Source organism: Stenotrophomonas sp., from assembly GCF_059505245.1.
In genome coordinates this window covers 206,294-261,563 of sequence record NZ_JCACKF010000042.1, presented here as the reverse complement: position 1 = coordinate 261,563, position 55,270 = coordinate 206,294, and the positions used below count along the sequence as shown (strand labels likewise).

Genomic DNA, 55,270 nt, shown 5'->3' with positions numbered 1-55,270 from the left:
CTAGCCTGATGGTGTAACGGCGAGCGGCACGTCTGCCTGCCACCGCACCCTCTATCCGCAGGAGCCTCCCCATGGTCATCACCGTCCAATGCACTGCCCAGCGCTGGTCCGTACTGCACCCGCAGGCACGCGAGGCCACCCGCTACGCACGTGGCGCCGACGCCTTTGACGCCGCCGCCGCGCTGGCCCTGGAGCATCACCGCCGCACCGGCCAGCGCAGCACGGTGCGGGTCGCGGCGCTTGGCAATACGGTAGACGCGCTTCACGTCGGAGAGTGACGCCAGCAACCGTGACGCAGTCAGGTCCGGTTGCGTTGTTTGAATGGGGAAAAACTGCCGTTGCGCTCCCCTCTGTGCGCCGGGCCGTGAATCCCGGATGCTTGCGCCATCGTATTCATCTGGAGATTTCGATGGGCAACGCACTCACTTGGCGCACCCTGGCCTGCACCCTGTTGCCGATGCTGGCGGCGGCCGGCGGCGCCCAGGCGCAGAGCTATGGCTACGGCTATGACGACGACCGCTATGGTGGCCGCGATGGCAGCGGCATCGTGCGCTGCGAGTCGGTCAAGAACCGCAGCAATGAGTGCCGCCTGGACGGCCGCGCGCGGTTGATCCGCCAGTTGTCCGGTTCGCCCTGTGTGGAAGGTGAGACCTGGGGCCAGTCGCGCAACGGCGTCTGGGTCACACAGGGGTGCCGTGCCGAATTCGTCGGTGAATACCGCCGCGGTGGCGGCTGGGGTGGCAATGGTGGCGGCTGGGGCAATGGCAATGGCAACGGATGGGGCGGCGGCGATGTGGTCACCTGCCATTCCAATGGACATCGGCAGGAGTACTGCGATGCGCGCATCCGCCGGGGTGTGCGCCTGATCCGCCAGGACTCACGCAGCGCCTGCATCGAAGGCCAGAGCTGGGGCTGGGATCGCCGCGGCATCTGGGTGAGTGATGGCTGCCGGGCGCAGTTCCAGGTGAACTGAGCTTTACGGGTTCAGCCCATGAAAATCAGAATAATCTGATACAGCTCACATTTTGAACGCCGTATTGTCTGCGATCAGGGCACGTTGCGTGCCCTGAATTCCAGCGGTGCCGTGTGCCATAACCGGCATGGGCATCCCGCCGCCATCGATACGCTGCCTCAAGGAGTGAGCTGCATGTTGATCCGCCTGCAATGCGAACAGCGCCAGTGGCGCGTGCTGCATCCGGACCGCCCGGAGCCGATCGAGTTCCGCGATGGCGCCCGCGCCTACGACTTCGCCGAGACCCTGGCCCGCCTGCACTTTGTCGACACCGGTCAGCGTGCGGCCGTGCGCGTGGAAGCCAGCGGCGCATTCGTCGAAGCGGTCAGTTACGGCTGAGCGCGGGTGCCTGCCAAGGCAGGCACCCGGAATTCCATCATCCACGCATGGCGTGGATCTACGGGTTGCGAGCCTGGAGGGTGCGGACGCTGTCCGCGCCCATTGCGCCCTGTGTGGATCTACCGGGTGGTGATCGGCCTCAGCCTGCCGCGCTGAGCGGCGGGGTACCTGCGGCGAGCTGCGGCCAGCGCTTGAGCACAGCAGCGCGGATGCCGGCGGCGTCGATGCCGGCTTCGGCCAGCAGGTCTTCGCGGCTGGCATGGTGCTGGTAGCTGTCGGGCAGCCCCAGGTGCAGGATCGGACGCAGCACGCCTTCGGCATTGAGCAGCTCACCAACACCGGAGCCGGCGCCACCGGCCACCACGTTGTCTTCGATCGTCACCAGGCCCTCGTGCTGGGCGGCGACAGCCAGCACCAGCTCGCGGTCCAGCGGCTTGATGAAACGCATGTTGACCACGCTCAGGCCCAGTTCGCGGCCGACCTGCTCGGCGGCGGCCACGGTGCTGCCGAAGGCGAGCAGGGCAATGCGGCTGCCCTGCAGGCGCAGTTCGCCCTTGCCGATCGGCAGGGTCGACAGGTCGGTGCCGGCTGCAACGCCGGTGCCGGTACCGCGCGGGTAGCGCACGGCGGCCGGGCCCGGGTGCTGCAGGCCGGTGCTGAGCATCTGCCGGCACTCGGCTTCGTTGGACGGTGCCATCACCACCAGGTTCGGCACGCAACGCAGGAAGCTCAGGTCGAGGTTGCCGGCATGGGTCGCACCGTCCGGGCCGACCACGCCGGCGCGGTCAATCGCGAACAGCACGTCCAGGTCCTGGATCGCCACGTCATGTACCAGCTGGTCGTACGCGCGCTGCAGGAAGGTCGAGTAGATCGCCACCACCGGCTTGCCACCCTGGGTAGCCATGCCAGCGGCGAGGGTGACCGCATGCTGCTCGGCAATCGCAACGTCGAAATAGCGCTGCGGGTATTCCTTGCTGAAACGCACCAGGCCGGAGCCTTCGCGCATCGCCGGGGTGATGCCGTACAGGCGCGGCTCGGCGGCGGCGGCATCGCACAGCCAGTCGCTGAATACATCGGTGTAGGTCGGCTTCTTGGCCCCGGCCTTGGCCACCAGCCCCTTGTCCGGATCGAACGGGCCCACGGCGTGGTAACCGATCTGGTCGCCCTCGGCCGGCTCGTAACCCTTGCCCTTGGTGGTCATCACATGCAGCAGCTTCGGGCCCTTGGAGGCGCGCAGCGTCTTCAGCGTGGACAGCAGGGCGGGCATGTCGTGGCCGTCGATCGGGCCGGTGTAGTGGAAGCCCATTTCCTCGAACATCGTGGAGGGCACGAACATGCCCTTCCAGTGTTCTTCCCAGCGCTTCACGAAGCGTGCCGGGTTGTTCTTCTTGTCACCGAGAATCTTCTTGCCGCCTTCGCGCAGCGCGTTGAGCGTGCGGCTGCCGGTGGCGCGGCCCAGCATCTTGGTCAGGCCGCCCACGGCCTCGGAGATCGACATGTTGTTGTCGTTGAGGATCACCAGCAGGTTCGGCTCCGGCTCCATGCCGCCAGCGTGCATCAGCGCTTCGAACGCCATGCCGGCGGTCATCGCGCCGTCACCGATCACCGCCACGATCTTGCGGTCGTCGCCTTCGGACTGGCGGGCGATGGCCATGCCCAGTGCGGCCGAGATCGAGGTCGAGGAGTGGCCGACACCAAAAGTGTCGTACTCGCTTTCCTCGCGCTTCGGGAACGGCGCGATGCCGTCCTTCTGCTTGACGGTGTGGATTTCGTCGCGGCGGCCGGTCAGGATCTTGTGCGGGTAGGTCTGATGGCCGACGTCCCAGACCAGCTGGTCGTGCGGTGTCTGGTACAGGTAGTGCAGGGCCACGGTGAGTTCGATCACGCCCAGGCCGGCGGCGAAGTGACCGCCACTCTTGCCCACCGATTCAATGAGGTAGGCGCGCAGTTCGTCGGCAACCGCCCTCAATTCGGATTCGTCGAACGTGCGCAGGTCATCCGGCGTCTGGATGCGCGCGAGGCGGGGATAGCGGGCAGAGTCGATCATCATGTTCGCACTTTTTCTGAACGCCCATTTTCGCCCTCAAACGGGGGTGGGGCAAGCAAACGCCGCCGTCCGTGACAGGACGGTGAGGGTTGCATTTTCAGGCGTTCAGGTGCTCAGTTTCGAGCGCTTGGGCAATTGCGCCTTCAGGAAGGCCATCTGGTCGGCCAGGATGTTGCGGTTGGACAGGATCAGGTGCTCGATCCAGCTGGGCCGGTAGGGCACTGCCAGCAGGGGCATGCCGGCCTGCTGCGGGGTGCGGTCGCTCTTGCGCGAATTGCAGTGGAAGCAGGCGGTGACCACGTTTTCCCAGCAGTCCAGGCCGCCCTTGGACAGAGGCATGACGTGGTCGCGGGTGAGCGTGGGGCGGCTGAACTGCTGGCCGCAGTACATGCACAGATGGGCATCGCGGGCGAAAAGGGCCTGGTTGGTCAGGTTCGGCGTCGGGTCGATCGCACGGGAGCGGGCGTGGCCGCGGGCGGCGATGATCGGGTGCAGGTCCATGCCGCTCTGCAGGCCGCTGAAGCGGTTGGTGCCGCCGTGGATGTGCAGGCAGGGGTCGCCGAGCGTCCAGGCCACCGCCTCGCGGGCGTAGAGGCAGGCCGCATCCTGCCAAGTGATCCAGTCCAGTACGCGTCCGTGGGCATCAAGCGAGAGCAGCCGGACCGAACCGGGGCGATGCAGCGTCGTGGCGTTGGGCGATGCTTCGGCGCCCGGAGCAGAAAACGGAGCTCCGGCTTCGATCAGACCCAAGCGTGTAGTGTCTGTCTCCATCGGGAGAACAGCTTATACCTGAATCATTGCGATTTGGGTATCGCCCGGAGGGCGAAACCCAAATCGCAATGATTCAGGTCCGCGCATTCCTCCTATCCCCCGCACCTGTCGGTGCGCGCCCTTTAGCAACCCGGCCCGCCGTCGGCGCGCTGGGTTGCCCGCGCATTCTTCCTAATCCCCGCGCCTGTCGGCGCGCCCCCTTTAACAAAAGGGGGCTCTTCTCCAGAAGGATTTCAGGGGTTCTCATCCACGCGTGGCGTGGATCTACAGCAGCGGAAATCTGTCGAAGGCGGGGTGGGTCCGGTGGCGTGCGCCGTCCCCCGCAATTGGACCCACCTCGCCATCCCGCAGGAAGCCGGCTGTTGCGGTTGCCGGCCAGCGGCCGGCACTACCGCGGGTGCCGGGCGAAGCCCGGCTCAGGCGCCGAAGCGCTCGTCGTCCATGGCCATCAGCGGCGCGGCGCCGGCCTGGATCGCGGCGGCGTGGCTGAGGGTGCGCGGCAGCACGCGGGCGAAGTAGAACCGTGCGGTCTCGCGCTTGCCCTGGGCGAAGGCGGCGCCGTGCGCGCTGGCATCGGCGGCGGCCACGCTGCGGGCCCACCAGTAGGCCAGCACCACGTAACCCGAATAGAACAGGTAGTCGTAGCTGGCCGCGCCCAGTTCGTCGGGATTGGCGGCCGCGCGCTGCAGCACGTCCATCGTCAGCTTGCCCCATTCGGCGGCCTTGGCGCGCAGCGGGCCGATGAACTCGGCCAGCGCTTCGTTGCCCTCGTGTTCCTTGGCGAAGGCTTCGATCTCGGCCAGCATCAGCTTCAGGCCGGCGCCCTGGCTGGATGCGGTCTTGCGGCCGATCAGGTCCAGCGCCTGGATGCCGGTGGTGCCTTCATACAGCGTGGTGATGCGTGCATCTCGGGCCAGCTGCTCCATGCCGTGCTCGCGGATGTAGCCGTGGCCACCGAAGCACTGCAGGGCGTTGTAGGTGTTCTCGATGCCCCATTCGGTCTGGCAGGCCTTGGAGATCGGGGTCAGGAAACTCACCAGGGTGTCGGCGCGCTCGCGCTCGGCGGCATCCTCGGCGTGGTGGGCGATGTCGATCAGGGTGGCGGCGTGCAGCGCCAGCAGGCGGCTGCCTTCGACCAGCGACTTCACGGTCAGCAGCATGCGACGCACGTCCGGGTGGACCAGGATCGGGTCGGCCGGCTTGTCCGGGAACCTGGCGCCGCTCAGGGCGCGCGACTGCAGGCGCTCACGGCTGTACTTCAGTGCGTTCTGGTAGGCGCGCTCGGACAGGCCGATGCCCTGCAGGCCGACACCCAGGCGCGCGGTGTTCATCATGGTGAACATGGCCTGCAGGCCCTTGTGCGGCTGGCCGACCAGGTAACCCTGCGCACCATCGAAGTTCATCACGCAGGTGACCGACCCCTTGATGCCCATCTTGTGTTCGATCGAGCCACAGCGCAGTGCATTGCGCTCGCCGACGTTGCCATCGCGGTCGACCTTGAACTTCGGGGTGACGAACAGCGAGATGCCCTTGGCGCCCGGAGGGGCGTCGGGCAGCTTGGCCAGCACCAGGTGCACGATGTTCCCGGTCAGGTCGTGCTCCCCGGCGGTGATGAAGATCTTGGTGCCGGTGATCGAGTAGCTGCCGTCGGCGTTCGGCTCGGCCTTGGTCTTGAGCAGGCCCAGGTCGGTGCCGCAGTGCGGCTCGGTCAGGCACATCGTGCCGGTCCAGCGGCCTTCGATCAGCGGCTTGAGGAAGGCGTCGTGCTGCCACGCCTCGCCGTGCTGCTTCAGCGCTTCAATGGCGCCGTGCGAGAGCAGCGGGAAGTTGCCCCACGCCAGGTTGGCGGCGTTGATCATTTCGTTGAGCGGCACCCCCAGGGTGTGCGGCAGGCCCTGGCCGCCCAGCTCCGGTGAGGCGGTCAGGCCGGTCCAGCCGCCATCGACGAACTGGTCGTAGGCCTGCTTGAAGCCGGGCGGGGTGGTCACTTCACCGGTGGCCTGGTCGAGTACGCAGCCGATCTCGTCGCCGACGCTGTTGAGCGGGGCCAGCACGGTGGCGCTGAAGCGGCCGGCTTCCTCCAGAACGGCATCGACCACGTCGGCGGTGGCGTCGGTGAAGCCCAGGCGGGCGAACAGGGGTTCGACCTTGAGCACGTCGTGCAGGGCGAAACGGAGGTCGGAAAGCGGGGCGGTGTAGCTGCTCATCGGTACGTCTCGATTTGATCAGGGCAGAGGGGAGCGGCGCCGGGCGCCGCGACGAAAGGCGGGTTCAGCGCAGCACGCCGGGCAGGCCGGGGGCCTGGTTGAGGGTGCTGCGGCTGCTGATGTCGAAGCTGCGCTGCTTCTTTTCCTGCGGCGTGGCCGCCACCGTTCCCTTCAGGGCGTAGGCCAGGGTGCGGTTGCTGGCCAGCGCGTCGGCCACCACCAGGCGCGCGGTCGAGCTGGGCACGAGGTCGACATTGATGACGTCGGCGGAGGTGCCGCCGATGGAAATGCCGGGCTTGACCTGCAGGGTGCCGGCATCGCTGTCGCCGACGGTCAGCGCCAGTGAGACATCATCGAAGGTCATCGGCATCGAGCTGAAGTTCTGCAGGCGCAGGGCCACGGTCCAGTTGCCGTCGGCACGCACGGTCAGCTGCTGCAGGCTGGCCGCCGGTTCCGAAACACGCTTGACGATGCCGTTGCTGCAGGCAACAAGGGCGAGGGTGCACAGGACGATCAAGGCGGTACGGAAGCGGTGGAGCATGGGCGCAAGTCCTCTGGAGGGGGTGCGTTGGGGTAAGCATACTACGGCGTATGGTTTTATGGATCGCCCGGAGCGACCCGTCCGCAGAGGGTAGCGCGTGAAGATGGCGGTCGGGCATGCACAACGCCGGATGGCGCGCGCACGATGCGCCGGATGCGAAGCGGTTCAGTCGGCCGCGGGATCGCGCAGCGGGGCCATCAGGCGCAGTGGCCCGAGGTCGTACCCCATCGACTCGGCCTTGGCTTTCAACTGTTCGAACCGATCGCGCTCCATCTCCGGCAGGCGCGAGAGGATCCACAGATACTTGCGGCCGGGTTCGCCGACGAGGGCCCATTGATAGTCCGGGTCCAGCGCCAGCACCCAGTAGTCGGCCCAGACCAGGGGCGCCCAGCTCAGCCAGTCGGGGACGAAGCGCACCTGCAGTTGCCCGGGATGGCCGGCCACCGGGCGTGCCACGCCTTCGGCGACTACGCGCTCGCCGTCACCCTTGCGGCAGGCATTGGTGACGCTGATGCGGCCGTCGCGGCGCAGGCCATAGTTGGCGGTGATGTCGCCCACGCACTGCTTCTGGAACGAGACTGGAAGATGCGCGATCTCGTGCCATTGGCCCGCGTAGCGATCAATGTCCAGGTGCTCGACCGCGCGCACCGGTTCAGTGGCGATCACCGGGAAGGCGGCCAGCAGCAGGCAGGCGAGCAGGGCGGGGCGCAGATGCATTGGCAGGCTCCAGGCAGGAGTCTGGAGCGTAGGTGCCGCGGCCCGTGCCGGTGTAAATGTTTCGTCAACCGGGCCACGGTGGTCGCCGCTTGCGCGAAGCGCGAATAAAAAAAGACCTGCATTTCTGCAGGTCTCTGAAGATGGTGGCCGAAGACGGAATCGAACCGCCGACACGGGGATTTTCAATCCCCTGCTCTACCAACTGAGCTACTCGGCCAAATTGTGTGGCTACCGCGGTGAGTGCGGTTTCCGGAAAAAAAAGACCCGCATTTCTGCAGGCCTTCGAAAGTGGTGGCCGAAGACGGAATCGAACCGCCGACACGGGGATTTTCAATCCCCTGCTCTACCAACTGAGCTACTCGGCCACATGTTTCGTTGCAGCGAGGTCGCTGCCAAGGACGCGTATATTACGGAGGTCGGCTGCCTTCGGCAAGCGTTTTGCCAAGATTTCTTCACATTGCCCTCTGCGCGCTCGCAAGTGCTTGATCCTCCGTTGTGGGGCGGGGCGTGCCCCATCGATTGTCGTCTGCGGTGGAAATCAGCAGGTCGCCGCGTTCGCCAAAGCTGCAAGGGCAAGGGGTGCGCCGGACCCGCGCGGGTCCGGGCAATGGAACGCTGTTTTCGTGGCCGCCATCGAGGATCGCCGCAGCGTAGTGTCGGCAGTCCTTTCCCGATGCTGGCAACAGCAGAGACCTGGCCATGTCCGATTGCTCCACCGCGTCCCGCATCGTGCTTGCCTCGCGTCCGCAGGGGGCGCCAAGTGCAGCCAATTTCCGCCTGGAACAGGTTGCGCTGCCGGCACTGGCCGAGGGCGAAGTGCTGCTGCGCAACCGCTACCTTTCGTTGGACCCGTACATGCGAGGACGCATGGACGAGGGCCCGTCGTATGCCGCGCCGGTGGCGGTAGGGGCGGTGATGGAAGGCCAGACCGTGGCCGAGGTGTTGCAATCCAAGGCCGAGGGCGTAACCGCAGGCGAGCTGGTGCTGGCGCCGGGTGGCTGGCAGACCCACGCGGTGCTGCCGGCCAAGGCGCTGGGGCGTCGTCTGGATCCAGCCGGGCTGCCGCTCAGTACGGCGCTGGGGGTATATGGCATGCCCGGCTTCACCGCCTATTCCAGCCTGCATGAAATCGCCCGTCTGAAGCCGGGCGAGACGTTGGTGGTAGCCGCCGCGACCGGGCCGGTGGGCGCGACCGTGGCGCAGCTGGCCAAGCTGCAGGGCGCGCGCGTGGTCGCCATCGCCGGTGGCGAGGCCAAGCGTGCCTATCTGCAGACGCTGGGCGTGGACGTGGCGCTGGATCATCGCGTGGCTGATTTTGCGGACCAGCTGCGCGCGGCAGTGCCTGCGGGCATCGACGTGTACTTCGAGAATGTCGGCGGCCATGTGCTGGATGCGGTGCTGCCGCTGCTCAACGACTTCGCCCGCATTCCGGTCTGCGGCACCATCGCTACCTACAACGAGCGGGGCGTCGAGCAGCCTGGCCCGGATCGGCTGCCGTCACTGTTCAACCAGATCCTGCGCCAGCGCCTGACCGTGCGTGGTTTCATCGTGCACGACTTCAACCACCTGTGGCCGGACTTCGAACGCGAGATGCCGCAGTGGCTGCGCGAGGGCCGCATCCAGTACCGCGAGGATGTGGTGGAAGGTCTGGAGAAGGCGCCGGAGGCGTTCTTCGGGCTGTTGCAGGGGCGCAACTTCGGCAAGCTGGTGGTGAAGCTGGATTGAGTGCTTGGTGGGTGTGCCGACCAAGGTCGGCATCTACGGGAAGCTGGGCGTGCCGACCAAGGTCGGCACCTACGGGAAGCTGGGCGTGCCGACCAAGGTCGGCACCTACCGGAAGCTGGGTGTGCCGACCAAGGTCGGCGGCTATCGGGTGGCGTCAGCCGTTGGCGACCTTTTCCCGGCGCAGCAGTTCGCGCTTGCGCGCAACGCCCCAGGCATAGCCGGACAGGTCACCGTCGCGGCGCACCACGCGGTGGCAGGGCACGGCTACCGCCAATGGATTGCTCGCGCAGGCACGTGCCACCGCACGACTCGAGCGTGGTGCACCGATATGCGCGGCAATATCCGCATACGACGCGGTCTGGCCGCGCGGAATCTGCTGCAGTGCCTGCCATACCCGCTGCTGGAAGGCGGTGCCGCGGATATCCAGCGGCAGTGTGGCGCCTCGCGAGGGATCCTCGACCAGGCCCACCACCTGTGCCACCAGTTGCTCATAGCCGTGGTCGGCACCGACCAGTTCGGCCTGGCGGAAGCGTTGCTGCAGTGACTGCAGCAGCGCCTCCGGATCGTCGCCGAGCAGGATCGCGACCACGCCGGTCCCGCTGCTGGCCACCAGCACGCTGCCCAGTGAGCTTTCGGCAAGCGCGAAGTGGATGACTTCGCCGCGACCACCTGCGCGCCATTGCTTGGGAGTCATGCCCAGCAACTTTGGTGCGTTCTCGTAGAAGCGCCCGCTGGAGCCGAAGCCGGCATCGTGGAAGGCATCGGTGATGCGCTCCTGCTGTTCGAGCCCGGTGCGCAGGCGGTCGGCGCGCAGCGCGGCAGCGTACTGCTTGGGGGTCAGCCCGGTGGCCTGTTTGAACAGGCGATGCAGGCGCGTCGGGCTGCAGCCGGCAATGTCGGCCAGCTCCTGCAGCGAGGGCTCGTCGAGGCTGGCCTGCAGATGGCGGCAGACCCGTTCGACGCGGGCGTCGAGGGCGGTGGTGGCGGTGCTGTCCATGGGCGGATTCTGGCACGTGCTGGTTCTGCGGAAACTCCGTTTCCTGCACCTGGCCGCGAGGCCCGGAAACGGAGTGTTGGTGGGCCGGAGGCGCGGCATCGTGGCGGCCACTCCACAACCGGTACCACCCTCATGCGCCTGAACAACAAGATCGCCCTCATCACCGGTGCCAGCGCTGGCATTGGTCGTGCCAGCGCGCTGCGCTTTGCTGCCGAAGGGGCAAAACTGGTGCTCAATGCGCGGCGGCCGCAACCGCTGCACGCACTGGCCGAGCAGATCCGTGGCGCCGGCGGCGAGGTGGTGGTGCATGCCGCCGACGTGGCCGAGCCGGGCACGGCGCAGGCGTTGGTCGATCTGGCCCAACAGTCATTCGGAGGCCTGGACATCGCGCTCAACAATGCCGGCATGCTCGGCCCGGGCGTACCGGCGGCGGAGTTCCCGGCGGATGCATGGCGCGAGGTGATGGCCACCAATCTCGATGCCGCCTTCCATGCCGCACGCGCGCAGTTGCCGGCATTGCTGGCACGCGGGGGTGGCTCGCTGGTGTTTGTCGGTACCTTTGTCGGCCATACCGTGGGCTTCCCGGGCATGGCCGCCTACGCGTCGAGCAAGGCCGGACTGATCGGCCTGAGCCAGGTGATCGCCGCCGAGTACGGCGCGCGTGGCGTACGCAGCAACGTGCTGCTGCCTGGCGGTACCGATACCGAGATGGGCCGGCAGGCCGCACCCACCGGCGATGCCCGCGACTTCGTGCGCTCGCTGCACGCACTCAAGCGCATGGCCGAGCCGGAGGAGATCGCCAACGCGGCGCTGTTCCTGGCCAGCGATGAAAGCAGTTTCGTTACCGGTACCGCGATGCGTGTTGAAGGTGGAGTGTCGATCACCCGTACCTGAGCGGCGTCATGAGCGCGGCGTGTAGTGGATACCGCTGCTGGCCATGAAGCCTTTCGGGTCGAACCGGGCCCATGCCTCGCCCCACTCGAACCGGGCGCGGCCACCTGCCAGTTTGCGCCCCAGAGCCGTGGCCAAGGTGCGGCGCATGAAAGCGACTTCGGCATCGATCGCGACCTGGGTCGGCCAGCCGTCTTCCAGTGTCGCACCCGGCAGATCGACGCCGATCGTCACCATGTCGAGCTGTTGCCCGTGGAAGCACAGGCTGATGCCGGCGGGCGCACCGCCCAGACTGACCCGGTGCAGGCTGAGCCAGTGATAGCCGGTGCCGGCATCGCGCTCGCCATGCATCAGCGTGGCGAAGGCGATGCGCGCCTCCTCCAGTGACAGGGTGGGGCAGATCAACGTCGTCAGGTGGCCGAGCTGGATGCTGCCGTCCGCTGGATCGAGGCGCATTGGCAGCGTACGCGCGGCGTGCTGGGCGGGAGGTGACATCGCGGACTGGCTGGGCATGTTGGTCCGGATTCTGCAGAGCCGTGGGCTGCGGCGGCAAGCGGAACTGCACACGCTGTTCGCGCGGGCCTGACCTGCGGATCACTGCGCAGCCTCTAGCGTGAAGTCCTGATCGGCCTTCGCCGGCACAGGAGACTTCGATGAGCGAGCGCGACAAAGACCCTGGCGATCCGAAACAGGGCGTACAGGAAAGCCGTCAGGACAGGGCGCAGGAGGACGTGGCAAAGCAGCGGCCGGGGCAGCGCGATCAGCAGGTGCGTGATACGCATTCGCGTGGTCCACGCCGCAAGGACGGGGATCAGGAACCTGCCTGACTCGTGATCGATGCAAGAAAAAACCCGCAGATCGCGACGATCGGCGGGTCTTCTTAATGAGTGGTGGAGCCAAGGAGGATCGAACTCCTGACCTCGTCATTGCGAACGACGCGCTCTCCCAGCTGAGCTATGGCCCCACGGCAGGGCTTCAGTGTAGCCAACTGGCTGCGCCTTGCCAAGCCGACCCCTGATGTGCCGGACGGCGTGGCATGAAGGCGTGCACTGTGCCGAAACCGTCCGGTTTGTCTGGCCCGGATGCCGCGCAACGAAATCGTAACAATTTGGGGGATAATGGCGGCTTGCGCAGTTCTCCTCCTTTTTGCCGCCCGGCTCGCGCAGGCCGCACGGACGCCTCCTCAGAGCATTCCATGCCCTCCCATTCCGATTCCCGCCGCCTGTCGGGTATGTCGTCTTCCTTCGTTTCCTTCCGCCGCCATCCGCTGGCCCTGGCCTGTGCCGGCCTGGCCCTGGTCGGCAGCTTTGGTGCCGCCGCGCAGGACAGCGCGCCGACCCCGACGGGCCTGGACACGATCACCGTGACCGCCGAGCACCGCGAGCAGAACCTGCAGGAAGTGCCGGTCTCGGTGGGCGTGGTGCAGGGCGAGCGCATGCGCGACTTCACCGCCGGCGGCGACGACACCCTGCTGGCGCTGTCCGGCCGCGTGCCGAGCCTGTATGCGGAAACCACCACCGGCCGCATCTTCCCGCGCTTCTATATCCGCGGCCTGGGCAACATCGACTTCTACCTGGGTGCCTCGCAGCCGGTGTCGATCATCCAGGACGATGTGGTGCTGGAGCACGTGGTGCTGAAGTCCAACCCGGTCTATGACGTGGACCAGGTGGAAGTGCTGCGCGGCCCGCAGGGCTCGCTGTTCGGCCGCAACACCACCGCCGGCATCATCAAGTTCGACACGCTGAAGCCGACCCAGGACTACACCGGCCGCGTCAGCGCCAGCTATGCGACCTACAACAGCGTGTCGATCGACGGCGGCTTTGGCGGCCCGATCAACGACATCGCCTCGTTCCGCGTGTCGGCGCTGTACCAGCACCGCGACGACTACGTCGACAACACCTACAAGGGCCCGAGTGCTGACGGCACGGTCAGCCCGAAGAAGAACGCCATGGGCGGCTTCGATGACCGCAACGTGCGCGCGCAGCTGCTGCTGACCCCGAGCGACCAGTTCTCGATCCTGGCCTCGGCCCACGCCCGTGATTACGAAGGCACCTCGACCCTGTTCCTGCGTGGTGCGCTGACCAAGGGCTCGAACAAGACCGACGTGCCGCGCGACCAGGTCGCCTACGACGAAGCCGACAACAACCCGCAGGCCTACAAGACCTACGGCGGCTCGGTGAAGGCACGCTACGACTTCGGCGCGATCGACTTCACCTCGATCACCGCCTATGAGACCACCTCCGGCTACAGCCGTGGTGACACCGACGGCGGCGCTGCGGTGAACTTCCCGGTCAACGGCGTGCCGAACGGCTACGGCCAGTCGATGGGCCGCATCCGTGATCTGGACCAGTGGACCCAGGAATTCCGCCTGGCCAGCCATGACGACAGCGCCCTGCAGTGGCAGGCCGGTGCGTTCTACTTCAACGGCAGCGACACCACCGACTTCTACCAGCGTGCGTGGTTCCTGCAGGGTGCGGCCCGCAACCCGAACAACTGGGTGCGACTGCGCAATAAGAACACCTCGTGGGCCGGTTTCGGCCAGCTGAGCTACGCCTTCACCGACAAGTTCACCGTCACGGCCGGCCTGCGCCAGACCAAGGACGAGAAGCACACCCGCCTGCTGAAGACCGCTGACACCGCCGCCGGCGTGGTGACCTACAAGGGCCGCACCGACGTCAAGATGTCCGACACCACCCCGAGCTGGGATCTGAGCGCGATGTACCAGATCACGCCGGACGTGAGCGTCTATGCGAAGGTCGCACGCGGCTTCCGCGGCCCGACCATCCAGGGCCGTTCGGCGGTGTTCAATGCCGACTTCACCACCGCCGATTCCGAGACCATCCTGTCCTGGGAAGCCGGCGTGAAGAGCAGCCTGTGGGACAATCGCCTGCGCCTGAACGCCACCGCGTTCACCTACACCGTCAATGACATCCAGCTCAACGGCAACGATTCGGACGGCAACGGCGTGCTGTTCAATGCCGACAAGGCCAAGGCCTACGGTTTCGAAGCGGACATGGAGCTGCGCCCGATCCCGAACCTGACCCTGAGCGCCGGCGTCAGCCTGCTGCACAGCGAGATCAAGGACAAGCGCGTCTACGCGCAGGTCTGCGGCCTCAACGGCAAGGTGGTGTGCACGGTGAATGACCCGACCATCAAGGTCGGTGCCAACACCTTCGCGCAGATCGACGGCAACCCGCTGCCGAACGCGCCGAAGTACAACGTCAACCTGGCCGCCCGCTACGACTTCCCGGTCAGCGACGCGGGCACCATGTTCGTGTCCACCGACTGGAACAAGCAGGGCTACACCAGCTTCGTGCTGTACGACAGCAAGGAGTTCAACTCCAAGGGTGATTTCGAGGGCGGCCTGAAGATCGGCTACTCGGGCAACTACGGTGCCTATGAAGTGGCGCTGTTCGCGCGCAACATCACCAACGAGAAGAACCTCAAGGGTGTGATCGAGAACTACATGGCCGCGGTCTACAACGAACCGCGCACCGTCGGTGTCTCGTTGAACATGAACTGGTAAGGCGTTGCCGCGAGGGTGGGCGGTCCCACCCTCGCACTGCTGGAGTGCGCAGGGCGGCCCGGTGATCCGGGTCGCCCTTCTTGTTGCGTTCGACGGCGGCGGGAATGCAATCCGGCGCCGCGCCCGGTGCTTCAGCGTGCCGGCAGCAGCGCCTGCAGCCGCGCTTCCAGCTCTTGCTGGCGCCAGCCGGCCAGTGCGGCCGGCCACTGGCGGCGTTCCAGATAGCTTTCCAGGTGCTTGCGTGAGGCCAATACGCCATCCGGCAGGCCCAGTTCGCGGCTGCGCTCGGCAACCGCGTCCTGCAGCTTCTTCAGTGCCTGCTTGTTGCTGTCGTTGGCCGGCAGCGCCAGCGGTGCTTCGGCCTCATCGGCCAGCGGCGTATCCAGCGCCTGCCACACAGCGCCCGCGAGCTTGCGCGGTGCCTTCGGGAACTGTTCGAACAGCTTGCCCAGTGCGGCGGCATCGGCCGGTGGCGTGCGTGCCAGCGTGGCGGCCAGTTCGTTGTCCAGGATCCAGCTGCGCGGGCGGTCGCTGCTGCGTGCCTGCACATCGCGCCAGCGCAGCAGACGCAGCAGCCGATGCTGTGCGGCCGTGTCGAGGAACTGCGCCGAGCGCATCGCCAGGTGCGGCCAACGGTCTTCGTCGTTGGCGACGCTGGCCAGCAGGCGCTCGCCGTCGTCGTGCAGCCACTGCTGGCGGCCCAGCGCCTGCAACCTGGCATCGATGGCGTCATGCAGCGCGAACAGGTGCTCGACATCGTCGGCGGCGTACTGCAGCTGCGACTCGGACAACGGGCGGCGCATCCAGTCCGAACGGGTTTCGCCCTTGGCCAGCGCCACGCCGGTGATTTCCGCGACCAGCTTCTGGTAGCCCATACCGCCACCGATGCCGGCCAGCGAGGCGCCGATCTGGGTGTCGAACAGCGGACGTGGCAACACGCCGCAGGCCCACTTGAAGGCGACCAGGTCTTCGCTGGCGCTGTGCATCACCTTGACGATCGATTCATCGGCCAGCCACGGCGCCAGCGCCTCGGTCATGCCGGGAATCAGGGGGTCGATCAGCAGGATGTCCTGCCCGACCGCCATCTGCACCAGGGCCAACTGCGGCCAGAAGGTGCGTTCACGGATGAATTCGGTGTCCAGGCCGATGCGGGCCGGACGCTGCTGGAAGTACGGATCCAGCTCGGCGGGGGTGGTGATCCAGATTGCCACGGGTCAGGGCCTACTACTCGGGTTTGCTCAGGCAGGGGAGAATAGCCTAACGTCGGTCCGCATCCGTGCCGAAGGAGATCCTGCTTGCGTTTTCCGCTGTCGTCCGTGCTGTGCACCGCCCTGGCCCTGGCCGGCTGCACGCCGTCGCCCTCGGCGACACCGGAGCCGGGACCGGCTGCTGGCGAAGACGCACGGCCGCAGCAAGGCATGCAGGCGGACGCGACGCCGGAGGCGGCGCAGGGCAGTGTCACCATCGCCGGTGAGGATGCCGCCGAGGATGTGCAGCGGTGGACGCCACCGCGGGTCGATCGGCAGGGGCGCAGCCTGGCCCAGCTGCGTCGCGCGGCCGAGAAGGCGTTCGCCGAAGGGCGCCTGTACGAGGACGCCGACGCGGCGGTTCCGCTGTGGCTGGCGGTGCAGGAAGAAGACCCGGATGACCGCCAGGCCCGCAACGGCCTGCAGCGCGCCCGCCAGCGCCTTCAGCAGCAGGCCGATGCCCTGCTGGTCCGGCCGCTGCAGCAGCGCGAGGCGCTGGCCGAGGCCAGCCGCCAGGCACTGGTGCTGCTGACCCTGGCGCCGAAGGATGAGAAGGTTCGCGCGCTGCAGGGACGGGTGGAGCTCGCCCAGCGCGTGGTGGCCTACAACCGTGCCGGCGAGGAAGACCTGCGTTCGGGGCGGATCGGTGAGGACGGTGACGGAGCGATCGGCAACTTCCGTGAAGCGCTGGCCCTGGATGAACACAACAGCCGGGCACGGCAGGGCCTGGCGGCGGCCGAGAGTGGCCTGATCCGCCGTGCCGAGGACGCGGCGCGGGTGCGTGACTTTGCCAGCGCCGGCACCTGGCTGGCCGAAGCCAGCAAGGTCCGTGACTCATCACCGGCCATTGCCGATGCCTTCGAACGTATCGAACAGATCCGCGCGGCGGCACTGCTGCAGCTGCGCGATGATGGCCTTCGCGAACTGGCGACGCCACAGGGCCTGAAGCCGGCGCGCGAGAAGCTGGCCGAGGCCCTGCGCATCGCCTTGCCAGGGGATGCGGTGGTGGCCCAGTTGCGCGAACGCATCGACCTGGCCACCCATTACGGCAGCTTCCGTCCCGGGCAGGTGTTCAGCGACGCCATGCGCGATGGCGGGCGCGGCCCGCAGATGATCGTGGTGCCGCATGGTGGCTTCCAGATGGGCGCGGGTGATGCCGAGCCCGGTGCCAGCGATGCCGAGCGGCCCTCGCATTATGTGCGCTTCGACCGCGGGTTTGCGATGGCGATCACCGAGATCACGGTCAGTGATTTCGAGCGCTATGTGAAGTCGACCAATGCGCGGCCGCGTGCGACCCGGCGCGGCCACTCGGTGGTCTATGACGAGCGCAGCGGCAATTTCATCCGCCGCAGCGGTGTGGACTGGCGTTCCGATTACGATGGCGCGCGCGCACTGGGCAATTCGCCGGTGATGCATGTGAGCGTGCGTGATGCCGAAAACTACGCGGCGTGGCTGTCCGAGCAGACAGGACGCAGCTACCGGCTGCCGAGCGAGGCCGAATTCGAGTACGCGCTGCGTGCCGGCAGCAGTGGCCGTTATCCGTGGGGCGACGCCGGCACGCCGCCGCCCGGCGCTGGCAACTTCACCGGCAGCAAGGATGTCTCGCCCTCGGGGCGGCACTGGCACAACGCCTTCGTCGGCTATGGCGATGGCTGGTGGGGGCCCGCGCCGGTGGCCAGTTTCCAAGCCAATGCCTTCGGCCTGCACGACATGGCCGGCAATCTCAGCGAGTGGGTGGCCGACTGCTGGCATGCCAGCTACCGGCGTGCGCCGTCCGATGGTGTCGCCTGGTTCAACCCGGGCTGCCGGTCGCGGGTGATCCGGGGCGGCAACTGGGCCAATGCGCCCGAGCAGACCCGTGCGGCCTGGCGGCAATCGCAGGACTCGGACACCACCAACGCGCGCATCGGCTTCCGTCTGGTACGGGGCATCTGAGCATCGGGCTTCACCCGCTGCTGGCGTCCGCGCACTAAGATTGCGCCGTGCCCGCCGGCCGGCGGGGCCTGCTGGAAGACACCGATGCGCAACGATCCCTTTTCCCGCTCGCCGCAAGGCCCGCAGCGGCGCGGCCTGTTCGGCAACATCCGCTGGTGGGTGCTGCTGCTGGCAGCGGGCTATGCGGTGTTCTACTGGTTCTCCAATCGCACGGTCGATCCCTACACTGGCGAGAAGGTGATGATCGACAGCAGCCTGGATGCGCGCCAGGAGACCGCGCTCGGGCTGCAGGCCTACCAGCAGATCCTGTCGCAGGAACGGCCGATGGATCCGAATGCGCCGATCGCGCGTGATGTGCGCGACATCGCCCAGCGCCTGATCGCCAAGGTGGACGTGGTGGAGACCGCGCTGGCACAGGAGCACGGCGTGCAGCCGGCGCATTTCGCGCGGGATTTCCAGTGGGAAGTGAATGTGATCCCGTCCGAGCAGGCCAATGCGTTCTGCCTGCCGGGTGGCAAGATGGCGGTCTACACCGGCCTGGTGCCGGTGGCGCGTACGCGTGACGCGATGGCGGTGGTGATGGGCCATGAGATCGCCCATGCGCTTCTACGCCATGGTGCACAGCGGATGGCGCAGCAGAAACTGACCCAGATCGGGCAGATGGCTGGTGCCGCCAGCGGCATGGATGCGCAGCAGCAACAGATGATGATGTCGGCGATGGGCTACGGCTACCTGCTGCCCTATGCGCGCAGCCACGAGACGCAGGCCGATGAAGTGGGGCTGATGCTGGCCGCAGCGGCCTGCTTCGATCCCCGCGAGGCGGTGCCGCTGTGGCAGCGCATGGGCCAGGCCAGTGGCGGCCAGGCGCCGCCGGAGTTCGCCTCCACCCACCCGAACCCGGGTACCCGCATCCAGAACCTGCAGGCGCTGATGCCGAAGGCACTCGAGTACCGGCAGAAGTTCTGCGAGCAGGCAAAGTAGGGGGAGGGGCGGCAGGGCTTGCAGCCCTGCACCCGCGGTAGGTAGTGCCGGCCGCTGGCCGGCAGCAGCAACAGCAGAAGTGGGTTTCCTGAGGGATGGCGGGGTGGGTCCGGTTGCGGGAGACGCCGTAATCCCTTCCATGGGGGCTTGGCCGCGGCATCCATGCCGCGGACACCCCCGCAACCGGACCCACCCTGCCTTCGACAGTTTGCTGCGGTCTGTGGGAAATGCTCTTGGGGTCAGATCCGTTTTCCGTAGGAAAACGGATCTGACCCCGAATTGATTCGATATCTGGCAGAGATGCATTCACGCATGGCGTGGATCTACCGTGTCGACCAAGCTCGACACCTACCAACAGTCATCGGAATCTGTCAGAGGTGGGCGGTGTGGCTGTGCAGGACCGTTGGCGCCATCGAGCCCCCAGGGGTGAGGGCGCTTTGCTTGCGAAGCACTGCTTCGCAAGCGCCCGAACGCACAGCCGCCAGCGGCTGGGCCGGACCGCGCAGCGGGGTTTACGGCGTGTCCTGCACAGCCACACCGCCCCGCCAAACCATCAGCAATCCAGAGCCGCTTTTGCTGTTGCTGTTGAGGTTGCCGGCCAGCGGCCGGCACTACCGCAGGTGCAGGGCGCAGCCCTGCCGAACACCCCTTACTTGACCTGTACGTCGATCACGCCGTCGCCGACGCGGGCCTGCAGGGCGTCACCAGGCTGCACCTGGTCGATGTGCCGCACCAGCGTACCGTCATCGCTGCGGGTCAGGATGCTGTAGCCACGCGCCACGGTCGCCAGCGGGCTGACTGCTTCCAGTGAACGCGCCAGTCCGCGCAGTCGCAGTGCATCGCGCTCCAGCAGGCGCTGCATTGCGGCCTGCGGCCGCCCGCGCAGGGCAGCCAGACGGCGCTGCATCGCATCGAGCTGGCGCTGCGGATGGTGCCCGCGCAGCACTGCCGCCGCATGACGCAGGCGCGCGGCGCGGCGCTCCTGCTGCTGGTTGAACGCCGCATGCAGGCGCCGGCCCAGGTCCAGCTGGCGTCGGCGCAACAAGTCCAGCCGCGCCTGCGGGCTCTGGGCGTTCAGGCGCAGCAGGGCGCGGTCGGCGCGCTGCATCGCCTGCTGCATCGCATGCCGTTGCAGCTGCACCATGCGCGCGGCCGTGCGGCGCAGGCGCAGTGCCAGTTCGCGCTGGTCGGGTACCAGCAGTTCAGCTGCCACCGAAGGCGTCGGTGCACGCAGGTCGGCGGCGAAGTCGCTGAGGCTGAAGTCGGTTTCGTGGCCGACCGCCGAAACCACTGGGGTGTGGCTGGCGGCGATCGCACGGGCCAGGGCTTCGTCATTGAAGGCCCACAGGTCTTCCAGCGAACCGCCGCCGCGGGTCAGCAGGATCACGTCGTAGCGACCACTGGCATCGGCCGCCTGCAGCAGGCGGGTGATCTGCGCGGCGGCGCTGCTGCCCTGCACCAGGGTCGGCAGCAGGTCGACTTCCAGCAGCGGGAAACGGCGGCCGAGCACGCTCAGCACATCGCGCACGGCGGCGCCGGTCGGCGAGGTGATCACTGCCAGACGTTGTACATGCGCCGGCAGTGGCCGTTTGCGCGCCGGGTCGAACAGGCCCTCGGCCTCCAGCCGTGCCTTCAGTTCCTCGAAGGCGCGGCGCAGTGCGCCTTCGCCCGCCTCCTCCATGTGGTCCAGCACCATCTGGTACTCGCCACGGGCGTCGTACAGGGTCACCTTGCCGCGCACCAGCACGCGCATGCCTTCGCGCGGCACGAACTTCAGGTACTGCGCCTTCATCCGGAACATTGCGGCACGCAGCTGCGCACGCGCGTCCTTCAGGGTGAAATACAGGTGACCGGAGGCAGGACGCGCCACGCTGCCCAGTTCGGCCTCGACCCAGATCGCCGGGAAACTGCCTTCCAGCAGGTCGCGGGCCAGGGTGTTGAGCTGGCTGGGGGTGAAAATGTCGTTGTTGCGTGGCTGCATGGGAACGGCGTGCTGCGGGTGGAGCGGGGGCTCAGGATCGCACGTCAGCGCGCCGTGTGCTGGCCCAGCGCCCACTGCACGTGTTCACGCACCAGCGGCGAGGGATCATCGACGCGGGTCTGCAACGCGGCCAATGCTTCGGCCGAGGACGGTGCGTTGCCCAGTGCCACGGCGATGTTGCGCAGCCAGCGCTCGTGCCCGCTGCGGCGGATCGGGCTGCCCTCGGTGCGGCGCAGGAACTCGGCCTCGTCCCAGGCGAACAGCTGGTCCAGGCGCGCGGTATCGAGGTTGTTGCGCGCGCGGAAATCGGCTTCGTCTGTGCGCTTGGCGAACTTGTTCCAGGGGCAGACCAGCTGGCAGTCGTCGCAGCCGTAGATGCGGTTGCCGATCAACGGACGCATGTCTTCGGGAATGGCGCCGTCGTGCTCGATGGTCAGGTAGGAAATGCAGCGCCGCGCGTCCAGCCGCTGCGGGCCGGTGATGGCCTGGGTCGGGCAGACATCGATGCAACGCGTGCAGGTGCCGCAGTGCGCCGTGGCCGGCGTGTCGATCGGCAACGGGATGTCGATGTAGATCTCGCCGATGAAGAACCATGAACCGCCATGGCGGTCGATCAGGCAGGTGTGCTTGCCGATCCAGCCGAGGCCGGCGTTGCGCGCCAGTGCGCGTTCCAGCACGGGGGCGGAATCGACGAACACGCGGTAGCCCAGTGGCGCTACTTCATCGTTGATCTGCGTCGCCAGCTTCTGCAGGCGGTTGCGCATCAGCTTGTGATAGTCGCGGCCCAGCGCGTAGCGCGCCACGTAGGCGCGGCCCGGGTCGGCCAGGGTCGCCCAGGCTTCGGTGTCGTCCTTGTGGCTGTAGTCCATGCCCACTGAAATCACGCGCACGGTGCCGGGCAGCAGCTCGGCCGGTCGCGCGCGCAAGGTGCCGTGGCGCGCCATCCAGTCCATCGTGCCGTACAGGCCCTGGCCCAGCCAGTCGGCCAGGTGCGCTTCATCCTCGCCCAGTTCGATACCAGCGATGCCGCAGCGCTGGAAGCCATGCGCACGCGCCAGTTCGCGGATGCGCTGCACGGCCTGGACCGGATCGACAGGGGTGGGGGCGGGGGACATGTGCACCAGTATAAAATCCCTGCATGGCCAACCTTGCCGATCTGTTCGATTCCGCTGCCGCGCGTGCGCTTGATGCGCAGGCCTCGGCGTTGGCCGCCGACGGCGGCTGGGGCCTGATGGCGCAGGCCGGCCAGGCCGCCTGGCAGTGCCTGCTGCGGCATTGGCCGCAGGCGCGGCGGATCGGCGTGGTGGTCGGCGCTGGCAACAATGGGGGCGATGGCCATGTGCTGGCCCGTCACGCGCTGCAGGCCGGGCGCGAGGTGACGGTGATCGCCCTGCCGGGCAGGCCGCCCTCGACCGCGCTGGCACAGCGTGCAGCATCTGAATTCAGGTCCGGCGGCGGCACCATCACCGATTTCGACGGCATGCTGCCCGAGGCCGACGTCTGGGTCGATTCCCTGTTCGGGCTGGGCTTTGATCGCGCGCCGGAGGGTACGGCACAGGCGTTGATTACCGCGCTCAACGCGCAGACTGCGCCGGTGCTGGCGCTGGATGTTCCCAGTGGCGTCGATGCCGACCGTGGGGCGGTACCGGGCGTAGCAGTGCGCGCTGCACTGACCCTGCAGTTCATCGTGGCGCATCGCGGGCTGTATTCCGGCGATGCGCTGGATCATTGCGGGCACAAGGTCCTGGCGCCCCTGCTGTTGCCCGCGGCGGCCTGGCAAGGCGTGGTACCCGCTGCGGAGCACTGGACGCAGGTGAGGTTGCGGGCCCTGTTGCCACCGCGCCGCGCCAATACCCACAAGGGCGAATCCGGGCACGTGCTGTGCGTCGGCGGCAACCATGGCAGCGGCGGTGCCATCGCGATGGCGGCCGAAGCCGCCTTGCGCGCGGGTGCGGGGCTGTTGAGCCTGGGCACCCGCCGCGACCACGTCGGTCCACTGCTGGCCCGGTTGCCCGAGGCGATGACCCATGCACTGGAAGACGGCGATGTGCTGCCGGCGCTGCTGGACAAGGCGAAGGTGGTGGCGATCGGGCCCGGTCTGGGCCAGGACGAATGGGCACGCGCCTTGTTTGCGCGGGTGCTGGCCAGCGCCAAGCCATTGGTGGTCGATGCCGATGCCCTGAACCTGCTGGCGCAGGATCCGCGCGCGTTGCCCGATGCCATTCTCACACCGCACCCGGGCGAGGCCGCGCGCCTGCTCGGCTGCAGCACGGCTGAAATCCAGGCCGACCGCTACACCTGTGCGCACATGCTGGCCGAGCGCTTCCACGCCGTGGTGGTGCTGAAGGGCGCAGGCAGCATCGTGGCGGCGCCTGGGCAAACGCCCCGGTTGATCGCTGCCGGTAACCCAGGGATGGCCGTGGGAGGCATGGGCGACCTGCTCACCGGCATCATCGCCAGCCTGCGCGCGCAGGGCCTTGCGGCCTTCGATGCCGCGGCCGCGGGCGCGCTGCTGCATGCGCTGGCGGGCGATGCAGCTGCCGCCGATGGCGCGCGCGGCCTGCTTCCTACTGATCTGCTGGCGCCGCTGCGGCGACTGGCCAACCCGGACCTCTCCCCATGACCGAATTCTTCCTTGCCGACAGCGACGCCACCGAACTGCTCGGGCAGTGGCTGGCGGCCACCCGGCCGCCGCAGGCGCTGATCGAACTGCGCGGCGACCTGGGTGCCGGCAAGTCCACCACGGCCCGCGCGCTGCTGCGCGCGCTGGGCGTGCAGGGCGCGATTCGCAGCCCCACCTACACCCTGGTCGAGCGCTATCCGCTGGCCAGTGGCGGCGAGGCGTGGCACCTGGACCTGTATCGCATCGGCCAGGCCGGTGAGCTGGATTTCCTCGGCCTGGACGAGGGCAGCGCGGTGCTGTGGCTGGTCGAATGGCCGGAACGGGGCGCCGGCGCGCTGCCGCCGACCGACCTGGTGGTGGCGCTGGAGATCGAGGGGCAGGGACGGCGCGTCCGTCTCACTGGGGCCAGCGACGTAGGACATGAATGGCTGGAACGGCTGCCGCAAGGGGGCGACTTGCAGGCCATTTCTGTCGGCTGACGAGAACAAAGACCGGCAGGTTACGGATTATTAAGGAAAAAGGTGTTGCATTCCGTTCAGCGCGGTGATTGAATCCTGAGCCATGCGCCCGGGGAACCGTCTCATCGCCATCTGTGCCGCCGTCGGACTGGGTCTGGCGAGCGTCAGTACGTGGGCGGGTGAAGTCCGACAGGTCCTGCTGAACACCGGCGCTACCGGCACCCGTGCCGAGATCTCGCTGGTCGGCAGTGGCGGCTACAAGACCCTGTCGCTGGCCGGCCCGAACCGCCTGGTGGTCGATTTCCCCGACTCCAGCGCCATACGCAACCTGAAGATGCCGGCCGCGCAGGGCGTGGTCACGGCGGTGCGTACCGGACAGCCGGTCCCGGGCACGTTCCGCGTCGTTTTCGACCTCGCCGAATCGGTGGCGCCGTTCCGCCCGCAGATGCAGCGCGAGGGCAATGAATCCAAGCTGGTGATCGAATGGCCGGGCGATGGCCCGGCCGTGGCCAGCAGCCGCCCGGCGGCGACGCCAGCCGTGCAGCCGCAGGCGCCCGCGGCGGGAGCTGCACCTGTACCGACTCCGGCCGAGAGCGCGCAGTCGCGCACCGATGCCGCGCGTGCCACGGCCCTGCTGACCGCACAGGTACAGCAGCAGGCCAGCGCCACTGCCGCCGCACCGGCCACGCCGACCCCGGCACCGACCACCGCGCCGGCCCAGGTTGCTGCGGCCGGTGTCACCGCCAGCAGCACGCCGTCGTCCTCGCCGGCCGCGATCCTCGCCGGCCAGCGCACCGCAGCGGTGGTGACCACGCCGCCGGCCACCGTGCCTACACCGGCACCGACGCCGGTGGAACCGCCGCGTCCTGTCATGCCCAGCGATGCGTCGCGTATCCGCATGCAGGCGGGCATGCGCCACCTGGTGGTGGCGATCGATCCCGGACACGGCGGCCAGGACCCGGGTGCGATCGGCCCGACCGGCAAGCGCGAGAAGGATGTCACTCTGGCAGTGGCGCGCGAGCTGGCCCGCCAGGTCAACGCCACGCCAGGCCTGAAGGCCTACCTGACGCGCGACAGCGACGTGTTCATTCCGCTGCCGATGCGTGCGCAGAAGGCGCGTGCGAACAAGGCGGACATCTTCATCTCGATCCATGCCGACGCGGCCGAAAACCGCTCGGCCACGGGCTCATCGGTCTACGTGCTGTCGACCAAGGGCGCCTCTTCGCAGCGCGCCCGCTGGCTGGCGGACAAGGAAAACGCGGCCGACCTGGTCGGTGGCGTGCGCCTGCAGCAGACCGAAGGCACCCTGGCCAACGTGCTGCTGGACCTGGCGCAGAGCGGCTACATGAAGGCGTCCGAAGACGCGGCCGGCCACGTGCTGGGCGGCCTGAAGCGGATCGGCAACAACCACAAGCCGAACATCGAGCGCGCCAACTTCGCGGTGCTGCGCACCTCGGACATGCCGGCGATGCTGGTGGAAACCGCGTTCATCTCCAATCCGGATGAAGAGCGCCGCCTGATGGACCCGGCGTACCAGCGCAAGATCGCTGGCGCCGTGCTGGATGGCGTGCACACCTTCTTCAGCCGCCAGCCGCCGCCGGGGACGTTGTATGCGGCCCGCGCCCAGGCCGAGATCGACGCGGCCGGCACCATGGCCGGCGGCAGCAAGTAAGCCGCCGAAGGCGGGTTACTGCTTTCCGTAGAGTCGAGCCGCGCTCGACTGGGCCTTGTCGGTAGCCCGCAGTCGAGCATGGCTCGACTCTATCCTCGGCAGCTCCGCTATCATCGACCCATGAAGTCTGCTGCCCATCACCTCCCATGAGCGCGCCCGGTCCGCGCCCGATCCGGCCGTTGCCGGAGATCCTCATCAACCAGATCGCCGCTGGCGAAGTGGTCGAACGGCCCGCGTCGGTGGTCAAGGAACTGGTCGAGAACGCGATCGATGCCGGCGCCAGCCGTGTCGACATCGATCTGGAAGAGGGCGGTGTACGCCTGATCCGCATCCGCGACAATGGCAGCGGCATCGCACCGGAGCAGCTGCCGCTGGCCGTATCGCGCCACGCCACCAGCAAGATCGCCGACCTGGACGACCTGGAATCGGTGGCAACGCTGGGGTTCCGCGGTGAAGCGCTGCCTTCGATCGCCTCGGTCAGCCGCTTCACCCTGTCCTCGCGCCGCGCGCACGACGAGCACGGTTCGGCGCTGCAGATCGAAGGCGGCAAGATCGGCGAGGTGACCCCGCGCGCGCATGCGCCGGGTACCACGGTGGAAGTGCGCGAGCTGTTCTACAACGTGCCGGCGCGGCGCAAGTTCCTGCGCGCCGAGCGTACCGAACTGGGCCATATCGAAGAGTGGCTGCGTTCGCTGGCGCTGGCACGGCCGGATGTCGAGCTGCGCGTATCGCACAACGGCAAGGCCTCGCGCCGCTACAAGCCGGGCGATCTGTACTCCGATGCGCGCCTTGCCGAAACGCTGGGCGAGGATTTCGCCAACCAGGCCGTGCGCGTGGACCACAGCGGTGCCGGCCTGCGCCTGCATGGCTGGATCGCGCAGCCGCATTATTCGCGTGCCAGCGCGGACCAGCAGTACCTGTACGTCAATGGACGTTCGGTGCGTGACCGCAGCGTTGCACACGCAGTGAAGATGGCCTACGGCGATGTGCTGTACCACGGCCGCCAGCCGGCCTATGTGCTGTTCCTCGAACTGGACCCGACCCGCGTCGACGTCAACGTGCATCCGGCCAAGCACGAGGTGCGCTTCCGTGATTCGCGGCTGGTCCATGATTTCGTCTACCGCACGCTGAAGGATGCGCTGGCTGATACCCGTGCCGGCATGTCGGCGCAGGAGATCGGTGCTGGCCCGGTGCATCCGGCGGATGCCGTGGCTGCAGCCACGGCATCGAGCGCGGGCGCCTCCGGTTTCGGGCTGGTGCGCGGTCCGGCACCCGGTGCCGGCTCCGGCGGTGGTGGTGGATTCTCCGGGTGGCGACCGCAGCAGCCACTGGGCCTGCAGGTAGCCGATGCACCGGCAGCCTACGCTGCGCTGTATGCCGCGCCGGCCGGTGCCGAACGCGGGGTGGCACTGCCACCGATGCCGACCGAGAACGGGCTGCCGGTGACCAGCGCCGACGCGGGCGTGCCACCGCTGGGCTACGCGATCGCGCAGCTGCACGGCATCTACATCCTGGCCGAGAATGCCGAAGGCCTGATCGTGGTCGACATGCATGCGGCACACGAACGCATCGGCTACGAGCGCCTGAAGAACGCGCACGATGGCATCGGCCTGCAGTCGCAGCCGCTGCTGGTGCCGATCACGCTGGCGGTGGGCGAGCGCGAGGCCGATACCGCCGAAAGCGAAGCCGAAACCCTGGCGGCGCTCGGCTTCGAGGTGACCCGTGCTGGCCCCGGTTCGCTGCACGTGCGCAGCATTCCGGCACTGCTGGCGCATGCCGAACCGGAAGGGCTGCTGCGCGACGTGCTGACCGACCTGCGCGAGCATGGCCAGAGCCGCCGCGTGGCCAGTGCACGTGACGAACTGCTGTCGACCATGGCCTGCCATGGCGCGGTGCGTGCCAACCGGCGCCTGACCGTGCCGGAAATGAACGCGCTGCTGCGCGACATGGAAATCACCGAACGGTCCGGCCAGTGCAACCACGGCCGACCGACCTGGGCCCGTTTTTCGCTGGCGGAGATCGACCGCTGGTTCCTGCGCGGACGTTGAGGGGAGCATCGATGCGTTATCGGGGAATGGCGGGCCTGCTGGCCGCCGTGGTGTTGGCCGCCTGCAGCCCGGCAACACCGCCGGCACCGACGGTCGCTGAAGATCCGGCCTACGCGGCCGCGCAGCAGCAATGGCGTGTGGCGCGCTACCAGGACCTGACCCGGCCCGATGGCTGGACGGCCCTGGTCGGCCTGCACTGGCTGCAGAACAGATCCCATTTCGTTGGCAGCGGCGCCACCAACGGCATCCGCCTGACGGTTGGCCCGGACAAGCTGGGCCTGCTGCGTCGCGAAGGGACGCAGTGGTGGTTCACGCCTGAAGCCGGTGTCGATGTCAGTCATGATGGCCAGCCGGTGCGCGGCCGCATCCGCGTCGACACCGACAAGGACGCGCAGCCGACGCTGCTGGCCTTCGATGGCGGCAAGGGGCAGCTCAGCATCATCCGCCGGGGGCCGCGTGACGCGCTGCGGGTCAAGCATGCCGATGCGCCTGCGCGGCGTGATTTCGCTGGCCTGCAGTACTGGCCGGGCGGCGCGGACTGGCAGGTGCAGGCGCGCTTCATCGCGCACCCGCCGGGCAAGACCCTGCCGATCGTCGACATCACCGGCCTGACCACCGAGATGCCCAATGCCGGCGCGGTCGAGTTCGAGCGCGACGGCCGCAGCTGGCGGCTGGAAGCGATCGGTGCGCCCGGGCAGCCGCTGTTCCTGATCTTCGCCGACCGCACCAGCGGCCGCGGCAGCTATCCGGCCGGGCGCTACCTGGATACCGGTGCGCCCGCCGCAGACGGCACCGTGCGCATCGATTTCAACCATGCCTACAACCCGCCGTGCGCGTTCACCGCCTACGCCACCTGTCCGCTGGCGCCACCGGAAAACCGGCTGGACCTGCGCGTGGAAGCGGGCGAGAAGGCTTACCACCTGCCTGAAGGAGAAGGCTGACCATGCCGATCAAACATCTGTTCCGTGCCGCGCTGCTGATGGCGGCGTGCGCGATGGCGCCACTGGCCACTGCCCGTGACGCGCCGGGCACCACGGCTGCGGCCGCGACCGCCGCGGCGGCCAAGCCGCCCGTACCGCTGTTGTGGAAAGTCACCGGCCCGGGCGATGCACGCGTGTACCTGCTGGGATCGTTCCATCTGCTGAAACCGCAGGACTACCCGCTGTCGCCCGATGTCGAACAGGCGTTCGAAGCCTCGCAGCGGGTGGTGTTCGAACTCTCGCCGGAAGACATGCAGTCGCCACAGCTGGCCAGCCGCATGGTGCAGGCCGCGACCCGCACCGATGGCAGCGAGCTCAAGCGTGATCTCGATGCGGCGACCTGGCAGAAGCTGCAGGCCTTTGCCACCGAGAACAAGCTGCCGCTGGCACAGATGCAGGGCATGAAGGCCTGGTTCGTCGGCCTGAGCATTTCGGTCGGGCAGATGCAGAAGCTGGGCCTGGACCCGGCGCTGGGCCTGGACCGCCACTTCATGGAGCGTGCGCAGAAGACCGGTCGCAAGACGGCGGGCCTGGAGGACATCGATACCCAGATCGGCATGCTTGACGGGATGACGGTGCAGGAGCAGCGGCAGATGCTGGCCGAAGCGCTGGACCAGGCCGGCAAGGCCGATGAGCAGGCGCGGCTGCTGCATGATGCATGGCGTCGCGGCGACGAGCGCCTGCTGTGGACCAAGATGGCGGCGGAGATGCGCCAGCAGTATCCGCAGCTGTACCAGCGCATCAACACCGGGCGCAACGATGCCTGGGTGCCGAAGCTGCAGCCGTACCTGCAGGCCGGGCAGGGCGGTACGCTGGTGGTGGTCGGCACGCTGCACCTGCTGGGCAGTGATGGCGTGGTCGAGAAGCTGAAGGCCAAGGGCTACAAGGTCGAGCGCGTGTGCACGGGGTGCAAGGCGAAACGCTGACGCATCGTTGGCGCGATGCCAAACAGAACGGCGCGCCAGGGGCGCGCCGTTTTCGTATCAGCCGTAGCTGCCGTTCAGCGGCGGGTCTTGCCGCCGGTGCCGGTGCCCGGTTCGCCGGGCTTGTTGCCGGTGCCGGTTCCCGTTCCGGTACCGCCCGGGCGCGGGCCACCGAAACCGCTGCCCATGCTGCGCTGGAACTCCTGCCACAACTCCAGGTTGCGCTCGGTCAGCTGGTTCATCATCGCCCACGGGGTCTGGCCCAGCAGGTTGCCCATCTGCTGGCGGAACTGCTGCTGCTGGTCGAGGAAGACCTGCATGCTGCGCTCCAGATAGTTGCCCATGAAGCCCTGCAGGGAATCGCCGTAGAAGCGGATCAGCTGGCTCAGCAGCTGGGTGGACAGCATCGGTTCGCCGTCCTGTTCCTGGTCGGCGATGATCTGCAGCAGGACCGATCGAGTGAGGTCGTCGCCGCTCTTGGCGTCGCGGACTTCGAAGTCTTCACCATCCAGGATCAGCTGGCGCACGTCCTCGATGGTGATGTAGCTGGAGATCTCGGTGTCGTAGAGACGGCGGTTCGGATACTTCTTGATGATGCGGGTCGCAGCCATGAAGCGGTACTCGTCACAGTAGACGCGCAGCATGGCGCAGTGCAGCAGCGGTTGCAACCGCCCCAGCCCCCGCCAGGCTTGGCTTTCAGGGGCGATCATGTTGCGCAACAAGGGTTTGCGTGCTGCGCAGCATGACCATCGGCAGGGGCCGCCGGTGCATGCCGCGGCGCCCCCCTGCGCGGCTCACCAGCCCATGTGGTGGCCGCCGTTGATGTCCAGGTTGCTGCCGGTGATCCACGAGGCTTCCTCGGCCACCAGGAAGGACACGCCATAGGCGATTTCTTCCGGCTTGCCGAGGCGTCCGGTCGGGATGTCGGCGATGATCTTGGCGCGCACGTCCTCCGGAACCGCCATCACCATGTCGGTGGCGACGTAGCCGGGCGAAATGGTGTTGACAGTGATGCCGAAGCCGGCGTTCTCGCGGGCCAGCGAGATGGTGAAGCCGTGCATGCCGGCCTTGGCCGCAGCGTAGTTGGCCTGGCCGTACTGGCCCTTCAGGCCGTTGATCGAGCTGATCTGGATGACCCGGCCCCAGCCGCGGCGGCGCATGCCCTCGATGACCGGCCGGGTGACGTTGAACACCGAGTTGAGATTGGTGTTGATCACATCGTGCCACTGGTCCGCGCGCATGCGGTGGAAGGTGGTGTCACGGGTGATGCCGGCGTTGTTGACCAGGATCTCGACCGGGCCCAGCTCGGCCTCGACGGCGCGCACGAGTGCTTCGGCGCTGTCCGGATCGGAGACATCGCCCGGGAAGATCGCCACGTGGTAGCCGCGCTCGGTCATCGCCTGCTGCCAGGCGCGGGCCTTGGCCTCGTCGCGGTAGTTGGTGGCGACCCGGTGGCCCTGGTCGGCCAGGCGTTGGCAGATGGCGGTACCGATGCCGCCGGTTCCGCCGGTGACCAGTGCGACGCGAGATGTCATGGAGTGCTGTCCGGGTATCAGGTGGGGGAAGGGGGATTCTGCAACATCGGCGCGGAAAGTGCGCCGGCCGGCAACAGGATGTCGGTCCGCGGCAGCCGCGCCGGGTCGAACGCCCGTTGCGCAGCCTCCAGCAGCGCATCCCGCTCATCGGCGCCGTCCAGTGCGGCAGGCGCCTGGCCCAGCAGCTGCCAGAGCGCGCGCAATACCGGCACCGGCCGCGTGCTGTCCACCGGCAGCGACGCCAGCGACTTGGACAGTTTGTGCCCCGGTGCATCGAGCAGCAGAGGCAGGTGCCAGTAGCGTGGCACGGCCAGGCCCAGCGCCTGCTGCAGCAGGATCTGCCGCGCGGTGGAATCGAGCAGGTCGGCGCCGCGCACCACTTCGGTCACGCCCTGTGCGGCGTCATCGACCACCACGGCCAACTGGTAGGCCCAGCAGCCATCTGCACGGCGCAGCACGAAGTCGCCAACCTCGGCATGCACGTCCTGTCGCTGCGGGCCGCGCAGGCCATCATCGAAGTGCACGACGCTGCCGCGTGGCACGCGGAAGCGGACGGCAGGGTCCGGTCGTGGCTGTCGCGCAACGCAGCGGTGGTGGATGCCGCCGCTGGCGGCCAGTTCGCTGCGGCTGCAGTGGCAGACAAAGGCCAGATCGCTGGCCAGCAGCACGTCGAGCGCGGCCTGGTAGGCCTCCCCGCGCGCGCTCTGCCACAGGACCGGGCCTTCATGGGTGAGGCCGAAGGCGGCCAGCGCCTGCAGTTGTGCCTCCGCGGCGCCAGGCACCGTGCGCGGCGGATCGACGTCTTCAATGCGCAGCCGCCACAGGCCGCCGTGATGGCGGGCGAGCAGCCAGCTGCCGAAGGCGGCAAGCAGGGATCCGGGGTGGAGCAGGCCGGTCGGCGAGGGCGCGAAGCGGCCGCAGGAAATGGGGGAGGTCATGCTGGCTGAATCGTCGGTCAGGTTGGCGCTTGAATTCAAGCTGACCACACCGCAAATTGACTGGTATCGACCCCTTCCGAGCCGGATTTTCCCATGTTTACCCGCATTGCCCTGTTCCTGGCGACCAACTTCGCGGTCCTGATCCTCGCCAGCATCGTGATGTCGTTGCTGGGGGTCAATCCGAGCCAGATGAGTGGCCTGCTGGTCATGGCCGCGATCTTCGGCTTCGGTGGCTCCTTCATCTCGCTGCTGCTGTCCAAGTGGATGGCCAAGCGCTCCACCGGTGCGGTGGTGATCACCGAGCCGCGCAACCAGACCGAGCGCTGGCTGCTGGCCACCGTCGAGCGGCAGGCCAAGGCGGCCGGCATCGGCATGCCCGAGGTGGCGGTCTATGACGGCCCGGAGATCAATGCCTTCGCCACCGGTGCCAACCGCAACAACGCGCTGGTGGCGGTGTCCACCGGCCTGCTGCACAACATGAGTGAAGACGAGGCCGAAGCGGTGCTGGGCCACGAGATCGCCCACGTCGCCAACGGTGACATGATCACCATGGCACTGCTGCAGGGCGTGTTGAACACCTTCGTGATCGTGCTGGCCCGCGTGGTCGGCGGCATCATCGACAGCGCGCTGTCGGGCAACCGCGAAGGCGGCGGCCGCGGCTTCGCCTACTACATCATCGTGTTCGTGCTGGAGATGGTGTTCGGCCTGTTCGCCACGATGATCTCGATGTGGTTCTCGCGCCACCGCGAGTTCCGTGCCGATGCGGGTGGTGCCTCGCTGGCGGGCCGCCAGAAGATGATCGCCGCGCTGGAGCGCCTGCAGCTGAACCACGGCCAGAGCACGCTGCCGACCCAGATTGCCGCCTTCGGCATTTCCGGTTCGACGGCCAAGAAGCTGTTCATGAGCCACCCGCCGCTGGAAGAGCGCATCGCCGCGCTGCGGGCGTCGACGGCGGCGTAAGCCACCGCTCCACGGTAGTGCAGGAACGCCTGGCTTCGCGCCGGGCGTTTTTGTTTGCGCGATGCATTGCTGATGCCGGATCGTGCCCGGCGGATCGTTTCCGCGCCTGCGGGGAGGTGTCACTTTCTTTGCTCGTGCAAAGAAAGTAACCAAAGAAACACGCCGCCAGGGCGCGAGCCGATGCTACGCATCGGTACCCTGCGCTCCTCGGCCCGTCGAGGGACGGTGCGGGAACTCGCTGCGCTCAGACACCCGCACCTCTTCGCCCTCGCCGGACCTGCGGTGCTCGGCTCGCTCAAGGCGGACCCAAGGTCAAATGCCACAGCTGCACCCAGTAAATCCACGCCACGTGTGGATGCTGTTGTTCTTGATCTTGATCTTGATCTTCCAGTCCGCCTTGAGCGAGCCGAGCATCGCAGGGGAATCAGGGGCGAAGAGGCGCCGGTGTCTGAGCGCAGCGAGTTCGGCGCCGTCCCCTGATTCGCCGAGAAGCACAGGGAACCGTCGCGCAGCGACGGCTCGCGCCCCGGCGGCGTGTTTCTTTGGTTACTTTCTTTGCACGAGCAAAGAAAGTGACACCTCCCCGCAGGCGCGGAAACGACTCTCCGTGCGCACAAACGAAAACGGCACCCTCGCAGGTGCCGTCTCCATGAACCGCATTACGCGAAACCTCAGAACTTCGCGTCGAACTCCGCCGCATAACCGGTGTTGACCAGCACCTTCTGCAGCGACTCGGCCACCTTCAGGTTGCCGGCCACGATCTGGTGGGTCTCCGGGCCACGGTTGTCCATGCGGCCCAGGGTCGCGCCCTTGAAGTCGCAGACCTTGCCACCCGCCTCGCGGACCAGCAGCAGGCCGGCGGCGATGTCCCATGCCTTCACGCCGGCTTCGAAGTAGGCGTCGGCGCGGCCGCAGGCCACGTAGGCCAGGTCCAGTGCGGCCGAGCCGGTGCGGCGGATGTCCTCGCCGTGCACCAGCAGGGCGTCAACCGCCTTCAGCTGGGCGCTGGCACGGCTGCGCTCGCGCGGCGCGAAGCCGGTGTGGATCATCGTGCCTTCCAGGTCCTTGCGATCGGCCACGCGGATGCGGCGGTCGTTCAGCACAGCGCCAGCGCCACGGCTTGCGGTGAACAGTTCATTGCGCAGCGGGTCGAAGATGACCGCATCGGTCGGTTCGCCATTCTCGACCAGAGCGATCGACACGCAGTAGTGCGGCACGCCGCGCAGGTAATTGCTGGTGCCGTCCAGCGGGTCGATGACCCACATCTGGCGGCGCTCGCCCTGCACGCCACCTTCTTCGCCGAAGATGCCGTAGTCCGGGTAAGCGCGCTTGAGTTCCTTGACGATGACCTTTTCCGCGTCCGCATCCACTTCGCTGGCGTAGTCCATCCGGCCCTTCTGCACCACGTTCAGTGCCTCGAGCTTGTTGATGTTGCGCAACAGGACGTTGCCGGCGAGGCGGGCGGCCTTGACCATGACGGTGACGGCGGGTTTCTGCATGGCGTGGGCTCCCGGAAAGGCAGAAGAGATGGACTGGCGGGGGAAAAGAGCGGGTCCGGCGCAGTGGCCGGCCGCACAGTTTACCATTGGTCATCGTCCAGCTCGACCTTTTCCCTGTTCATGTCCCAGTTTCCCGCCGCCACCCGCCTCCGATTCGTCCTGGTCGGTACCCAGCACCCCGGCAACATGGGCGCTGCCGCCCGTGCCCTGAAGACCATGGGCCTGGCCCGCCTGGTGCTGGTCGCCCCCGAAAAACCGCTGGACGAGGAGGCTTTCCGCCGCTCGGCCGGTGCCGAAGACGTGCTGGGGGACGCCCCGGTGGTGGCCACCCTGGCCGAGGCCGTGGCCGATTGCCGACTGGTGCTGGGCTGCACCGCCCGTGCCCGCCGCGTCCAGCTGGAGGAGTACCTGCCGGCCGATGCCGCCGCCCGTGCGGTGGCCAAGGCGGGCGAGGGCGCCGAGGTGGCGCTGGTGTTTGGTCGCGAGCGCACCGGGCTGACCAACGAGGAACTGCAGCTCTGCCATGCGGCGGTGCATATTCCATCCGACCCGGCGTTCAGCTCGCTCAACCTGGCAGCCGCGGTGCAGGTGCTGGCCTATGAAACGCGCATGCAGCTGCTGGGCGCGCAGCCGGCCGCCGACGCCGAGCCGGGTTTCCGCGAACAGGCCGCCAGCCATGAGCAGATGGAGAGCTTCTTCGCCCAGCTCGGCGACACCTTGGACGAGATCGATTTCCACAAGGGCCGCGCACCGGAATCAGCGATGCGCAAGCTGCGCCGCCTGTTCCTGCGCAGCGAGCCGAGCGAGCAGGAAGTGCGCCTGTTGCGCGGCATCCTGGCCGACACCCAGCGCATGGCGCGACTGGCACAAGCGGGCAACAAGGACAGCTGACGACGTTCTCATTTTTTCGGGTAGTCTGTCCGGATACCCAGGGGGGATGAAGCCTGTGTCGGGTCTGCGAAGGGCAGTGCAGAGGGGACTGCTGAGCCTGGTCATGATCCTGCTGGCCGGGACGGTGCATGCAGCACCGGACCCGGTGCTGGTGCTGGGCCGGATCAGCGATGATCCCAAGGCCCATTACGAGCAGCTGCAGCCGTTGCTGGACTATGTGGTGGCACGCATGCATGACGTCGGCATCAAGGAGGGGCGGATCCTGATGGCGCGCGACCCGCAGCAGATGGCCAGCTATCTGCGGCGGGGGCGGGTCGACTGGGTCACGGAAACGTCGGGTACGGCGGTGGCACTCGGCCAGCGCAGTGGCGCGCGGCCGTTGTTGCTGACCGAGCGCAATGGTGTGCGTGAGTACCAGACCGTGTTCTTCGTGCGCCGCGACAGTCCGGTCCAGCGCATCCAGGATATGCGTGGGCATCGCCTGGCGTTGCAGAACACGGCGTCCACCAGTGCCTACCTGGTGCCGGTGATGACGCTGCTGCAGGAGGGGCTCGCGCCGCAGATCCTGGCCGGCGTGTGGGACATGCCGGGCCGGGACAGTGTGGGGTATGTGTTCGCGCGCAGCGAGTTGAACATCGCTACGTTCGTGCACAAGGGCGTGGTTGACGTGGGGGCGGTGAGCAGCGTGGACTGGAACGACGAGCGACGGATGCCGGCGGCATTCCGGCGCGACTTCCGCGAGCTGCTGCGCACCAGGCCCTACCCGCGGGCGGTGGAGATGGTGCGCGCCGACCTCGACCCGCGGGTGCGTGACCGGCTGCAGGACGTCCTGCTGCAGGCGGCCAGTGACCCGCAGGCGCAGGGGGCGTTGCATCGGTTTTTCGGTACTTCCGGTTTCCACCGCGTCGATGCGCATGCGCAGCAGCGGCTGGATGAATTGAAACAAGGATTGACGCGCGTGCGGATGGAAGTGGAATGAAGTGGCTCGGCTCGGGAATGCAGGCCCGGTTCCTGCTCGCGATGGGCGGGGCGATGGTCGTGGTGGTGGCGATCCTGGCAGTGTTGCTGGGGCGGCAGGCGGCGATGCAGGGCGAGGTGCGCAACCTCAGTGGTGGCGTCATCCATGAACTGTTCGACCGCAGCGTGCGCAGCCGCGGCGAAGCGATGGCGCGCGAGCTGTCCGACGCGCTGGCCAACCCGTTGTACTACCGCGACCTGGACCAGGTCGGTGCGCTGGTGCGCAGCACCGCACGGCAGCCGGTCGTGCGCTATGTGCTGGTGTTCGACGACCGTGGCCGGCTGGTGCATGACGGCTCGATCGAGGTGTCCGGCTTCGGCCAGCCGATGGCCGACCCGCTCGCTCCCAAGGCCGCGGTGGCGCAGGCGCTGGTGGTGCAGGAATCGCCCAAGGTGCTCGACAACACCATGCCGATCATGGTCGGCAACCAGCGCATCGGCGGCGTCCGCGTCGGCATGGCGCTGGACGAGGTGCAGCAGCGCGAACAGGCAGCCAATGCCACGCTCGGCGAGCGCCTGCAGCAGGTCGGCAGCCGCCACCTGGGCTGGCTGCTGCTGATGCTGGGCCTGCTGGTGGTGATCGGCGTGGCGGTGATCCTGTACGTGCAGCGCACCCTGGTGGCGCCGATCCGGGACCTGGCCGCTGCGGCACGCCGCATCGAGGCTGGCGACTACCAGGCGCCGCTGGCCGAGAACACCCGCAATGACGAGGTCGGCGAGCTGGTGCGCGGCTTTGCCCGGATGCGCGATTCCATCGCCCGCCATGACCGCGAGGTGCGGCGCATGGCCTATACCGATGCGCTGACCGGGTTGACCAACCGGCTGGCGTTCCGGGAAGCACTGGACCATCGCCTGATGGCGGCGCGCGCATCCAATCATCGGCTGGGCCTGCTGTTCGCCGATATCGACGACTTCAAGCGCGTCAACGATACCCTCGGCCACGAGGCCGGTGACGAAGCGCTGTTGCAGTTCGCACAGCGCATCGGGCGCGCGGTTGCCGAAGCGGGAGGCGATGAGGCGCTGCTGGCCCGCTTCGGCGGCGACGAGTTCGTGATCCTGGTCGGCGATGGCGACGTGGCCGCGAACGCCCGGCTGCTGGCCGAGGTGCTGGTGCGCGAACTGGGCAAGCCGCTGGTGGTACAGGGCAGGGAGCTGTTCCTGGGGACCTCGATCGGCGTGACCCTGTTCCCGGACGATGCCGCCGATGCGACCACGCTGCTGAAGAACGGCGACATCGCCATGTACCAGGCGAAGATGGCCGGCAAGAACTGCTACCGCCATTACAGCCGGGCGATGGACCATGCGGTCGAGCGCCGCGTGCACATGGAGCAGGAGCTGCGCGGGGCCTGGGAGCGCGGCGAGCTGCGCCTGGCCTACCAGCCGATCTTCCGCATGCGCGACCGGCGCATGGTCGGCGTCGAAGTGCTGCTGCGCTGGCAGCATCCGACCCTGGGTACGATTCCGCCGTCGGTGTTCATCGAAGTGGCCGAGCAGAGCGGGCTGATCGAGATCATCGGCCCGAAGGTGCTGCGTGCGGCCTGCATGGAAGCCTCGCAGTGGCCACGGGGTGCGGGCGGCGACGATCTGTTCGTGTCGGTGAACGTATCACCGCGGCAGCTGCGCGGCGGCGAGCTGCCGGCGCTGGTTGCACAGTGCCTGCATGAGTCCGGGCTACCGGCCTCGCGCCTGCACCTGGAGCTGACCGAAACCGCAGTGATCGGCGACGAGATGGTTGCCGCGCAGCTGCTGGACAAGCTGCACCGCACTGGCGTGAAGGTCTGGCTGGATGATTTCGGAACGGGCTTCTCCGGTCTCAGCCACCTGCGCCAGGTGCCGGTGGACGGCGTGAAGATCGACAAGAGTTTCGTGGCCGACATGCAGCGCGATCCCGACGATCTGGCACTGACCACGGCCATCATCGCCATGGCCCACGCGCTGGGCATCACGGTGGTGGCCGAAGGCATCGAGCAGCAGGCGCAGTTCGAACTGCTGGTGCAGCGCGGCTGCGATCTTGGCCAGGGCTACTGGCTGAGCCACCCGGTGACCGCCACCGAAGTGGTGCGGATGATCGAATCGGGTCTCTGACCGACGGTTGTTGTGTCGGGGTCAGATCCCTTTTCCGCAGGAAAAAGGGATCTGACCCCCTGCGGAATTACAGCGGGCGCTTGCTCGGGTCGCCGGGCAGTTCGCGCACCAGCTTGGGAATCAGGTAGCCGGACAGGCGTGCGGTCAGGCCGGCAATCAGCGCCTTGGCCTGGCTGTCGTCCACTTCGAAGTGGGCCACGCCCTCGACCCGGTCCAGCTGGTGCAGGTAATAGGGCAGCACGCCGGCGGCGAAGCTGCGCTCGCTCAGGTCCTGCAGGGCCTGCACGCTGTCGTTGACCCCGCGCAGCAGGACGGCCTGGTTCAGCAGCTGGGCGCCGACGCCGCGCAGGCGGCTCATCGCAGCGTCCACGCTGGCGTCGAACTCATTGGCATGGTTGGCGTGGACCACGATCGCCAGCGGCCACGGCAGGCTGCCCAGCCAGGCCAGCAGCTCCTCGTCCACGCGCTCCGGCAGCACGATCGGCAGCCGGGTGTGGATGCGCAGGCGGCGGATGTGCGGGATCGCGCGCAGCGCATCGGTCAGCTCGGCCAGCTTGTGCGTGGCCAGTGACAGCGGGTCGCCGCCGGACAGGATGACCTCGTCGATGTCCGGGTCGGCCGCGATGGCCGCTACGGCCTCCTGCCAGCCGCCCTTGGCGGCGTTTTCCGCGGCATAGTCGAAGTGGCGGCGGAAGCAGTAGCGGCAGTTGATCGCGCAACTGCCGGTGGCGACCAGCAGGGCGCGTCCACGGTACTTCTGGATGACGCCGGTGGCCTTCCTGGCGGCACCATCACCCACCGCATCGAAACTGAACCCGGGTGCCGGGCGCATTTCCTCGTCGACGGGCAGCACCTGGCGCAGCAGCGGGTCGGCCGCGTCGCCCACGCGCATGCGCGCCACGAAGCCCTCCGGCACGCGCAGTGCGAACTGGGCAATGGCCGCCTCCGAGACACCCAGCGCGGCCGGGTCCAGCTGCAGCCGGGCCAGCAGGGCGTGCGGGTCGCGCAGCGCCTGGCGCCAGAGCTGCTGCCAGCGCGCGGGCGCGCCTGGCGACTGGGGCCGGGGGAAGGCGGAAAGCTGCATGGAGAGGGGGCCTGCGGTTATCATGGGGGCAGAAAAACAGTCGCCCACCGGCACCCGGTGGGCTTTCCATTCTAACGGCTCGCCGCACCCGCGGCGTTTTTGCCACTCAGGAGTTTACGCATGGCCAGCTACGGCATGAACGACGTCAAGAACGGGATGAAGATCCTGGTCAACAACCAACCGGCCGTCATCATCGACACCGAATACGTCAAGCCGGGCAAGGGCCAGGCCTTCACCCGCGTGAAGTACCGCCTGATCAAGGACGGCCGTACCCAGGAAGTGACCATGAAGTCGACCGACTCGCTGGATGCAGCCGACGTCGTCGATACCGACATGAACTTCATGTACAGCGACGGCGAGTACTGGCACTTCATGGACCCGGAATCCTTCGAGCAGGTCCAGGCCACCAAGGCCGGCATGGGCGGCGCCGAGAAGTGGCTGAAGGGCGAGGAGTCCTGCGTGGTCACCCTGTGGAACGGTGAGCCGATCTTCGTGCAGCCGCCGAACTTCGTCGAGCTGAAGATCACCGAAACCGATCCGGGCGTCCGTGGCGACACCTCGGGCGGCGGCGGCAAGCCGGCCACCCTGGAAACCGGCGCCGTGGTCCGCGTGCCGCTGTTCGTGAACCAGGACGAAGTGATCCGCGTCGACACCCGTTCGGGCGAATACTCCGCACGCGTCAAGTAATCCGGCGCAGCCGGATTACGGTAGTGACGGCCGCTGGCCGGATACGCGCCATCGCATTCGCGCTGGCGCTCCCATGATCTGCTTCGGCAGATCATGGGCCCCCGCTTCACGGGTCTCCAGACCCCGCCGCTTCGCGGCAGCCCCTGACTCAGGGGCGTGTCCCCCAGAAGTATCTCGCCGCCCCCCAGCCAGTGAGCCCGCATGAGCGATAGCCCGCACCTCCCCGAAGCCTGCGACCTGCTCATCGAAGCCGGTTACGTCGTTCCGATCGAGCCGCATGCGGTGGTGCTGGAAGACCATGCCGTTGCCGTGCGTGGCAGCGAGATCGTGGCCATCCTGCCGCGTGCCGAGGCGCGCGCACGCTTCCGCGCCACCCAGGTGGTGAGCCGACCCGAGGCTGCGCTGATGCCGGGCCTGGTCAACGCGCACACGCACAACCCGATGACCCTGCTGCGCGGCGTTGCCGACGACCTGCCGCTGATGACCTGGCTGCAGCAGCACATCTGGCCGGTGGAAGCGGCGGTGATCGGCCCCGAATTCGTTGCCGACGGTACCACCCTGGCCATCGCCGAGATGCTGCGCGGCGGCACCACCTGCGCCAACGAGAACTACTTCTTCGGCGACGTGCAGGCCGCGGTCTACAAGAAACACGGTTTCCGCGCGCTGGTGGGCGCGGTCATCATCGATTTCCCCACCGCCTGGGCCAAGACCGACGACGAGTACTTCGCCAAGGCCGGTGAACTGCACGACCAGTGGCGCACCGATCCGCTGATCGGCACCGCGTTCGCGCCGCATGCGCCTTACACGGTCAATGATGCCAACTTCGAGCGGGTGCGGATGCTGTCCGACCAGCTCGACATGCAGGTGCACCTGCACACCCACGAGACCGCGCAGGAAATCAACGATTCGATCAGGCTGCACGGCCAGCGCCCGCTGGCGCGGCTGGATCGGCTCGGCCTGGTCAACGACCGCCTGATCGCGGTGCACATGACCCAGCTGACTGATGCGGAAATCCACCTGTGCGCCGAACGTGGCGTCAGCGTGGTGCATTGCCCGGAATCGAACCTGAAGCTGGCCTCCGGTTTCTGCCCGGCCTGCGCCCTGCAGCGCGCAGGCGTGAACCTGGCGATCGGTACCGATGGCTGCGCCAGCAACAATGACCTGGACATGTTCAGCGAGAACCGCACCGCGGCGATCCTGGCCAAGGCCGTGGCCGACGACGCCACTGCACTGGACGCGGCAACCACGCTGCGCGCGTCCACGCTGGGTGGCGCACGCGCGCTGGGCTTCGGCGACCGCATCGGCTCGATCGAAGTCGGCAAGCAGGCCGACCTGGTCTGCGTTGATCTGTCCGCGCTGGAAACACAGCCGCTGCACAACGTGCTGTCGCAGCTGGTGTACGCCACCGGCCGCCAGCAGGTCAGCGATGTCTGGATCGCCGGCAAGCCGAAGCTGGTGCAGCGCGAGCTGGTCGGCATGGACCTGCCGGGCATCATCGCCAACGCGCGCCAGTGGCGCGAGCGCATCCGCCATTTCCGCGCCTGAACCCTGGCGCCGCAAGGACATCCCACATGACTGCCCCCCACGCTTCCTCAAATTTCGATCAGGCCGAGCTGGACAAGTTCGCTGCGCTGGCCAACCGCTGGTGGGACGCTGACGGCCCGCAGAAGCCGCTGCATGCGCTGAATCCGGTGCGCCTGCAGTACGTGGCTGACCGCGTGCCGCTGCGCGGCGCCCGCGTGCTCGACATCGGCTGCGGTGGCGGCCTGTTGAGCGAAGCGCTGGCCCAGGCCGGTGCTGACGTCACCGCCATCGACCTGGCCCCGGAGCTGGTCAAGGTCGCGCGCCTGCATGCGCTGGAAAGCGGCGCCCAGGTCGATTACCGGGTGCAGGCGGCCGAGGATCTGGCCGCCGAGCAGCCGGGCAGCTTCGACGTGGTCACCTGCATGGAAATGCTGGAGCACGTGCCGGACCCGGGCGCGATCATCGAGGCCTGCAAGCGCCTGCTGAAGCCGGGCGGCCACCTGTTCCTGTCGACCATCAACCGCACCGCCGCCGCGTTCGCGGTGGCGATCGTCGGCGCCGAGTACGTGGCGCGCCTGCTGCCCAAGGGCACGCACCACTACCAGGAATTCATCAAGCCGGCCGAGCTGGCGCGCTGGCTGCGCGAGGCCGACCTGCAGCTGGTGGATGTCAGCGGCATGGCCTACGAGCCGTGGCGCAACCATGCCCGCCTGAGCAGCCGCACCGACATCAACTACCTGGCCTACGCGGTCAAGCCGGCATGACCGCCGCCCGCTTCCCGCGTGCGGTGCTGTTCGACCTGGACGGCACCCTGCTGGACAGCGCGCCGGACTTCGTCGCCACCTGCAACGCGATGCTGGCCGAGCGTGGTCGTGCGCCGATCGATCCGGCGGTGCTGCGCCCGGTGGTCTCCAAGGGCTCGCGCGCGATGGTCGGGGCCGCTTTCCCGGACCTGGATGCCGCTGCGCGAGATGCACTGATTCCGGAATTCCTGCAGCGCTACGAAGCGCTGATCGGCCAGCACGCGGTGCTGTTCGATGGCGTGGCCGGCATGCTTGCCGCGCTGGATGACGCCGGCACCGTGTGGGGCATCGTCACCAACAAGCCCGAGTACCTGGCGCGGCTGATCCTGCCGCAGCACGGCTGGCAGCAGCGCTGTGCAGTGCTGGTCGGCGGTGACAGCCTGGCCGAGCGCAAACCTCACCCGCTGCCGCTGCTGCACGCTGCGCAGGCCATTGGCGTTGCTGCCGAAGACTGCGTGTACGTGGGTGACGACGAGCGCGACATCATCGCCGCGCGGGCCGCGGCCATGCCGTCGGTGGCAGCCCTGTGGGGCTACCGCCTGCACAGCGACGATCCGCTGGCCTGGCAGGCCGACGTGCTGGTCGAGAACGCTGAACTTCTGCAACTGGCCAGTCTCTGGCCGACCCGGCCGGCAGCCCCGGCCCAGCCGTAAGGAATGGTGTAGTGAGCAGTACCGCGCTGGACAGTTTCCTCGACAAGTGGCGCAGCCGTTGGCCGGAATGGTCGGTGGCCGCCCCGTTCGTGGCCGAATCGCAACGCGAGCTTGCAGTGGCGTGGTTCGCGCTGCTGCAGGAGTTCGACGACATGCTCAACACCAGCGGCGATCCGCTGCCGGCCGACGCCAAGCTGGCGTGGTGGGGCGAGGAGCTGCGCAGCTGGGCGGGACATCGCTCGCGCCATCCGCTGGGCAGGCTGCTGGAGCCGATGCGTGCACCGTGGGCCCAGTTGGCCGAGGCACTCCCGGATCTGGTTGAAGCGCGCACGGTCGCGCTGGATGCGGCTGGCGCCGAGCGCGCGCTGGCGAACTACGCCGAGGCCGTAGCCGCGGTGGAGGCGGCCTTGTTCGCTGACAAGCCGCGCACCGGCGCCGGTCGTGCGGTGCAGCTGCAGACCTTGGCGCAGCGCCTGCAGGACGCTGGCGTGGCGGGTGTGCCGCGCAGCCTGCTGGACGAGGACGCCAGCAATGCCGCACAGCGCTGGGCGCAGCATCTGTTGAAGGGGTGGGGCACCCGCGTGCCCGGCCCGCGCCCGCGCCGTGTGTGGTCCAGCCTGGCGCGTGCGCGGGTGGCGGCACAGGCCGCAGGCAAGCCGATCGAGGCCACCCCGGTGCGCACCCTGCTGCGCGTGTGGTGGGCCGCGCGCGGTTGATCCACCGTACCTGGTTGTGCCGGCCGCTGGCCGGCATCCAGCAGGGCGCGGAAGTGGATGCGGTTGCCGGCCAGCGGCCGGCACTACCGTTACTTGCGCTCCAGCACCAGCAGCGGGTCGATACGGGTCTCGAACCAGTTCATGCCCCAGTGCAGGTGCGGGCCGGTGGCACGGCCGGTGGCGCCGACAGCAGCGATCACCTGGCCCTGTTCAACCCGGTCGCCGACCTTTACGTCGATGCGCGAGAGGTGCAGGAAGTTGGAGCTGACCCCGAAGCCGTGGTCGAGCAGCAACGTGCCGCCGGTCAGGTACAGGTCCGGGCCGGCGAAGGTGACGATGCCGGCGGCCGGTGCTTTCACCGGCGTGCCGGTCGGCACCGCGATGTCCATGCCGGAATGACCGGCGCCGGGCTGGCCGTTGTACACGCGGGCATTGCCGAAGCGGCCGCTGATGCGGCCCTGCACCGGCCAGATGAAGGTCTGGGTGAAGTCGGTGCGGTCGTCATCGCGGGCGCGTGCGGCGGTCACCTGCGCCTGTTCGCGCTTGATCCGCTCGGCAATCGCCGGCGGCGGGTTGACCGTCTTCGGCGGCACGCCATTGACCCGCTCTGTGGGCCAGTCGCGCGGCGTCACCGCAATGGTCGCGGTCTCGCTGCCACCATCGGGGCGCTGCACCTGCACGCGCAGCGGGCCCTTCTCGTCACGGCCGATGCCGAACACCACGCTGCCGTAGCCGCTCACCCGCAGCTGGCGACCGGCGTACTGCACGCGGCTGCCGGCGGGAACCTTGCCGATCACCAGTGCGCCCTGCGACGCACTGGCCGGGAACACCACGCGGCTGTCGATCAGGCTGCCAATGCCATCCTGCGCCTGCGCCGCGGGTACGGAAAACAGGGGCGCGGCCAGCAGCGCCCCGATCAGAAGTGCCGAGCGCATCAGCGGTTGTAGGTCATGCGCTGGCCGGCGGGTTCGCCCACCAGGTTGCTGCCGTCCCACACCAGCTGGCCGTTGACCCAGGTGGAGGCGACGCGCGAACGGAAGGTGGTGCCCTCAAACGGCGACCAGCCGCACTTGGACAGCACGTCCTCGCGCTTGACCGTGAACGGCACGTCTTCGACCAGGACCAGATCGGCGAAGTAGCCTTCGCGCAGGAAGCCACGTTCTTCCACGTCGAACAGCTGCGCCGGGGCGTGGGCGAACTTCTGCACCACCTGCTCGCGGGTCAGCTTGCCTTCGTGCACGCGCTCCAGCGCGGCCACCAGCGCGTACTGCACCAGTGGCAGGCCGGAGGGGGCCTGCGCGTAGGGCTTCTGCTTCTCTTCCCAGGTGTGCGGCGCGTGGTCGGTAGCCAGCACGTCCAGCACGTCGTCGGCCAGCGCAGCGGTGATCGCCTCGCGGTCGGACACTTCCTTGATGGCCGGGTTGCACTTGATCAGGTTGCCCTTGGTCGCATAGTCCGGACGCGCGAAGTGCAGGAAGTGCACGCAGGTTTCAGCGGTGATCTGCTTGCGGCTGCCATCGGCGCGGATCAGCGGGCCCTTCTCGAACAGCGCCAGTTCATCGGCGGTGGAGATGTGCAGCACGTGCAGGCGGGTGCCGTGTTTGCGCGCCAGCGACATCGCCAGGCGGGTCGACTTGATGCAGGCTTCGCGCGAGCGGATGTCCGGGTGCATGTCCGGGGTCAGCGCATCGCCGTACTTTTCCTGGAAGGCCTTCAGGTTGGCATCGATCATCGGCGTGTCTTCGCAGTGCGTGATGATCGGGGTCGGGCATTCGCGGAAGATCGCGTCCAGCGTTTCGGGGTTGTCGACCAGCATGTTGCCGGTCGAAGCACCCATGAACACCTTCACGCCCGGCGCCTTCTTCGGGTCCAGCGCACGGATGGCGTCCAGGTTGTCATTGCTGGCGCCGTGGTAGAAGCCGTAGTTGGCCCAGGCGCGGCCGCGCGCGAGCTCGTACTTGGCTTCCAGGATGGTCGAATCCAGCGTCGGCGGGTTGGTGTTGGGCATGTCCATGAAGCTGGTCAGGCCACCGGCCACGGCCGCCGCCGATTCGCTGGCGATGTCGCCCTTGTGGGTCAGGCCCGGTTCGCGGAAGTGCACCTGGTCATCGATCATGCCCGGGAGCAGCCAGCGCCCGGCCGCGTCCACCACCTGCTCGCCGTCGCGCGGCGCCAGCCCGTTGCCGATCTGCGCGATGCGGCCGTTCTCGATGCGCAGGTCGCCGTCGAAGGTGCGGCCTTCGTTGACCATGCGGGCATTGGTGATGAGGGTGGAGGACATGTCAATGTTTTCCTGTGCAACGGCAAGAGGGGGCGTTGGGGGACTCGGGCACGGGGTCGAAGCCGCCGGGATGGAACGGGTGGCAGCGGCCCAGCCTGCGCGCAGCCAGCCAGCTGCCGCGCAGCGGGCCGTGCCGCGAGATCGCGTCCATCGCGTATTCAGAACAGCTCGGCACGAAACGGCAGCGGGGCCCCAGCAAGGGGCTGATGAAGCGCTTGTAGAAGCGCAGCAGGGCGATGAGCAGGCGCGAGATCACCCAGTCATCTTATGCCAGTTGGCATGAAGGCCGCATTTGTGCAGGATGGGCCGTTGGTCGCATGTCGCCGATGGCCTGCGACCGGTACCAGCACCGTCGGGTGCTGGCCAGGTTCCGTACCGCGCAAGGCGGTCCGTGTTCGTCGGACTGCCCATTGGGCGCCTTGGCTCCAGGACTGAATGGAGCAGGGTGCCGAGGTTGCTGCTGCGGGTCGGGTAGGCTATAAAGGCCCGCTTTCCCGGGCCCCGGGGAATCCAAGGAAGAGCGTTTCGTGGCTGCTAAAAAAACTGCAAAGAAGGCCGCAACGGCCGCCAAGAAAACCGCCAAGCCTGTTGTGAAGAAGTTGGCGGCAAAGCCCGTTGCCAAGAAGCCGGCGAGCAAGCCGGCGACCAAGGCAGCGTCCTCGCAACCGGCGGCCAGGAAGGCCACCGCAAAGAAAACGCCGGTCAAGGCAACCAAGCCGGTGGCGAAGAAGGCCGCTGCGCCCGCCAAGGCCAAGCCAGCCGCTGCCAGCAAGAAGGCGCCGGTGAAAAAGGCCGTCAGCAAGGCTGCGCCGGTGAAGAAGACCGTCGCCAAGCCGGTGGTCAAGAAGGCAGCAGCCAAGCCGGCGCCGAAGGCGGTGGTGAAGAAGGCTGCAGCCAAGCCGGTCGCCAAGCCGGCGGCAAAGAAGGTCGCTGCGGCCAAGCCGGTCGCCACGCCTGCCGCTGCAAAGAAGGTTGCCAAGAATGTTGCCGCACCGGCCGTAAAGCCGGCCCCGGCCCCAGTAGTGAAGTCCGCACCGAAGCCTGCTGCCAAGCCGGCTCCGGCCAAGCCTGTCCCGGCCAAGACCGTGGCAGTGGCAGCAGCCCAACCGGCCTCCAAGCCGGCCCCGGCCGCCGCTCCTGCCGCTTCGAAGGCCCCGCAATCCAAGAATCCCGTGCCCGTTTCGAAATCGCCTGCCAAAACCGCCGTGAAATCCGATTCCGCCCCGAAGACCGTGTCGCGCCCTGTCGGCAAGGTTGCCGTGGCCGTCGCCGCCCGCTCGGCAGCACCGGCCCCGCGCAGCAAGTACAAGGTGGTCGAATACAAGACCGACGAGGCCACCGGCCGCCCGATCCTGCCGGCTGGCTACAAGCCGTCCTCGGAAGAGGAATACATGAGCCCGCTGCAGCAGGAGTATTTCCGCCAGCGCCTGCAGAACTGGCGCGCGGACCTGGTGGAAGAGTCCAAGCAGACCATCGAGAACCTGCGCGAGGAAGTGCGTGACATCGGCGACGAAGCCGAGCGCGCGACCCGCGAAACCGAGAACTCGCTGGAACTGCGTACCCGCGACCGCTACCGCAAGCTGATCGGCAAGATCGACAGCACCCTGAAGCGCCTGGAAGCGGGCGACTACGGTTACTGCGTCGACACCGGCGAAGAAATCGGCCTGGAGCGCCTGGAGGCGCGCCTGACCGCCGAGCGCACCATCGATGCCCAGGAGCGTTGGGAGCATCTGCAGAAGCAGCAGGGCGACTGATTCCTGATCGTTGTCTGGTCATGCAGAAAACCCGGCTTCGGCCGGGTTTTTTGTTGGGTTCGAGTTGGCTGTGTAGAGCGCCTTCCGGGTATCGGGTGGAGCCTGCGGGTGGGGCCGATGTAGAGCCGAGCCCACGCTCGGCTCAGGCCGAAGCCGGAGGGCAAGGAAGAGCAAAAGCAAAAGCAAAGGCAGCCAAGCATGGCTTGGCTCTATCAGGAACGGTCATGCGTGCGCTCGCGGCTGTTGAGTCCGCCTTGTAGCGAGCCGAGCACCGCAGGGGAATCAGGCGCGAAGAGGCGGCTCTATCCTGTAGAGCCGACTGCTGGTCGGCTGGCTCTCCGCGCCGTCCCCTGATTCACCGAGGAGCACAGGGCACCGGCGCGCAGCGCCGGCTCGCGGATGGCGGAGCGCTTCTTTGGTTACTTTCTTTTCGCGAAAAGAAAGTGACAAGCCCGATCATCGAGGGAGAGCAACGGCCCCAGCCAAACGCCCGGCGCCGCCGAATCCGCTGTTAGCAGCGTCACTGCAGGTCGCGAAGATTCAACTTCCGCAGCGTCGGGTTCTTCCACGCGGTGATCCCGGCAACGCTCAGCACCGCGAACCCGCCCAGCACCACGGCCGGTACCAGGCCGAGCAGCTTCGCCATCGTGCCGGCATAGAACGCGCCCAGCTCGTTGGACGAACTGATGAAGATGCCGTTGATCGACGATACGCGACCGCGCATTTCTTCCGGCGTGGCCAGTTGCAGGATGGTCGAGCGGATCACCACCGAGACGCCATCGAAGGCGCCGTAGAACAGCAGGATCAGCGCCGACAGCCAGAAGTGCTGCGACAGCCCGAAGCTGATCACGCACAGGCCGAAGCCGGCCACCGCGAACAGCAGCACGCGGCCGGCATTGCGGTGCAGCGGGTGGCGGGCCAGCCACAGGCCCACGCACACCGAGCCCAGCGCCGGCATCGCGCGCAGGATGCCCAGGCCTTCCGGGCCGTGGTGCAGGATTTCGTGCAGGAACGCCGGCAGCATCGCCACCACGCCGCCCAGCAGCACCGAGAACATGTCCAGCGCCATCGCGCCGACCATGATCCGGTTGCCGACCACGAAGCGCGCGCCTTCGGCGATGCTCTTGAAGATCGGCGCGGCAGGGCCGGTGTGCACCGGCTCCTCCACTTTCAGCGTGGCCAGACAGGCCATCGCCACCAGCGCGAAGGCGGTGGCCACCGCGTAGGACAGGCCCTTGCCACCGAAGCCGACCAGCACGCCGCCCAGTGCCGGGCCGGCGATCATGCCGGCCTGGAATACCACCGCGCCCAGGCCGGCGCCACGCGCGAACTGGTCACGGGCCAGTACGCGGGCGAACAGGGCGTTGTAGATCGGCGACAGGAAGGCGCGGACCATGCCGGTCAGCGCAATGGCTGCGTAGATCGGCCACACGCCGTCGATCGGCAGCCAGCCCATGGCCACGCTGGTCAATACCAGTGCGGTGGCGATCAGTCCGCAACAGGCGACCATGCCCAGGCGGCGGCGCGGCAGGTGATCCACCAGGTAACCGGCGAACGGCGCCACGCAGAAGAACGGCAGCACCTCGGCCAGGCCGATCAGGCCCAGCGAGAACGGATTGCGGGTGACTTCGTAGATGTGCCAGCCGACGGTGACCGCGACCACCTGGTAGGACAGCATCGCGAAGATGCGGTACGCCAGCAGCCTGGCGAAACCGGGCCGGGACAGCAGGCCCCGCGCGCTGTCTTCGGCTGTGGCAGGCTCGCTCACGACGGGTCGCGCTGCAGCTGGGCCTGCGCGGTCTCGCGGATGAAGGCCAGCATCGCCGCCACGCCGTTGCTGCGGGTCGGCGAGAGGTGGCGGGCCAGGCCGATGTCCTGGATGTAGCTCGGCTCGGTGGCCAGGATCTCCTGCGCCGAGCGCCCGGAGTACACACGCAGGGCCAGGAAGATCAGGCCGGAGACAATCGCCGAATCACTGATGGCATGGAAGCGCAGCGACTGCGCGTTGCCTTCGGGCACGATCCAGACCATCGACTGGCAGCCGAGCAGGCGATGCTCTTCGGTCTTCCATTCTTCCGGGAAGGCCGGCAGCTTGCGGCCGAGGTCGATCAGGTACTGGTAGCGCTCGGACCAGTCGCCGAAGAAGCCGAATTCCTCGGCGATGGCGGCCTGTGCCTCGGCGGCGGTGGGTTCAAGCGGGAACGGGGAGTCGGTCACAACAGTCTCTACGGTGGGGGCGTGGCCGGCGTACCGGCCACGGGGCAGGGCGGGTCAGCCGCGCTTGCGCGACCAGCGCACGCCCTGCGGGGTGTCTTCCAGCACGATGCCTTCGGCGGCCAGCTGGTCGCGGATGGCGTCGGAACGGGCGAAGTCGCGCGCCTTCTTGGCAGCGGCACGCTCATCGATCAGGCCCTGGATGCGGGCATCGTCGCCGCCGTCGCTGGCCGCAGTGCCGAACCACTGCGCTGGATCGGCCTGCAGCAGGCCCAGTGCCAGTCCGGCGCCGAGCAGTTCACCCTTCAGGCGCGCCTGCTCGGCCGGATCGGTGGCACGACGCGCATCGGCGGCGATGCGGGCCACTTCGGCCAGTGCCTGCGGGGTGTTCAGATCGTCATCCAGGGTCGCCTCGACCGTGGCCGGGATCGCAACGACCGCCTCGACTGACGCCAGTTCGCGCAAGGTGCCGTACAGGCGGTCCAGGGTGCGCACCGACTGTTCGATCAGGCCATCGGACCAGTCCAGCGGTTGCCGGTAGTGGGCCGACAGCAGGGCCAGGCGCAGTGCTTCCGGCGGGTGCTGGCGCACCAGGTCGTGCACGCGCTCGATGTTGCCCAGCGACTTGCTCATCTTGGCGCCGCCGAAGTTGAGCATGCCGTTGTGCAGCCAGAAGCGGGCGAAGATCTTGCCGCCGTGGGCGCACTCGCTCTGCGCAAGCTCGTTCTCGTGGTGCGGGAACTGCAGGTCGACGCCGCCGGCATGGATGTCGATGGTCTCGCCCAGGTGGGCGGCGGCCATTGCCGAGCACTCGATGTGCCAGCCCGGGCGGCCACGGCCCCAGGGCGACGCCCAGCCGGGCAGGTCGTCGCTGGACGGCTTCCACAGCACGAAATCACCCGGATCACGCTTGTACGGGGCCACGTCGACACGGGCGCCGGCCAGCATTTCGTCCGGATCGCGGCGCGAGAGCTTGCCGTAGCCATCGAAGCTGGCCACCGCGAACAGCACGTGGCCTTCGGCAGCGTAGGCATGCCCGTTGGCGATCAGCTGCTCGATCATGGTGATGATCTGCGGAATGTGCGCGGTCACCTCCGGCTCGATGTCCGGCGGCACCACGCCCAGCGCGGCCATGTCCTCACGGTAGGCGGCGGCGAACCTGTCGGTGATGGTGCTGATCGGTACGCCCTGCTCGCGCGCGGCGGTGTTGATCTTGTCGTCCACGTCGGTGATGTTGCGCGCGTAGCGCAGGCCACCGAAACGGCGCCGCAGCAGGTCGGCCAGCACCCCGAACACCACCGGGCCACGGGCGTTGCCGATGTGCACGTAGTTGTAGACCGTCGGGCCGCACACATACAGGGTCGGACAGGCCGGATCGAGCGGGGTGAACGGTTCGAGCTGGCGAGTCAGGTTGTTGTGCAGGCGCAGGGTCATGGGGCTGTGGCTGGGGGACAAGCCTGTGATTTTAGAACGTGTCGGCCCCCTTTGGGGGCACCCGTTGCCACCGGTGGACGCCGGGGCCACCCGGGGTGGGGTGGGCAGGAGCGGCGTGGACGGGTAATGTTCAGCCCCTTGCGCTCGCCACTGCCTACACTATTGCCGTGTCCTTGCTCCCGTCGCCAATGAAATCCACCGCGTTGCTGACCCTGGCCTGCCTGTCGGCGCTGCCCGCCGTGGTGCTGGCGCAGGAGGCCGAGCCCCGCAACCGGGTGGTGATCGTTGAGAACGTGAAGTTCGACTACGCCCAGGTGCTGAACGTGGAGCCGGTGTTCCAGACCCTGCGCGCGACCCGCACCGAGGAGCACTGCGAGCCAGTGTCGACCCGGACCCTGGCCCCGGTGAACGTGACCGGCGAGGAGCCGGTCGAGGACAAGGGCCGGATCAGCCGCTTCTGGGACTCGGTGCGCTCGATGTTCAAGCGCAGCGACGAAGAGGCCGTTGAGGAGCCCGGAGCCGAGACGCCGGCCCCGGCACCGGCGAACACTGGCCCGATGCTGACCCGCGACTGCCGCATCGTGCCGGTGGGGCGTGAATTCCGCCGGCCCATCGCCTACGACGTGGATTACGTCTACAAGGGCACCAAGTACCGTTCGCGGCTGCCGGAAGACCCCGGCAACCGGCTCAAGATCCGGGTGTCGATCACGCCCTGGGTCGGCCCGGAGCAGGGCACGGCCAGCAATCCCTGATTCTGGGACCCCGGCCCTTGCGCCGGCCTCGGCCGCATGCAAAGATGGTTGACCATGAAGCTCACCGACTTCCAGCACGACAGCAGCGCAGCCCGACAGGCGTCGGGCATGACCTCGCGTGCGCGTCGACCGGAACCCCACATCCTCGCTGGGTAACCGGAGCTTTTTGCTGTTCGTCCGAAAAAACCCAGCCCGCCGGCTGGGTTTTTTCGTTTCCGCGCTTCAAAAATGCATCTTCTGAAAGCTGCAACTGCAATCTTCCCGCTCCACCTTTGATTCCTGTTTTCCCTTCCACCGCGTCGAAACCGGCGCCGCCACGCAAGGAAAGATGATGTCCCCAAAGCACTTCCTGAACACCCAGGACTGGAGCCGCAGCGATCTCGACGCGCTGTTGACCCAGGCGGCGCTGTTCAAGCGCAACAAGCTCGGCGACCAGCTCAAGGGCAAGTCGATCGCGCTGGTGTTCTTCAACCCGTCCATGCGCACCCGCACCAGCTTCGAACTGGGCGCGTTCCAGCTCGGTGCCCACGCGGTGGTGCTGCAGCCGGGCAAGGATGCGTGGCCGATCGAGTTCAACCTCGGCACGGTGATGGACGGCGATACCGAAGAGCACATCGCTGAAGTGGCCAAGGTGCTGGGTCGTTACTGCGACATCATCGCCGTGCGTGCGTTCCCCAAGTTCATCGACTGGGCCTACGACCGCCAGGACATCGTCCTCAACAGCTTCGCCAGGTACTCGCCGGTGCCGGTCATCAACATGGAGACCATCACCCACCCGTGCCAGGAGCTGGCCCACATCATGGCCCTGCAGGAGCACTTCGGCACCCAGGACCTGCGTGGCAAGAAGTACGTGCTGACCTGGACCTACCACCCCAAGCCGCTGAACACCGCCGTTGCCAATTCGGCGCTGACCATCGCCACCCGCATGGGCATGGACGTGACTCTGCTGTGCCCGACCGCCGACTACATCCTCGACGAGCGTTACATGGGCTGGGCCGAGCAGAACGTGGCCGAGAGCGGCGGCTCGCTGAAGATCAGCCATGACATCGACAGCGCCTACGCCGGCGCCGACGTGGTCTACGCCAAGAGCTGGGGCGCGCTGCCGTTCTTCGGCAACTGGGAACCGGAGAAGCCGATCCGCGACCAGTTCAAGCACTTCATCGTGGACGAGCGGAAGATGGCGCTGACCAACAATGGTGTGTTCAGCCACTGCCTGCCGCTGCGCCGCAACGTGAAGGCCACCGACGCGGTGATGGATTCGCCGCAGTGCATCGCCATCAACGAAGCCGAGAACCGCCTGCACGTGCAGAAGGCGATCATGGCGGCGGTTGCCGGGCGCTAGATCGAACAAGGGGTAGAGCCGACCGTTGGTCGGCTGCTCCCGCAGCGGCGCATCCAATATTCCAGCCGACCAACGGTCGGCTCTACCGAATTCCCATCCCCCAAGTGGACCTGACCCCCATGAGCAACAAAGACGTCGTTCTCGCCTTCTCCGGCGGCCTGGATACCAGCTTCTGCGTGCCGTACCTGCAGGAGCGCGGCTACAACGTGCACACCGTGTTCGCCGACACCGGCGGCGTCGATGATGAAGAGCGTGACTTCATCGAGAAGCGCGCCGCCGAACTGGGCGTGGCGAGCCACCTCACCGTCAACGGTGGCCCGGCCATCTGGGAAGGCTTCGTCAAGCCGTTCGTGTGGGCCGGCGAAGGCTACCAGGGCCAGTACCCGCTGCTGGTCTCGGACCGCTACCTGATCGTCGATGCCGCGCTGAAGCGTGCTGCCGAGCTGGGCACCAACATCATCGCCCACGGTTGCACCGGCATGGGCAACGACCAGGTCCGCTTCGACCTGGCCGTGAAGGCGCTGGGCGACTACCAGATCATCGCGCCGATCCGCGAGATCCAGAAGGAACACACCCAGACCCGCGCCTACGAGCAGAAGTACCTGGAAGAGCGTGGCTTCGGCGTGCGCGCCAAGCAGCAGGCCTACACCATCAACGAGAACCTGCTGGGCCTGACCATGTCCGGCGGCGAGATCGACCGGTGGGAAGCCCCGGGCGAGGGTGCGCGTGGCTGGTGCGCACCGCGCAGCGAGTGGCCGGAGCAGGCCCTGACCGTGACCCTGAAGTTCGTTGAAGGCGAAGCCGTCGAACTGGACGGCAAGGCGCTGCCGGGCGACCAGATCCTGGCCCAGCTCAACAAGCTGTTCGCCCCGTACGGCGTGGGCCGCGGCGTCTACACCGGCGACACCGTGATCGGCCTGAAGGGCCGCATCGTGTTCGAGGCCCCGGGCCTGGTTTCGCTGCTGGCCGCACACCGTGCGCTGGAAGATGCGGTGCTGACCAAGCAGCAGAACCGCTTCAAGCCGGACGTGGCGCGCAAGTGGGTGGAGCTGGTGTATGAAGGCTTCTACCACGACCCGCTGAAGACCGACATCGAAGCCTTCCTGAAGTCCTCGCAGGCCAAGGTCAACGGCGAAGTGGTGCTGGAAACCCGTGGTGGCCGCGTCGATGCGGTGGCCGTGAAGTCGCCGCACCTGCTCAACACCAAGGGCGCCACCTACGCGCAGTCGGCCGACTGGGGCGTGGAGGAGGCTGAAGGCTTCATCAAGCTGTTCGGGATGAGCTCCACTGTCTATGCGCAGGTCAATCGCGGTTGACCTGTGACGGGGTGCCGGCCGCTGGCCGGCGCCTCGCAACGTCGATGGAGGGTAGTGCCGGCCGCGGGCCGGCATGCGGGACCGCAGGGTACAAAAGGAGGCCGCCCCCGGCCCGCCCAAAACCGTATGAAACAAAACCCAAATAAAAAAAAAAAGTGAAAACA

At 67.7% G+C, this 55,270-nt stretch carries 49 protein-coding genes and 3 tRNA genes; 28 read left to right on the top strand and 24 right to left on the bottom strand.

The features are described 5' to 3' along the window. Nucleotides 1–71 precede the first annotated feature (71 nt). The 3 genes from AC5JLE_RS16925 to AC5JLE_RS16915 all read left to right on the top strand — a co-directional run bounded on the left by AC5JLE_RS16925 (nt 72) and on the right by AC5JLE_RS16915 (nt 1,351). Complete coding sequence (locus AC5JLE_RS16925) at nt 72–278, top strand: hypothetical protein (RefSeq protein WP_032956178.1); 207 nt, start codon at nt 72–74, stop codon at nt 276–278. Nucleotides 279–409: 131 nt separating this feature from the next. After that, nucleotides 410–973 carry a DUF3011 domain-containing protein gene (locus AC5JLE_RS16920; RefSeq protein ID WP_014647830.1) on the top strand — a complete coding sequence of 188 codons (564 nt, stop codon included), beginning with the start codon at nt 410–412 and terminating at the stop codon, nt 971–973. Nucleotides 974–1,147: 174 nt separating this feature from the next. Further along, the gene (locus tag AC5JLE_RS16915) at nt 1,148–1,351 is read left to right on the top strand and encodes a hypothetical protein (RefSeq protein WP_005417823.1); all 204 of its coding nucleotides are present in this window, start codon (nt 1,148–1,150) and stop codon (nt 1,349–1,351) included. Nucleotides 1,352–1,490: 139 nt separating this feature from the next. Here the strand turns inward: AC5JLE_RS16915 and dxs are convergent, their stop codons facing one another. From dxs to AC5JLE_RS16880, 7 genes are all read right to left on the bottom strand, one after another. Continuing rightward, on the bottom strand, nt 1,491–3,398 hold the full coding sequence (gene dxs, locus AC5JLE_RS16910) for a 1-deoxy-D-xylulose-5-phosphate synthase (RefSeq protein ID WP_032956193.1): 1,908 nt from the start codon (nt 3,396–3,398) through the stop codon (nt 1,491–1,493). 105 nt (nt 3,399–3,503) lie between these two features. Continuing rightward, complete coding sequence (locus AC5JLE_RS16905) at nt 3,504–4,169, bottom strand: HNH endonuclease (RefSeq protein ID WP_032956174.1); 666 nt, start codon at nt 4,167–4,169, stop codon at nt 3,504–3,506. Nucleotides 4,170–4,585: 416 nt separating this feature from the next. Continuing rightward, nucleotides 4,586–6,376: an acyl-CoA dehydrogenase C-terminal domain-containing protein gene (locus AC5JLE_RS16900; protein WP_049405024.1), complete on the bottom strand. Its 1,791-nt coding sequence runs from the start codon at nt 6,374–6,376 to the stop codon at nt 4,586–4,588. Nucleotides 6,377–6,440: 64 nt separating this feature from the next. Next, complete coding sequence (locus tag AC5JLE_RS16895) at nt 6,441–6,917, bottom strand: LEA/WHy family protein (RefSeq protein ID WP_014647826.1); 477 nt, start codon at nt 6,915–6,917, stop codon at nt 6,441–6,443. Between the two features lie 165 nt (nt 6,918–7,082). Next, on the bottom strand, nt 7,083–7,634 hold the full coding sequence (locus tag AC5JLE_RS16890; RefSeq protein WP_049405026.1) for a lipocalin family protein: 552 nt from the start codon (nt 7,632–7,634) through the stop codon (nt 7,083–7,085). Between the two features lie 141 nt (nt 7,635–7,775). Further along, a tRNA-Phe gene (locus AC5JLE_RS16885) sits at nt 7,776–7,851 on the bottom strand. Nucleotides 7,852–7,923: 72 nt separating this feature from the next. After that, nucleotides 7,924–7,999, bottom strand: a tRNA-Phe gene (locus AC5JLE_RS16880). Nucleotides 8,000–8,333: 334 nt separating this feature from the next. On the opposite strand from AC5JLE_RS16880, the gene curA reads away from it, so the two are divergent. Next, nucleotides 8,334–9,359: an NADPH-dependent curcumin/dihydrocurcumin reductase gene (curA, locus tag AC5JLE_RS16875; protein WP_100450355.1), complete on the top strand. Its 1,026-nt coding sequence runs from the start codon at nt 8,334–8,336 to the stop codon at nt 9,357–9,359. A gap of 154 nt (nt 9,360–9,513) precedes the next feature. Here the strand turns inward: curA and AC5JLE_RS16870 are convergent, their stop codons facing one another. Then, complete coding sequence (locus AC5JLE_RS16870; RefSeq protein WP_049408320.1) at nt 9,514–10,356, bottom strand: bifunctional transcriptional activator/DNA repair enzyme AdaA; 843 nt, start codon at nt 10,354–10,356, stop codon at nt 9,514–9,516. A 132-nt stretch (nt 10,357–10,488) separates the two neighbouring features. Here AC5JLE_RS16870 and AC5JLE_RS16865 point away from each other — a divergent pair, with 132 nt between their 5' ends. Next, on the top strand, nt 10,489–11,250 hold the full coding sequence (locus AC5JLE_RS16865; protein WP_478443728.1) for an SDR family oxidoreductase: 762 nt from the start codon (nt 10,489–10,491) through the stop codon (nt 11,248–11,250). A gap of 6 nt (nt 11,251–11,256) precedes the next feature. Here AC5JLE_RS16865 and AC5JLE_RS16860 read toward each other — a convergent pair whose 3' ends face one another. Continuing rightward, nucleotides 11,257–11,742, bottom strand: coding sequence for a hypothetical protein (locus AC5JLE_RS16860; protein WP_142235357.1), 486 nt, complete (start codon nt 11,740–11,742; stop codon nt 11,257–11,259). A gap of 158 nt (nt 11,743–11,900) precedes the next feature. Between AC5JLE_RS16860 and AC5JLE_RS16855 the strand changes: the two genes are divergently transcribed. Next, a complete protein-coding gene (locus tag AC5JLE_RS16855) occupies nt 11,901–12,074 on the top strand; it encodes a hypothetical protein (protein ID WP_006457496.1) in 174 nt (57 codons plus the stop codon). 61 nt (nt 12,075–12,135) lie between these two features. Here AC5JLE_RS16855 and AC5JLE_RS16850 read toward each other — a convergent pair. Beyond that, nucleotides 12,136–12,211, bottom strand: a tRNA-Ala gene (locus tag AC5JLE_RS16850). Between the two features lie 231 nt (nt 12,212–12,442). Between AC5JLE_RS16850 and AC5JLE_RS16845 the strand changes: the two genes are divergently transcribed. Further along, a complete protein-coding gene (locus AC5JLE_RS16845) occupies nt 12,443–14,773 on the top strand; it encodes a TonB-dependent receptor (protein WP_046431763.1) in 2,331 nt (776 codons plus the stop codon). Between the two features lie 131 nt (nt 14,774–14,904). On the opposite strand, the gene rnd is transcribed toward AC5JLE_RS16845, so the two are convergent. Further along, the gene (rnd, locus tag AC5JLE_RS16840) at nt 14,905–15,984 is read right to left on the bottom strand and encodes a ribonuclease D (RefSeq protein ID WP_014647819.1); all 1,080 of its coding nucleotides are present in this window, start codon (nt 15,982–15,984) and stop codon (nt 14,905–14,907) included. Between the two features lie 84 nt (nt 15,985–16,068). Between rnd and AC5JLE_RS16835 the strand changes: the two genes are divergently transcribed. Together AC5JLE_RS16835 and AC5JLE_RS16830 are read left to right on the top strand one after the other, a co-directional pair. Beyond that, nucleotides 16,069–17,955 carry a formylglycine-generating enzyme family protein gene (locus AC5JLE_RS16835; RefSeq protein ID WP_014647818.1) on the top strand — a complete coding sequence of 629 codons (1,887 nt, stop codon included), beginning with the start codon at nt 16,069–16,071 and terminating at the stop codon, nt 17,953–17,955. Between the two features lie 84 nt (nt 17,956–18,039). Then, nucleotides 18,040–18,936: a M48 family metallopeptidase gene (locus AC5JLE_RS16830; RefSeq protein ID WP_005417787.1), complete on the top strand. Its 897-nt coding sequence runs from the start codon at nt 18,040–18,042 to the stop codon at nt 18,934–18,936. A 649-nt stretch (nt 18,937–19,585) separates the two neighbouring features. On the opposite strand, the gene xseA is transcribed toward AC5JLE_RS16830, so the two are convergent. Continuing rightward, nucleotides 19,586–20,917: an exodeoxyribonuclease VII large subunit gene (gene xseA, locus AC5JLE_RS16825; RefSeq protein WP_100450351.1), complete on the bottom strand. Its 1,332-nt coding sequence runs from the start codon at nt 20,915–20,917 to the stop codon at nt 19,586–19,588. Nucleotides 20,918–20,961: 44 nt separating this feature from the next. Beyond that, nucleotides 20,962–22,032 (bottom strand): tRNA epoxyqueuosine(34) reductase QueG, encoded by a 1,071-nt coding sequence (queG, locus tag AC5JLE_RS16820; RefSeq protein WP_032956157.1) that lies wholly within the window; start codon nt 22,030–22,032, stop codon nt 20,962–20,964. 23 nt (nt 22,033–22,055) lie between these two features. On the opposite strand from queG, the gene AC5JLE_RS16815 reads away from it, so the two are divergent. The 6 genes from AC5JLE_RS16815 to AC5JLE_RS16790 all read left to right on the top strand — a co-directional run bounded on the left by AC5JLE_RS16815 (nt 22,056) and on the right by AC5JLE_RS16790 (nt 29,624). Further along, nucleotides 22,056–23,540, top strand: a complete 1,485-nt coding sequence (locus AC5JLE_RS16815; RefSeq protein ID WP_496065495.1) for an NAD(P)H-hydrate dehydratase — start codon at nt 22,056–22,058, stop codon at nt 23,538–23,540. Continuing rightward, nucleotides 23,537–24,019 (top strand): tRNA (adenosine(37)-N6)-threonylcarbamoyltransferase complex ATPase subunit type 1 TsaE, encoded by a 483-nt coding sequence (tsaE, locus tag AC5JLE_RS16810; RefSeq protein WP_049405932.1) that lies wholly within the window; start codon nt 23,537–23,539, stop codon nt 24,017–24,019. Before AC5JLE_RS16815 ends, tsaE begins: the two co-directional genes overlap by 4 nt. A gap of 82 nt (nt 24,020–24,101) precedes the next feature. Then, on the top strand, nt 24,102–25,670 hold the full coding sequence (locus AC5JLE_RS16805; RefSeq protein WP_032956153.1) for an N-acetylmuramoyl-L-alanine amidase: 1,569 nt from the start codon (nt 24,102–24,104) through the stop codon (nt 25,668–25,670). Between the two features lie 146 nt (nt 25,671–25,816). Further along, on the top strand, nt 25,817–27,718 hold the full coding sequence (mutL, locus tag AC5JLE_RS16800) for a DNA mismatch repair endonuclease MutL (protein ID WP_197562065.1): 1,902 nt from the start codon (nt 25,817–25,819) through the stop codon (nt 27,716–27,718). Nucleotides 27,719–27,729: 11 nt separating this feature from the next. Continuing rightward, complete coding sequence (locus AC5JLE_RS16795) at nt 27,730–28,659, top strand: DUF1684 domain-containing protein (RefSeq protein WP_197562064.1); 930 nt, start codon at nt 27,730–27,732, stop codon at nt 28,657–28,659. A 2-nt stretch (nt 28,660–28,661) separates the two neighbouring features. Then, nucleotides 28,662–29,624, top strand: a complete 963-nt coding sequence (locus AC5JLE_RS16790; RefSeq protein ID WP_101765819.1) for a TraB/GumN family protein — start codon at nt 28,662–28,664, stop codon at nt 29,622–29,624. Between the two features lie 74 nt (nt 29,625–29,698). Here AC5JLE_RS16790 and phaR read toward each other — a convergent pair whose 3' ends face one another. From phaR to gluQRS, 3 genes are all read right to left on the bottom strand, one after another. Further along, nucleotides 29,699–30,232 (bottom strand): polyhydroxyalkanoate synthesis repressor PhaR, encoded by a 534-nt coding sequence (phaR, locus tag AC5JLE_RS16785; protein WP_041864232.1) that lies wholly within the window; start codon nt 30,230–30,232, stop codon nt 29,699–29,701. Nucleotides 30,233–30,415: 183 nt separating this feature from the next. Next, nucleotides 30,416–31,156, bottom strand: a complete 741-nt coding sequence (locus AC5JLE_RS16780) for a beta-ketoacyl-ACP reductase (RefSeq protein WP_014647808.1) — start codon at nt 31,154–31,156, stop codon at nt 30,416–30,418. 17 nt (nt 31,157–31,173) lie between these two features. Continuing rightward, nucleotides 31,174–32,094, bottom strand: a complete 921-nt coding sequence (gene gluQRS / locus AC5JLE_RS16775; protein ID WP_241884346.1) for a tRNA glutamyl-Q(34) synthetase GluQRS — start codon at nt 32,092–32,094, stop codon at nt 31,174–31,176. A 93-nt stretch (nt 32,095–32,187) separates the two neighbouring features. Between gluQRS and htpX the strand changes: the two genes are divergently transcribed. Continuing rightward, on the top strand, nt 32,188–33,054 hold the full coding sequence (gene htpX, locus AC5JLE_RS16770; protein WP_014647806.1) for a protease HtpX: 867 nt from the start codon (nt 32,188–32,190) through the stop codon (nt 33,052–33,054). Nucleotides 33,055–33,725: 671 nt separating this feature from the next. Here the strand turns inward: htpX and AC5JLE_RS16765 are convergent. Beyond that, nucleotides 33,726–34,553, bottom strand: a complete 828-nt coding sequence (locus AC5JLE_RS16765) for an inositol monophosphatase family protein (RefSeq protein WP_005417749.1) — start codon at nt 34,551–34,553, stop codon at nt 33,726–33,728. A 120-nt stretch (nt 34,554–34,673) separates the two neighbouring features. On the opposite strand from AC5JLE_RS16765, the gene AC5JLE_RS16760 reads away from it, so the two are divergent. The 3 genes from AC5JLE_RS16760 to AC5JLE_RS16750 all read left to right on the top strand — a co-directional run bounded on the left by AC5JLE_RS16760 (nt 34,674) and on the right by AC5JLE_RS16750 (nt 38,546). Continuing rightward, nucleotides 34,674–35,444, top strand: coding sequence for an RNA methyltransferase (locus tag AC5JLE_RS16760; RefSeq protein WP_032956141.1), 771 nt, complete (start codon nt 34,674–34,676; stop codon nt 35,442–35,444). A 103-nt stretch (nt 35,445–35,547) separates the two neighbouring features. Then, nucleotides 35,548–36,423 (top strand): phosphate/phosphite/phosphonate ABC transporter substrate-binding protein, encoded by an 876-nt coding sequence (locus AC5JLE_RS16755; RefSeq protein ID WP_227864238.1) that lies wholly within the window; start codon nt 35,548–35,550, stop codon nt 36,421–36,423. Further along, the gene (locus AC5JLE_RS16750; RefSeq protein WP_014647803.1) at nt 36,420–38,546 is read left to right on the top strand and encodes a putative bifunctional diguanylate cyclase/phosphodiesterase; all 2,127 of its coding nucleotides are present in this window, start codon (nt 36,420–36,422) and stop codon (nt 38,544–38,546) included. Before AC5JLE_RS16755 ends, AC5JLE_RS16750 begins: the two co-directional genes overlap by 4 nt. 67 nt (nt 38,547–38,613) lie before the next feature. Here the strand turns inward: AC5JLE_RS16750 and epmB are convergent, their stop codons facing one another. Continuing rightward, entirely contained in the window at nt 38,614–39,654 is a 1,041-nt protein-coding gene (epmB, locus tag AC5JLE_RS16745) for an EF-P beta-lysylation protein EpmB (RefSeq protein WP_087948696.1), read from the bottom strand. Nucleotides 39,655–39,750: 96 nt separating this feature from the next. Here epmB and efp point away from each other — a divergent pair, with 96 nt between their 5' ends. The 5 genes from efp (at nt 39,751) to AC5JLE_RS16720 (ending at nt 44,013) form a co-directional block, all read left to right on the top strand. Continuing rightward, nucleotides 39,751–40,317 carry an elongation factor P gene (gene efp / locus AC5JLE_RS16740; protein ID WP_005410381.1) on the top strand — a complete coding sequence of 189 codons (567 nt, stop codon included), beginning with the start codon at nt 39,751–39,753 and terminating at the stop codon, nt 40,315–40,317. Between the two features lie 201 nt (nt 40,318–40,518). Then, complete coding sequence (locus AC5JLE_RS16735) at nt 40,519–41,862, top strand: TRZ/ATZ family hydrolase (RefSeq protein WP_496065494.1); 1,344 nt, start codon at nt 40,519–40,521, stop codon at nt 41,860–41,862. 26 nt (nt 41,863–41,888) lie between these two features. Beyond that, nucleotides 41,889–42,605: a bifunctional 2-polyprenyl-6-hydroxyphenol methylase/3-demethylubiquinol 3-O-methyltransferase UbiG gene (gene ubiG, locus AC5JLE_RS16730; RefSeq protein WP_014647800.1), complete on the top strand. Its 717-nt coding sequence runs from the start codon at nt 41,889–41,891 to the stop codon at nt 42,603–42,605. Then, nucleotides 42,602–43,297, top strand: a complete 696-nt coding sequence (locus AC5JLE_RS16725; protein WP_014647799.1) for a phosphoglycolate phosphatase — start codon at nt 42,602–42,604, stop codon at nt 43,295–43,297. Before ubiG ends, AC5JLE_RS16725 begins: the two co-directional genes overlap by 4 nt. Before the next feature lie 11 nt (nt 43,298–43,308). Continuing rightward, nucleotides 43,309–44,013 carry a squalene/phytoene synthase family protein gene (locus AC5JLE_RS16720; protein WP_049406312.1) on the top strand — a complete coding sequence of 235 codons (705 nt, stop codon included), beginning with the start codon at nt 43,309–43,311 and terminating at the stop codon, nt 44,011–44,013. Between the two features lie 89 nt (nt 44,014–44,102). Here the strand turns inward: AC5JLE_RS16720 and AC5JLE_RS16715 are convergent, their stop codons facing one another. From AC5JLE_RS16715 to yidD, 3 genes are read right to left on the bottom strand one after another with little or no spacing between them, the layout of a single operon-like run. Next, the gene (locus AC5JLE_RS16715; protein WP_032956132.1) at nt 44,103–44,948 is read right to left on the bottom strand and encodes a M23 family metallopeptidase; all 846 of its coding nucleotides are present in this window, start codon (nt 44,946–44,948) and stop codon (nt 44,103–44,105) included. After that, on the bottom strand, nt 44,948–46,294 hold the full coding sequence (locus tag AC5JLE_RS16710) for a dihydroorotase (protein WP_032956131.1): 1,347 nt from the start codon (nt 46,292–46,294) through the stop codon (nt 44,948–44,950). The genes AC5JLE_RS16715 and AC5JLE_RS16710 overlap by 1 nt, the downstream gene beginning before the upstream one ends. A 1-nt stretch (nt 46,295) precedes the next feature. After that, on the bottom strand, nt 46,296–46,550 hold the full coding sequence (yidD, locus tag AC5JLE_RS16705) for a membrane protein insertion efficiency factor YidD (RefSeq protein WP_014037867.1): 255 nt from the start codon (nt 46,548–46,550) through the stop codon (nt 46,296–46,298). Between the two features lie 271 nt (nt 46,551–46,821). On the opposite strand from yidD, the gene dksA reads away from it, so the two are divergent. Beyond that, nucleotides 46,822–48,048 (top strand): RNA polymerase-binding protein DksA, encoded by a 1,227-nt coding sequence (gene dksA / locus AC5JLE_RS16700; protein ID WP_075076325.1) that lies wholly within the window; start codon nt 46,822–46,824, stop codon nt 48,046–48,048. 520 nt (nt 48,049–48,568) lie between these two features. On the opposite strand, the gene AC5JLE_RS16695 is transcribed toward dksA, so the two are convergent. The 3 genes from AC5JLE_RS16695 to cysS are packed head-to-tail and all read right to left on the bottom strand — an operon-like array spanning nt 48,569 to nt 51,696. Continuing rightward, a complete protein-coding gene (locus tag AC5JLE_RS16695) occupies nt 48,569–49,816 on the bottom strand; it encodes an MFS transporter (RefSeq protein WP_197562141.1) in 1,248 nt (415 codons plus the stop codon). Then, nucleotides 49,813–50,265, bottom strand: a complete 453-nt coding sequence (locus AC5JLE_RS16690; RefSeq protein WP_014647792.1) for a SufE family protein — start codon at nt 50,263–50,265, stop codon at nt 49,813–49,815. The genes AC5JLE_RS16695 and AC5JLE_RS16690 overlap by 4 nt, the downstream gene beginning before the upstream one ends. A 54-nt stretch (nt 50,266–50,319) precedes the next feature. Then, nucleotides 50,320–51,696: a cysteine--tRNA ligase gene (cysS, locus tag AC5JLE_RS16685; RefSeq protein ID WP_014647791.1), complete on the bottom strand. Its 1,377-nt coding sequence runs from the start codon at nt 51,694–51,696 to the stop codon at nt 50,320–50,322. Between the two features lie 188 nt (nt 51,697–51,884). On the opposite strand from cysS, the gene AC5JLE_RS16680 reads away from it, so the two are divergent. From AC5JLE_RS16680 to AC5JLE_RS16670, 3 genes are all read left to right on the top strand, one after another. After that, nucleotides 51,885–52,448, top strand: coding sequence for a glycine zipper 2TM domain-containing protein (locus AC5JLE_RS16680; RefSeq protein ID WP_014647790.1), 564 nt, complete (start codon nt 51,885–51,887; stop codon nt 52,446–52,448). A 331-nt stretch (nt 52,449–52,779) separates the two neighbouring features. Continuing rightward, the gene (locus AC5JLE_RS16675; protein ID WP_014647788.1) at nt 52,780–53,790 is read left to right on the top strand and encodes an N-acetylornithine carbamoyltransferase; all 1,011 of its coding nucleotides are present in this window, start codon (nt 52,780–52,782) and stop codon (nt 53,788–53,790) included. A 119-nt stretch (nt 53,791–53,909) separates the two neighbouring features. Continuing rightward, a complete protein-coding gene (locus AC5JLE_RS16670; RefSeq protein ID WP_014647787.1) occupies nt 53,910–55,106 on the top strand; it encodes an argininosuccinate synthase in 1,197 nt (398 codons plus the stop codon). Nucleotides 55,107–55,270 lie beyond the last annotated feature (164 nt).

Excerpts from the sequence above, each read along its gene's own strand:
- AC5JLE_RS16925 (WP_032956178.1), top strand. The coding sequence starts at position 72 with ATGGTCATCACCGTCCAATGCACTGCCCAGCGCTGGTCCGTACTGCAC.
- AC5JLE_RS16920 (WP_014647830.1), top strand. The coding sequence starts at position 410 with ATGGGCAACGCACTCACTTGGCGCACCCTGGCCTGCACCCTGTTGCCG.
- AC5JLE_RS16915 (WP_005417823.1), top strand. The coding sequence starts at position 1,148 with ATGTTGATCCGCCTGCAATGCGAACAGCGCCAGTGGCGCGTGCTGCAT.
- dxs (WP_032956193.1), bottom strand. The coding sequence starts at position 3,398 with ATGATCGACTCTGCCCGCTATCCCCGCCTCGCGCGCATCCAGACGCCG.
- AC5JLE_RS16905 (WP_032956174.1), bottom strand. The coding sequence starts at position 4,169 with ATGGAGACAGACACTACACGCTTGGGTCTGATCGAAGCCGGAGCTCCG.
- AC5JLE_RS16900 (WP_049405024.1), bottom strand. The coding sequence starts at position 6,376 with ATGAGCAGCTACACCGCCCCGCTTTCCGACCTCCGTTTCGCCCTGCAC.
- AC5JLE_RS16895 (WP_014647826.1), bottom strand. The coding sequence starts at position 6,917 with ATGCTCCACCGCTTCCGTACCGCCTTGATCGTCCTGTGCACCCTCGCC.
- AC5JLE_RS16890 (WP_049405026.1), bottom strand. The coding sequence starts at position 7,634 with ATGCATCTGCGCCCCGCCCTGCTCGCCTGCCTGCTGCTGGCCGCCTTC.
- curA (WP_100450355.1), top strand. The coding sequence starts at position 8,334 with ATGTCCGATTGCTCCACCGCGTCCCGCATCGTGCTTGCCTCGCGTCCG.
- AC5JLE_RS16870 (WP_049408320.1), bottom strand. The coding sequence starts at position 10,356 with ATGGACAGCACCGCCACCACCGCCCTCGACGCCCGCGTCGAACGGGTC.
- AC5JLE_RS16865 (WP_478443728.1), top strand. The coding sequence starts at position 10,489 with ATGCGCCTGAACAACAAGATCGCCCTCATCACCGGTGCCAGCGCTGGC.
- AC5JLE_RS16860 (WP_142235357.1), bottom strand. The coding sequence starts at position 11,742 with ATGTCACCTCCCGCCCAGCACGCCGCGCGTACGCTGCCAATGCGCCTC.
- AC5JLE_RS16855 (WP_006457496.1), top strand. The coding sequence starts at position 11,901 with ATGAGCGAGCGCGACAAAGACCCTGGCGATCCGAAACAGGGCGTACAG.
- AC5JLE_RS16845 (WP_046431763.1), top strand. The coding sequence starts at position 12,443 with ATGCCCTCCCATTCCGATTCCCGCCGCCTGTCGGGTATGTCGTCTTCC.
- AC5JLE_RS16830 (WP_005417787.1), top strand. The coding sequence starts at position 18,040 with ATGCGCAACGATCCCTTTTCCCGCTCGCCGCAAGGCCCGCAGCGGCGC.
- xseA (WP_100450351.1), bottom strand. The coding sequence starts at position 20,917 with ATGCAGCCACGCAACAACGACATTTTCACCCCCAGCCAGCTCAACACC.
- queG (WP_032956157.1), bottom strand. The coding sequence starts at position 22,032 with ATGTCCCCCGCCCCCACCCCTGTCGATCCGGTCCAGGCCGTGCAGCGC.
- AC5JLE_RS16815 (WP_496065495.1), top strand. The coding sequence starts at position 22,056 with ATGGCCAACCTTGCCGATCTGTTCGATTCCGCTGCCGCGCGTGCGCTT.
- tsaE (WP_049405932.1), top strand. The coding sequence starts at position 23,537 with ATGACCGAATTCTTCCTTGCCGACAGCGACGCCACCGAACTGCTCGGG.
- AC5JLE_RS16805 (WP_032956153.1), top strand. The coding sequence starts at position 24,102 with ATGCGCCCGGGGAACCGTCTCATCGCCATCTGTGCCGCCGTCGGACTG.
- mutL (WP_197562065.1), top strand. The coding sequence starts at position 25,817 with ATGAGCGCGCCCGGTCCGCGCCCGATCCGGCCGTTGCCGGAGATCCTC.
- AC5JLE_RS16795 (WP_197562064.1), top strand. The coding sequence starts at position 27,730 with ATGCGTTATCGGGGAATGGCGGGCCTGCTGGCCGCCGTGGTGTTGGCC.
- AC5JLE_RS16790 (WP_101765819.1), top strand. The coding sequence starts at position 28,662 with ATGCCGATCAAACATCTGTTCCGTGCCGCGCTGCTGATGGCGGCGTGC.
- phaR (WP_041864232.1), bottom strand. The coding sequence starts at position 30,232 with ATGGCTGCGACCCGCATCATCAAGAAGTATCCGAACCGCCGTCTCTAC.
- AC5JLE_RS16780 (WP_014647808.1), bottom strand. The coding sequence starts at position 31,156 with ATGACATCTCGCGTCGCACTGGTCACCGGCGGAACCGGCGGCATCGGT.
- gluQRS (WP_241884346.1), bottom strand. The coding sequence starts at position 32,094 with ATGACCTCCCCCATTTCCTGCGGCCGCTTCGCGCCCTCGCCGACCGGC.
- htpX (WP_014647806.1), top strand. The coding sequence starts at position 32,188 with ATGTTTACCCGCATTGCCCTGTTCCTGGCGACCAACTTCGCGGTCCTG.
- AC5JLE_RS16765 (WP_005417749.1), bottom strand. The coding sequence starts at position 34,553 with ATGCAGAAACCCGCCGTCACCGTCATGGTCAAGGCCGCCCGCCTCGCC.
- AC5JLE_RS16760 (WP_032956141.1), top strand. The coding sequence starts at position 34,674 with ATGTCCCAGTTTCCCGCCGCCACCCGCCTCCGATTCGTCCTGGTCGGT.
- AC5JLE_RS16755 (WP_227864238.1), top strand. The coding sequence starts at position 35,548 with ATGATCCTGCTGGCCGGGACGGTGCATGCAGCACCGGACCCGGTGCTG.
- AC5JLE_RS16750 (WP_014647803.1), top strand. The coding sequence starts at position 36,420 with ATGAAGTGGCTCGGCTCGGGAATGCAGGCCCGGTTCCTGCTCGCGATG.
- epmB (WP_087948696.1), bottom strand. The coding sequence starts at position 39,654 with ATGATAACCGCAGGCCCCCTCTCCATGCAGCTTTCCGCCTTCCCCCGG.
- efp (WP_005410381.1), top strand. The coding sequence starts at position 39,751 with ATGGCCAGCTACGGCATGAACGACGTCAAGAACGGGATGAAGATCCTG.
- AC5JLE_RS16735 (WP_496065494.1), top strand. The coding sequence starts at position 40,519 with ATGAGCGATAGCCCGCACCTCCCCGAAGCCTGCGACCTGCTCATCGAA.
- ubiG (WP_014647800.1), top strand. The coding sequence starts at position 41,889 with ATGACTGCCCCCCACGCTTCCTCAAATTTCGATCAGGCCGAGCTGGAC.
- AC5JLE_RS16725 (WP_014647799.1), top strand. The coding sequence starts at position 42,602 with ATGACCGCCGCCCGCTTCCCGCGTGCGGTGCTGTTCGACCTGGACGGC.
- AC5JLE_RS16715 (WP_032956132.1), bottom strand. The coding sequence starts at position 44,948 with ATGCGCTCGGCACTTCTGATCGGGGCGCTGCTGGCCGCGCCCCTGTTT.
- AC5JLE_RS16710 (WP_032956131.1), bottom strand. The coding sequence starts at position 46,294 with ATGTCCTCCACCCTCATCACCAATGCCCGCATGGTCAACGAAGGCCGC.
- cysS (WP_014647791.1), bottom strand. The coding sequence starts at position 51,696 with ATGACCCTGCGCCTGCACAACAACCTGACTCGCCAGCTCGAACCGTTC.
- AC5JLE_RS16680 (WP_014647790.1), top strand. The coding sequence starts at position 51,885 with ATGAAATCCACCGCGTTGCTGACCCTGGCCTGCCTGTCGGCGCTGCCC.
- AC5JLE_RS16675 (WP_014647788.1), top strand. The coding sequence starts at position 52,780 with ATGTCCCCAAAGCACTTCCTGAACACCCAGGACTGGAGCCGCAGCGAT.
- AC5JLE_RS16670 (WP_014647787.1), top strand. The coding sequence starts at position 53,910 with ATGAGCAACAAAGACGTCGTTCTCGCCTTCTCCGGCGGCCTGGATACC.